The sequence below is a fragment of the Vibrio sp. 10N.222.52.B12 genome (genome assembly GCF_002875385.1).
Lineage (GTDB): Bacteria > Pseudomonadota > Gammaproteobacteria > Enterobacterales > Vibrionaceae > Vibrio > Vibrio jasicida.
The window spans coordinates 1-57,671 of record NZ_MDAW01000116.1; the positions used below are offsets into that span (position 1 = coordinate 1).

A 57,671-nucleotide genomic window follows, 5' to 3' on the forward strand; every position below is an offset into this window, starting at 1 on the left:
CCGCTTATCCGCGATGAACCAAAAAATTAAGCGTGATTGGCTAAGGTCATTTTACGCACCAAACGGAAGAATTCGTCGGATTCCTCTTCCGTCAAACAAGAGAAGAAATCTTGCTTAAGGTTAGTCATGATGCGGTGCACTTTGCGTACCGCTTCTACACCCTCTTTGGTGAGTGTCAGAATCTTTAATCTCTGATTGGTATCGCTCTTAGAAACTTTAACAAAACCTCGTTTCTCTAAGTTATCCACCATGCGTTTTGCGACGCTTCGTTCTGTCAGAACCGCATCCGCCAACTCTTGCTGGCTCATCGGTTGAAACTCCTCTAACGCCGCCAAGGCACTCGCCATTTCCAACGTCATTAAGTCCTGACGCGATAGCTCTGCTTGAGCACGATTGCGGAAGGTTCGGTTCATCACGCTGCACACAAACATCGGGCTTTGATCCAACACGGATATCGGAGAAATCTTCTGATCTTTCATACTTGCCTATTCTACTTTCGGCTTTGTTTTCATTTGGATAGTACTGCGTTTACAAGAGATTCCCAACGGCGCTCCTTCGTCGCTTTCGGGAATGACGAGAAACATAACCAAGAGAGCAACACCCCGTCATTCCGACGAGCTTAGGCGAGATCAGGAATCTAACTGCCACACGCTCTCAATCAATATTTCACATCAAGTCACAGCACTCGGTGAGCAGATTCTGAATCACGCTCGTCCCTCGCGGTTCAGAATGACGTAAAAATTAAACCTCAAACCCAAACTATCCAATTGAATCCAAAAATAAAGGACGCCGAAGCGCCCTTTTCTTGTACTTATTAGCAATAGTATAACTTAGTCTTTAGCGCTAAGTCCTACTCTTGGCTTGCCGTTGGCTGTGAAGTAGATTCCACTTGCTCTTTTTGTGCTTCTTTTCTTGCGCGGCGGTCGAACAAACGCTCAACCACAACGAAGAACACAGGCACGAAGAAGATACCAAGCAAGGTCGCACTTACCATACCGCCAAGTACGCCCGTACCTACTGCGTTCTGACCCGCAGAGCCTACACCCGCACTGATCGCTAGCGGCACTACACCAAGACCAAACGCAAGCGAGGTCATGATGATAGGACGAAGACGAACACGCACCGCGTGCAGCGTTGCTTCAATCAAGCCCGCACCTTTCTCGTAGTATTCCTTGGCGAATTCGACGATAAGGATCGCGTTCTTCGTTGCCAGACCAACAGTGGTCAACAGGCTTACTTGGAAGAATACGTCGTTATCCATACCGCGAGTCATAACCGCAAGTACCGCACCTAGTACACCTAGAGGTACAACAAGCACAACCGCGAATGGTACTGACCAGCTCTCATAAAGTGCTGCTAGTACAAGGAAGACAACCAGAATCGACAGCGCGTAAAGCATTGGTGCTTGGTTACCAGACAGACGTTCCTCGTAAGAGATGCCGTTCCAGTTCACCGTAAAGCCAGGAGGCAGTTTTTCTACCATGGCTTCGATTTCTGCCATCGCTTCACCAGTACTTACGCCCGGAGCCGCGCCACCTTGGATGTTCATCGCAGGTAGACCGTTAAAGCGTTGCAATAGCGGAGAACCGTAAGTCCACTCACCCGTTGCAAATGCCGAGAATGGCACCATCTCGCCTTGTGAGTTACGCACGTACCATGAGTCGAAGTCTTTCGGTTGCATACGGTGTTCTGCGTCACTCTGCACCATTACCTTCTTCACGCGTCCGCGATCGATGTAATCGTTGATGTATGCACCACCCCATGCCGAAGCTAGGATTTGGTTTACATCATTAATGCTCACATCCAGCGCACGCAATTTCACGTGGTCGATATGAACTTGGTACATCGGCGCATCTGCCTGACCGTTTGGACGCACACCCACTAGTTTCGGGTTTTGTGCTGCCATACCTAGGATTTGGTATTGAGCCGCTACAAGCGCTTCATGACCGTTACCAGTTGAGTCTTGTAGGTAGAAGTCGAAACCAGTCGCGTTACCCAACTCTTGAATCGCTGGTGGCGCAAACGCAAACACCATTGCTTCTTTAATCGTTGAGAAGTACCCCATCGCACGACCTGTCAGCGAAGCCGCATCTGAACCCGGTGCTTCACGCTCTGACCAATCTTTCAGACCGATAAACGCCATGCCCATGTTCTGACCTTGACCCGCGAAGCTGAAGCCCGCTACCGAGAACACTGACGCGACGTTGTCTTTCTCTTCTTCTAGGAAGTAGTTACGGACTTTTTCTAGCGTCTTTTCTGTCTGCTCTTGAGTCGAGTTCGGTGGCAAGATTGCCATTGAGAACACAGTACCTTGGTCTTCATCCGGTAGGAAAGACGTTGGTAGGTTCATGAACAACCAACCTGCGCCCGCACTCATTGCCGCGAATACCAACAGCATACGACCAGTGCGTTTTAGCATTTTCGCTACGCCCGCTTCGTAACCCGCCGTTGCCGCATCAAACTTACGGTTGAACCAGCCAAAGAAACCTTTCTTATCCGAAAATTCTGCGTCACCTTTTTTCAGCAAGCTCGCACAAAGTGCCGGAGTAAGAATGATCGCCACCAATACCGAGAGCGTCATCGCCGCTACGATGGTGATGGAGAACTGACGGTAGATCACACCGGTTGAGCCAGACATGAACGCCATCGGTACGAATACCGCAGACAACGTCAAACCAACGCCCACTAGTGCGCCAGTGATCTGCCCCATTGACTTCTTGGTTGCTTCTTTTGGATCGAGACCGTCCTCGTGCATTACACGTTCCACGTTCTCAACCACAACGATCGCATCGTCCACCAGCAAGCCGATTGCCAGAACCATCGCAAACATGGTTAAGGTGTTGACACTAAAGCCCGTCGCGTACAAGACGGCAAACGTACCTAGCAATACCACCGGAACCGCAATCGTTGGGATGATCGTTGCACGGAAGTTCTGCAAGAACAGATACATGATCAAGAATACCAACACGATTGCTTCAAGCAGTGTTTTGATTACTTCTTTGATCGACGCATCAACGAATGGCGTTGTCTCAAACGGGTAAGCGATCTTCAAGCCATCTGGGAAAGTCGCACTTAACTGACCAAGGCGTTCTTTTACAGCTTCTGCCGTTTCTAGCGCGTTCGCACCAGTACCAAGAGAGATACCTAGACCTGCTGCTGGGAAGCCGTTGTACTGACCTTTGATGTCGTAGCTTTCTGCGCCACGCTCAACACGGGCCACGTCTTTCAGGTAAACGTTCGAACCGTTCGCTTCTGATTTCAGAATGATGTTTCTGAATTCAGCCACACTGGTTAAACGACTTGCCGAAGAAATCGTCGCGTTAAGCAACTGACCAGACTGAGCAGGTGCTGCGCCTAACTGACCAGAAGAAACCTGTGCATTCTGCTCACGAATCGCGTTCGCAACGTCGATTGCTGTTAGGTTGAACTGAGTCAGTTTGAATGGGTCTAGCCAAACGCGCATTGCGTATTGAGAACCAAACGCTTGCACTTGACCTACACCCGTAACACGGCTGATCGGATCTTGAATATTGGTAACAACAAAGTCGCCAATGTCGTTTTCTGTGAATTCAGGGTCTTCAGAGTAAACCGCCACAACCATCAAAAATGAGGTGTTAGATTTGTTTACGATGATACCTTGGCTTTGTACTTCCATCGGAAGTGACGTCATCGCCAATTGCAGTTTATTCTGCACCTGAACTTGCGCGATATCTGGATCCGCTTCGCTATCAAACGTCAGCGTAATGGTCGCGTTACCAAACGCATCACTGCTTGAGTTTAGGTAACGTAGGTAGTCCAGACCCGTCATGTTTTGCTCGATAACCTGAGTCACTGAGTCTTCTACGGTTTTCGCAGAAGCACCAGGGTAACGGGCATTGATTGAGATCGTGGTCGGTGAAATCGTCGGGTATTGAGAAACCGGCAAGTTGAACAGGGACATTACGCCCGCCAACATGGTCAGAATCGCAAGTACCCAAGCAAATACCGGACGATCGATAAAGAATCGTGCCATGATTATGCCTGCTCACCTGATTGAATGGTCACTGGGTTACCCGGTTGGATCATCTGTAGGCCTGTTGTGATGACTTTATCACCCACTTTCAGACCGTCAGTGATGCGCCATTGATTACCAATAGACTCAGCCGTTGTTACCGGAGTGATTGTTACTTTGTTGTCTTCACCTACCGTCATTACTGAGGCTTTACCCGTTGCATCACGCGTAACTGTGTTTTGTGGGATAAGAATCGCTACAGGGTCCACACCTACTGTTACCGTTGCGCGCACGAACATGCCCGGTAGCAATAAGCCATCTGGGTTCGCGAATTCTGCACGTAGCGTTACGCTGCCCGTGCTTTCATCTACGTTCACTTCGGTAAACTTCATGGTGCCTTTGTGCGCGTAAGTCGAACCATCTTCAAGCGTTAGTGTCACTTGAGCTGTCTCATCTTTTTGCAAGTGACCTTGTGACATAGCTGCTTTCAAACGGAGTAGTTGAGCAGAAGATTGCACGATATCAACATTGATTGGGTCTAACTGTTGGATAGTCGTTAGCGTCGCCGCTTGGTTTGCCGTTACCAGCGCACCCGCCGTTACGTTAGACTTGCTGATCACACCGCTAATTGGCGCCTTTACTTGTGCGTAAGACAAATTGATCTTCGCTGTGTTGATCTTCGCTTTCGCGACTAACACTTGCGCTTTCGCTTCTTTATAAGCCGCTTCTGCTTCGTCTAATGCTTGTTGGCTGATCGACTTTTTAGTGATCAATGCACGGTAACGACGCACTGTTGAGTACGTTGATTCTTCCGATGCTTGCGCACGGATCAGTTCCGCCTCTGCACTCAATAAATCAGCTTGGAAAGTAGAATCATCAATCTGGTATAGCGATTGACCCTTCTCTACCACGCCACCCTCAACAAAATTTCGCTCAGAAATAATACCCGTTACCTGTGGGCGAACTTCTGCTTCTTTAAATGCGCGGCTACGACCAGGCAATTCCACCGTTAGCGCTTGGCGAACCGGTTCAACTGTCATGACAGTCACTTCCGGTGTTGGCGCGGGACCACCTTGTGCTTGTCCATCTTGACTCTGTTCACATCCAGCCAAAAATAAGCTCGACGCAATCAGAAGTGATAGCGTGGTTCTACGTCTCATGAAACTTCTCTCTTCCTAAATAAAAACAGTGACCCAATAAAAAGTCAGCAAATATTATTCGGGATGATAATTACTCAATGTTGTACATACAACAAAATTTACCGCTCTTTACGATAGACAAAAATATTTGCTCGAAACCTGTTATTGATCTCTCAATTTGAACACATTTATATTGGAAAAATAAATTTTCTGTGGGCAATCGAAAACAGATTTTTCCTAATAAAAACAAGGAAAAAGAGTGGACAAAGCGAGAGAAATCGTGACAAAGCAAAGTATTTTGGAGGATGCGTTGCTACTATGAAGAACAAGAAAGTTTATTAAATATCGTGAAAATAAGTGAAAACACAGGAATTTACACTCGCATAACATTTAATCACCAATTGAACATTTAGAGCGCGCTTTGATTAAATAAATTGCAAATATAGGCGTTGATTTCCGTATTCATTACCCTATAATTCGCTCCCCCTAAACAACCTAATATACGAAATAAGTTGGTTATGAAAAACAACAATAGAATAGTATTAGGGAAATTCACATGGGACAGGACGACTCACAATTTACAGCCCTCCCTTTTGAGTGGCAGAACAAAAGAGCAAGGCACCGTTAAGCTCACCAACAAGCAAAAAGCATTATTGAACTGCTTAGTTGACGCGCACCCAAGCACGATCAGTAATAAAGAGATTATTCAGCAGGTTTGGGGCTATGAGCACATATCTCAAGAGAGTTTGCCTCAGTTGATCAATCGCACTCGACGAACGCTTGAAGACAATGATAAGAAAATTCTCATCAACATTCCTGGTGTTGGCTATTCATTAAACTTCGATGTTACTGAGGACGAAGAACTTACTTCTGAAAAACACATCGAGCCCAAGCATGACGTGCTTCCAATACTGGGTATGAAGGCTGCTCATCACCAAAACCTAAAGTCGTGGCGGATTCTGTTTACAGCCTTGTTAATTGTAACCATGTTTAATTTATGGAATACCGCCAGCGCACTTTATTACAAACATGATTTCGAAAAAGTACTTAGCGCCGCGCCATACCCAGAAGCCCAACGTTCAGATGATGGCACAATAACCGTAACAATTGATAACCATGAATGTATTTATCACAAAGATGAACTCTTACTTGAATGCCAATAAATATAAGGCATTAGCACTAGTGATCGTGTTAAATGGAGTTCTATTGCTAATTGCACATCAATCAAAAGTACAGTTGTTCGGCAAAGTAGAAGCATCAGGCTATCGTTGGACAACCTACACCAAGTTGTATAAAAACCGCATGGATTCCCAAATTCATTACTCTACGCTTGATTCTGCGGAAGACAGCTACCAGTTTATGGAATATCACTACGAGTATTCCAAATCAAAAGGGAAGGATTACATTGTAGTAGTTGATGACAAACCAGTAAGCGTGCGATACAACCGTGTTTATTACATTGATGACCAATGCAATATCTTTTTCTCCGGTAGAGCCAAAAGAACGCTATCAAACATGTCTTTCCGCTGTTCATATTAATCCAATCAGCATCCAGTAATGTTTATAAAAAAGGCATCTTTGATAATTAAGATGCCTTTTTTCTTTTAGTTAGATCAGTCTACCGCTGAGATTATACGCGGAACTGGCTGACTTGCTTGTCTAACTGTTGTGTCTGTTCAGACAACATAGACAATGACTGTTGTGCTTGGCTCACTACATCTACAATCGACATACTGCTGTCTGCGATACCTTGAACGTTGCTGTTCACTTCATCACTCACTGAGCTTTGTTGGCCCGCTGCTGTCGCAATGTGCGTGTTCATCTCATTCATGCGTGCGATCGCGTTGAGGATTTCTGCCAAGGATTCTGTCGCCAAACCTGCCGATTGAATGGTGTCTTCACTGCTGGTTTTGCTGCCCTGCATCACTTCCACTGCTTGAGATGCACCCGCTTGCAGCTTCTCGATCATGGTTTGGATCTCGCCGGTGCTCTTTTGCGTGCGGCTTGCTAGGGAACGAACTTCATCTGCAACCACAGCGAAACCACGACCTTGTTCACCGGCACGCGCTGCTTCAATCGCCGCGTTCAATGCCAACAAGTTAGTCTGCTCTGCAATACCACGGATAACATCCAATACCGAAGCAATATTGCTCACATCGTGATCCAAGGTGTTGATGACTTGGCTCGCGCTTTCAATCTCACCCGCTAGGTCGCGAATAGCACCCACAGTTTGTTCAAGAATGATATTTGTATTTGCGAGCTCTTCATTGGCCGTTTGGCTAGCAAGTGCAGCTTCAGTCGCACTGTCGCTAACATTACGACTGGTCACTTGCATCTCGTGTACCGCTGCAGCAACGGCTTCACTGTCACGCTGTTGGCCAACGGTTGAATCTGCGATGGTCGAAGTCAGTGAGTTTAGGTTGTTCATCTCTTGGCGCAGTGTATTAGCGCTTTCCACCACTTGGGACACCGTCGCTTGGATCTTAGTCACGAATTGGTTAAAGCCACCAGCCAATTGACCGATTTCATCCTGAGAATGGACGTTAATACGCTGACTTAGATCGCCTTCACCAGAAGCAATTTGCGCCATCGCATCTTTGATATTGTTGATTGGCTTCACCACGGTTCTAAGCAGCAATACCATCATGCCCAGTGCAGCGATAATCACGATCGCGATGCCCGCCTCTAGGATGAACTCTGCGCGCAAACCTGCTGCATTGATGTCCGATTTCAGTGCCTTTTGTTTGACTTCAATAGCATCTTTAACCACGTTTAACTGCTTGCGAACGGCAACAAATTGAGTATCAAATAACCCTTTGTGCTCGCTGTAGTAACTTGGCCATTGTGTTTGTGGGCTGTTAATCATCTCTTCATAGCTATCGAGCCATTTTTGACCCAATGACACAAGCTTATTAATTTCTATTGTTTGATGGGCAGGCAGAAGACCAGCTTGAGTCAGTTCGAGCGCTTTCTGCATGCGTGGCAAGGCTTTGTAAGCATTGTCTTTATATTCAAAAAGGTGATGGTCGATCTCTTGCGGTGTTTCTGCCAATGCTAGGGCTTGAATAGCAGAAGTCGCTTGATAAAGATCGCGGTAAGCATCTTCTATCGTAAATAGATTTGGAATGATTTGCTCATTAAGTGTGTCGCTTAGCTCCGTTTGTTTCCACATGGTGAGAACATTTAATACCGAGCTAACGGTCAGTAATGCAATCATCAAAGATAGAGGGAGAACTATCTTTTGCTTGATAGACAGGTTGCTGAACATGAATAGATACCTTTTGTTATTTTGTTCAAATCGCGCCCAATTATAACAAAGAGACAGCACAAGTAATTTCATATACAGTGCAACGTATTATAATAATTTTTATCTTTACGACTAATATTTTAGATTCAACAAATAACTGATTTATTGGACGATTTTTCTAGGAAGGAAAATCACGAAATTATAGTTGATGTATCAGCTGGTGCTCGATAAGTGCTCTTGTTGTGATTAAGGCACAAAGAAAACAGCCTCAATATGACTATTGAGGCTGTTGGAAAGTTGGGTTCCGAGTGACTTTAAATTACGCCTTCTTCACAAACTGCGCTGTCACCATCATCTCGCCAGCGCCATCAACTTTGCAGTCGAGCTGATGATCTTTGCCGTCTTTAATGCGACGAATCACCGCTTTGGTGCCGATCTTAAGTACCAACGAACTGCCTTTTACTTTTAAGTCTTTCGCTAACGTGACCTTATCACCTTCTTGCAGCAACGTGCCGTTGGCATCTTTCACGTTTACGGCATCTTCATCTGCCGCCTGATTCGGGTTCCACTCGTAGGCACACTCTGGGCAAACAAGCTGGTCTTGGTCTGGGTAAACGTATTCTGAGTTACAGTTTGGGCAAGGAGGTAGAGACATAAGTAATTACGAGCTAATGAATTTACCGTTATGGTAAAGGGTATTGCTCACCTTATCGAGTAGATTTGTCAAAAAACGCCCTCACAACTTAGCCTTCCCTCTTTGGAAAGGCATTCAAGATAAGGGCGCATTTCTGTTTGATTAAAGCTCTGTACCGTTGGATGCGATAACACGCTTATACCAGTGGAAAGACTTCTTCGGTGTGCGGTTTAGCGTACCGTTGCCTAGGTTGTCTCTGTCCACGTAGATAAAGCCATAGCGCTTACTCATCTCACCCGTTGATGCCGCTACCAAGTCGATACAACCCCAAGGTGTAAAGCCCATCAGCGGAACACCATCGGTAATCGCATCGGCCATGGCTTCTACGTGTTGGCGCAGATAATCAATGCGGTAATCGTCTTGTACTTCACCATTTTCATCCGGTACATCTTTCGCACCCAAACCGTTTTCTACTAAGAACAATGGCTTTTGGTAGCGGTCATAAAGCGTGTTCATGGTGATACGCAGACCAAGCGGGTCAATCACCCAACCCCAATCGCTAGCAGGCAAGTGTGGGTTCCTAATCGACTTCACGACGTTGGCTTCACTGGTGTTGTTAGCATTCATTTCTGCCGATGCACAACGTGAGGCGTAGTAACTGAATGAGATGAAATCAACGGTATGCTTCAGCGTCTCGTAATCTTCTTCAAGAATCTCCAGCTTCACGCCTTTTTCATCAAACACTTTCTGCGCGTAAGATGGGTAGTAGCCACGAGACTGAACATCAATAAAGAACAGGTTCTCACGATCTTTTTGCATCGCTGTGAACACATCTTCCGGCTTGCAGCTGTATGGGTAGAAGTTACCCCCCGCGAGCATACAGCCAACTTGGTTCTCTGGATTGATCTCATGAGCAATCTTAGTAACCAGCGCGCTTGCAACAAGCTCATGGTGTGCAGCTTGGTATTTCACTTGATCGCGGTTTTCCCCCTCTTGGAACAACAAACCCGCACCTGAGAATGGGCTATGCAGTAGGATGTTGATTTCATTGAACGTCAGCCAGTATTTCACTAGCCCATCAAAAGCTTCAAAACAAGTTCTTGCGTAGCGTTCAAAAAAGCCAATCATCTTTCGGTTTCGCCAAGAGCCATACTCGTTCACAAGATGCATTGGCACATCGAAATGGCACAGTGTTACAAGCGGCTCAATACCGTACTTGTGGCACTCTTCAAATACGCTGCGGTAGAAATCAATGCCTGCTTGGTTTGGCTCTAGTTCATCGCCTTTCGGGAAGATTCGGCTCCATGCGATCGACATACGAAAGGTCTTAAAACCCATCTCGGCAAGAAGCGCGATATCTTCTTTGTAACGGTGATAAAAGTCGATGGCTTGGTGGCTTGGGTAAAACTCTTCTTCGCTCAATTCCACCGAATCGACAAGGCCGAGTTTGATTGGCATTCGGTTGTCACCATAAGGGATCATATCCACGGTCGTGAGCCCTTTGCCGCCTTCTCGGTATCCACCCTCAGATTGGTTTGCTGCAATAGCCCCACCCCATAGGAAGTTTTCTGGGAACACAGATTTAGACATCTTATTTACCTCTTAACATAGAGCCACCAGCAAAGGCGGCTCTATCAATTATTCAAATCTTGGTTATGCGGAAGCTGGTTTTGCAGGCTCTAACACCGTTTCTTGCTCTTCGGTTTTTTCTTTATTTGCGACGTCTTTATTTGCAATAGCTTCGCCCTCTTCGTCTTCATCGTTCGGGATATCTTCAAAACCAAGGATTAAAGTCAGAGCGAAAGAAAGCACAATCGACAGAGCAATCAGACCAAATACCCAAGCGATACTCATCGGGTCGTTCACATCAAAGAACTGCACACTAGTGAACAAGCTCGGCGCAGCCATTGAGTGACTCGCCAGCCCTGCCATGCCAGCAAGTGCACCCACGATGAAACCAGTGATCATGGTCGCGATAAGTGGTCGTTTCAGACGAACAAGCACGCCGTAAAGCGCAGGCTCTGAGATACCCGCAAAAATTGCAGACGCACCCGCCGCACTCGCGGTTTGTTTCAGTTCACGGTTTTTAGTTTTCCATGCAACCGCAAGACAAGCGCCACCCATGCCGATGTTGGCACCAATTTCCGATGGCATAACCATGCCTTCACGGCCTGTTTCAGCAATGGTTTGAATGATGGTCGGTGTAAATACGCGGTGCATACCTGTCAGAACCAATAGTGGCCAAAGTGCGCCCATGATCGCAACCGACAACCAACCTAGTGTGCTGTGAATGGTGTAAACCAATGCAGAAAGCGCAGTACCAATCCAAATACCTAGTGGACCAATCAAAACGATCGCGAGTGGTGCTGCAATCAAAACGATCAGCATCGGTTTTAGGAAGTTCTTCGTTACTGCAGGTGTGATGCTATCAACCCAACGTTCGATGTAAGACAGCGCCCAAGTCATCACCAACACAGGAATAACGGTGTAAGTGTATTTCACCGAAGTGATTGGAATGCTGAAGAAGTCAACGTGCTTGCCATCAGCCGCTTGTGCCATCAACTCCATGAAGTTCGGGTGAATCAACACGCCTGCAATCGCGATGGAGAGTGACATGTTGGTTTTGAATTTAATTGAAGCAGACGCGGCAACCATAACAGGTAGAAAGAAGAACGCACCGTCGCCAATCGCATTGAGGATGATCAGTGTTGAAGAATCATCATCAAGCAAGCCTGTCATCTTAAGAACCATAGCCAGCAGCTTCACCATTGAGCCGCCGATGATCGCCGGAATCAGTGGCGACATCGTGCCGACTAATGCATCAAGGATCTTAGCACCAATTACTTTTGGAGTAAGCTTGACCTTTTTCTCTGGTTCACTCGATTCTGATGAAGAAAGGTTGCACAACGCCATCACTTCTTTGTACGCATAAGAGACGTTATTACCAATGATGACCTGACATTTATCACCATTGTGAACCACACCCATCACACCTTTGATGCCCTTCAGTGCTTCTGCATCTATCTTACTTTCATCGCTTAATACAAAACGCAATCGCGTCATGCAGTGTGTTAGTGCCACTACGTTTTCTGCACCGCCCAGTTTCTCTAGTACTGAACGAGCAATGATGCCGTAATCTTTCGCCATCTTTCTCACTCCAATTATTATTCATCAACCTGTAGGGAGGTTGTTTTCTTGCTGCGAACCTTCAAATGAGAGTCAACGAAATCGAACACAACAACCAAGTTACCGGTAACATGTTACTGGTAACTATCGGTAAATAAACCGCGTATTCGAAGAACAATTTCAAAGTGGGATAATGGCTGGAATCCACTGCAAGGTGAATGAAACAGCGAAATCTAAACATGATTCACGTTCTCAAAGACGTAAATCTGATCCTATATTTCATTGATGGAAATAATGATGTTGCATATGAGCAAGAAACCATCATTCGTGAGGAATAAGTAGATAAATGTAAGGTGGGTTCAAACGAGATCTAATGAAATGTCATGCTACTAACGCGTAACATCAAAGCGGGTAGCGCAAATATAGTCAGGCACAGATGAAGCCAACTAAAACGGCTATCCAATCCCTCTTCCAGAGAAAGGATTACCTGTCGATTTTGCTCTAGATAAACCAACTTATAGGGCGCAGCAACATGTCTGCCTATTGCGAAGATCACACCAAACTTCACTTCTTGATTGAGCAGTCTGTCTGCAGTGCCAGAGTCAGTCAGTGCTTCCACAATCAATTCATTCGGGTGGATTTCCAGATCGTAATAGCTGTCAGACGAGACAATAAACCCTTCCGGCGGGACATCAAAAACCACCACATCACCTGATGCTTGCGTAACAGTTCCTTGATAGTACTTAACCTCTTCTTCGGCAGGCCCTGAGTTAATTTGGTAGACGATCAACCCAACAATGGAGAGTAATATTAACGTCACCAAGTAGAGGTGTGTTTTGGTGTAATTAGAGTTGAGGAAACGCATGAATGATAAGACATAGTTCATTTCCTCTCCCAACCCTCATCGTGAATTGGCTTGAGTGGTGCAACAAGCCAGTAAATAATCCAGCAGAACCATGACACAAACAACAATGCACAAACCCATAGAAACTTTTCAGGCCTTCCCGTTTGTCGAGAGGTGGTAATTATCATAAACGGCACGAACCAAGCAATTATGATAATTGCGGTCACTATTGCTCCAGGAATTACGCTCATCTCATTTCCTTACCGTAAACTTCTCACACTTTTAATCAAGAGGTTGCTTATCAATGAAGTTTGTAACATGTCATTTTTCAATAAATAGAGCAAGTAACATTTATAAAACGTTAATTTCGAAACAAAAAAAGCCAGAGTCATTCTCTGGCTTTACTTTAGTTGAGGTGAAGTAATTGCTAGCTTTTCGCTTCTTCCAACTTACGTAAGTTAGTCATTTGCTCCATGACTTTGTCGACTGAGAAGCTTGGGATCTCTTGTCGTGGAGGGAACTCTTTAAATGACTTCAACATCTCTGCCACTTTCTGTTGGGCAGGAACCAATAAGAACACATGCTCAAACTGCCATTTCTTATAGCCAAAGCCTTGATCGCCTTTCTCAAGTGGATCGACTTGAAGGTCAAAGATCATTGGTAAACGCAAGTTAGTCAGCTCTTTGGTCCAAACATCCCAGCCTTCGTGTTCTTGGATCTTGAAGTGCATCTTGAATCGTTTATCACGCATAGCAAGCAGCTCACCATCATCAGACCAATAGAAGAACTCATCACGCGCTGATTTGTCTGTTTTACCCGTAATGAAATCAACTTGGTTGTAGCCATCAAGGTGGTTTTTGTAAGTCTGGTCTGCCGAAGAAGACTTATATCCTTTTAACAAGTCTTGCTTGATGGTGTCATTACCAGCAATGGATAGTAGCGTTGGGAACCAGTCTTCACTCGCGAACATGTCGTTCAGCTTGGTGTTTGGCTGAATATGACCAGGCCAACGAATCATTGCGGGTACTCGGAAGCCCCCTTCCCAACCAGTGTTCTTCTCACCACGGAATGGGCTAAATGCCGCATCTGGCCACGTCGCATTCATTGGGCCATTATCCGTGGTGTAAATCACAATGGTGTTATCCGCTATCTTCAAGTCATCGAGCTTATCGAGCAAATCCCCAACCATGTTGTCGTGCTCAACCATGCCGTCTGCGTATTCGCCAAGCCCTGTTGTACGGTGCTCGGCTTTCACGTGAGTACTGATGTGCATTCGCGTTGCGTTGTACCATAAGAAGAATGGCTTATCGGCTTTGACCTGACGCTCCATGAAGTTCATCGCGGCATCAAGGGTCTCTTCATCGACCGTTTCCATACGTTTTCGCGTCAGCGGCCCTGTATCTTCGATCTTGCCATCCGCATAAGAGTGAATCACACCACGCGGGCCAAAGTTCTTACGAAACTCAGGATCTTTCGGGTAGTCTGGGTTTTCTGGTTCTTCCTCTGCATTTAGGTGGTACAGGTTCCCCATGAACTCATCAAAACCATGATTGGTTGGCAACATGTCGTCTTTGTCGCCCAAGTGGTTTTTACCGAATTGCCCCGTGGCGTAGCCCATGTCTTTTAGCGCTGTTGCCATGGTGATGTCTTGCATTTGCATGCCTTGCGCGGCACCAGGTAGACCAACTTTAGTCAAACCAGTACGAGCTGGCATCTGACCTGTGATAAATGTACTGCGTCCTGCGGTACAAGATTGTTGTGCATAGTAAGTGGTAAATAAAGCGCCCTCTTGAGCAATACGGTCAATATTTGGCGTCTCGTAACCCAACATACCTTGGTTATATGCAGAAATATTGCCGTAACCGACATCATCCCCAAAAATAACCAGCATGTTTGGTTTAGAAGCCGCATGGGCTGCAACCGATGATGTGGCGGCCACCATCGCAAGCGTTAGTGTAGATTTATTTATCTTCATAATATTATTTCTATAATGGTTCTTGGTTGAGTGAATTAATGAGTATTTTAAAATGAGGAAAAGCAATCCACTCTCACGATTCACGATTCACGATTCACGATTCACGAACAACATTATTTATATTTGGAATTAGACGATGGATATATTCAATACATCCACCGATTTAAGAGTAGATATTTAACGTTTAGCTACGGCCTCTCAACACGATAGGCTGAGATTCATCCACTTGGCTCTTAGTGACTAAGCCACCAGCACGATCTTCATTTCGTCCTTTTAATTTGATACCAGCGTCAACCACTCGTTCATACTTCACTTGATTGCCTTGCGGCATAGTCATATCGATCGTACCCGTGTATGTGCCTTCTCCAGCAACAGCTGCGTTACCAAAGGAAACTGCGAGACCTAGGATTATCAGCCTTTTCATAACTAACCTCTCTTACTCTATTGTTGAAATAGTGTCTTGCTGATAACTTGAGCGACAATGATTACTCAAGCTTCATCGATATAATGATATAGAGAAGTGAATACACACAAGGAAATATCACCTTTCCAAATTGGACAGGAAATTAAAAAAGATAATGTTAAAACCAAAAGTTATATTAACTATAACTTAACGTATAAGACTAAAAGCGTATAATTAATAAAGACAAGTAAGAGTTTACCAATCTAATATATCGTATTATTACATTGATAAAATATTTAGCGAACTAAATACCAATACATAAAGAAATGACGGTGATGAATTTCCCTTTACCCATTATCTAAGTACGCGCCTTCAGATTTTCTACCGATTTACCTACCTCTCGATAGTACTTTAGATACAAGGCCTTACCTGACTTACTCAAAAAGAAAATGTAAAACTGACTTATCATAAGCCACAAGAGCAAACCTTTTTGTTCCAAAAATAAAAACTCAAAAGTAGGCGGGAAGAAAATGGCTATTCCAAGATACATGAGGCTATAAATAGTGGCAGTATATCGAGCCCACCCAGTGCTATACAGATGAGAGGCAATGTCTCGATTCCAATAAACCCAAACTGGAAAGTATATAAGAGCTAACCAACCAAGGATGCCTTTTTCTCCTTGGGCAACCCACACAAAGAGCATTGGAGCCGATAAAAGTCCTTGAATACGTCCCCTGTAATCCGTCAATACTCGCTGGCGATAATATTTTTTGGGATCTTTAACTCTTTCAATTTCCTCAGCACTAGCAGTTGCGACACACCCACACTCACTGCAATGAGCCGCCTCTGCCGCATTTCCGAAGCCACATGCATTACATGTCCATCGATACTTTACCATCTACCTATTAAACCAAATTCGACCTTTACTGATTTCAGTTAAACACGGAACCAATAATATCCCGAAAACAGATAAGTATTATTCGAGCTACTTAACTAGAATCCTTGTTAACCAGTAGACGGATTTACAAATCATTAGACGTAAAGTTAGCTTTAAAGGTAAATGCATATGGCGTATCGCCGTTTTCACGAAGGTACTGTAGACGGGCTAAAGCCTCCTCTGCTGTTGGGATATGATTATCCTCAATCCACCAAAGCACATAAGTATCTTCTACTAAACGATGGAACCATTCACTCTTACGACGCATGAAATCACGATGATGGGTTCGGAACATAAAATTCTTCAGCGTATCCACGTTATCCCACACCGACATATTGATGATCATATTTGGGTCATCGAATAGCTTAATATTGGTGGCATCGCCGGATTCGTCTTTGAGTCGCCAAACAAAGCCTTCACACTGTTCTGCTATGCCGTTCACCAAGTCGAGATTATCGACGAAATCCTTTATCTCTGGTGCATCGAGTGGGTACTTCGCTAAAGCAATATTCAATTGAGCAAGTTTCATTTCGTCCTCCTTTGCCCTTATTACTGAGAATTACGACTCACTCAGTGATTTTAATCCCGCTTTCAAAAGCTCTACCGTTCCTTGGTTCAAATCCAAGATACAGACTGATTCTTTATCGAAGGGCATTGTGTATATACATTGGCCGGAATCATCATAAATATGACTCCCTCCCATCCCTATCAAATTTGGGTCATTCAAGGCATGAGGCCAATTGCATTGCACGACGAAAGCGCCCGCTTCTTTTGCAATAAGAGATGATCGCTCGTAGTAGCCCTGCGTTTGCTGCTCTTGCGATTGTTGACCGATGTAGCTGGGCCAAATGATCAAATTAGCTTGTTCTTGTACCTCAGATAAAAACCATTCTATGTCATCAACCTCTCGACACATGACACTCGTTATTGATGATTGCGCCAAGTTAAGCAGTTCACGTCTTTCGCTTCTTGAAAAGAACTTGGCCTCACTTTCCGTTAGCCCTACTTTATTCCATTGCGCCACGACGTCACCATTAACATCGATACATAGATAGCTGTTAAATATACGCTCGCCTTCCGTTAACGGCGCACCAATAAAAAGCGTGGTCTTGTAATCGAAAGCAAGCTTGCATAGCGCCTGAATAGCGTGACGAATAGTTTGTGGCTCCGACTCCTGTTTGATATTGCGATGGAAACCGCTAAGGCAGAGTTCAGGGAAAACCAGAGCATCTAACGCCCTCATATTCTCAACATGAGAAATGATTGTTTTTAGATTTTCTCGGACCGTCCAACCCATCCTCATCTGAACTACACCAATCTTCACTCCTAGCCACCTCCCTGACCTTTCAAATTTATAGGATTGTGCGGTTACTCGTCTCACTTCGACGTGCCAACCCTTTCAATTCAAATAACTTTTCAATACCTTTTAACACATTCAAATAAGCAATGAGTTTATAAACAAACGGATTCATTCAAAAGCGTGACATTCAACGGAGATAGAAGCTCTCTAAAAAGAATTCATCACCGAGAACGCTGCTAGCTAGGCTCAAGCAATCATGGACTCGTCTTTGCTAAGAAAACAATATAAACAACTTAGAAAGATTCAAAACGTATGGCACGAGATATGTCGTATTTTGATTTGTCGTCAAAGAGAGCTGGGAGTACTAGGCTCGCTTCTCTTTAGAAAATAAAAAGGAAAAACAAAATGCAATGCCCAAAATGCAATTCTGACTTTGAACAACTGCAAACTCCGCTAGGCGATGTTGAACGCTGCACTGAATGTAAAGGCTTATGGATTGACGCCTACGAAGTGGAAGCGATGAAGCCGTTAGCTGATGTGATTGATTCAGGTGACGAAGAAATCGGAAAAGCCTTCAATGCGATTGATCGTATCGATTGCCCTGTATGCCCAAACAATCAACTGCTTCGATTGGTCGATCCAAAACAGCCACATATCTGGTTTGAAAGCTGTCCTACGTGTAAAGGTCGCTTCTATGACGCCGGTGAATTTAAAGATCTAGCGACACTCGACCTATCTGATTTTTTCAAGAAATTTGGCTTGGTTGAGCGCGTGTAATTTATTTCTTCTTTCCATAAAAAAGGCGCTGTATTCCCAGCGCCTTGATGATTGATAGCAAACCTATACCGTAGGGATAGAGGCACGCCATGCTTGGTTTTGACTATCAGCGATAGAGCGGAAAAGCTCACGCAGCTCTTTTAGCAAACCTTCTTGGAAGCCAATGTTTTCATCGGCTCTCTGTTTGTCTGCTTGAGCACGAGTTGCTAATACCTCATCCTCTTTGCTTCGAGCTTGAGCTTTCGTCTGCTCTACATTTGCAGCTGAATTCGCCATTTGGCCAAGTCCCTGCAATACCGCGTTCTTCGATTGGTTTGCGCCCATCATCTTGTCGAACTTGCGGCCACCACTAGACAAAGTATTTGTCGTATCAGTAATGCTATCTTTTGCGAACGCATGAGCACGTCTCACTTGATCTTGTTGAGTTTTCGACAAGTTAGTATTGCCCATTAACTCTTCAACCTGATCAAAGCCTGCTTTCTGCGTCTTCAATACATTGTTGCCCGCGACTTCTGCCTTGATTTCTTTGCCCGCTTTGAAAGAACCCACGGCACCGATAATAGCAGTCACACCAGCCAATACGCCTGATACTACCGCCATCGCGATCATCGCTTTAGCAGAGTTGTTTAACTCTTCCGCTTGGCTCTTGATGCTTGCAACGTTTGCTTCAACGGCAATTTCACGTTGCAGAACCTGTTGCTCACGGCTTAGCTTAGACACTTGGTAAAGCAGAGTAATCAGAGAAAGTGATTGCGAAATGGCATCCGATGGTGACTTAACCACTTGCTCACCATTCAGTGCTTTTTCGGTGGTTTGCATTAATAGATTTACGGTTGGAGCCAACGCGCTCATCAGCTTTTCTACCACACGAGCTTGATCGCCAATCGCAGGGGCTTTTGGCCCATCCAATTGGTAGTTCTTCGCACCCGTTACTGCACGATCATTGTTACCACGGACAGCAGCAGCTTCGGCTTTCGTCTCAGACATTTTCTCGGCCTGAGTTGTTTTGCCTAGTTCACCCAAACCGTAAAGGTCAGCGCGTCCAGTATTACTAATTTTATCTAACATGGTTGCTCCTTAAACCGTCGCTGGACGACTCATTACCGCTTGCATCGTTTCGCCTTTCGCCTGAATCATCTGCATGATGACACTCATTAGCTCTTGGAAATCTTCCATCAGCTTGGCGATTTCTTCTTTAAGTTTGTCGATCACCGCTTGGCTAAGCGTCATCTTCGCCCTTAAATCTGTAATGTCAGCTTGGATTTCAGTTACATGCGCATTGTTTGCAGCATGAACGCTGTCCGTGGTCCCCTTGCCTACGTTAACAGTAAGGTCGACGGTCTCAGCACCGTAACGGATTGCCTTCGCGGTGGTTGTCGCCGCTTTAGAACCCATATCGGCAATTTTCGCCATGTTTGTCGCCGCTTTGGTTGCGATATCAGTGACTTTTTGCGCAATTGAACTTGCACTTTTCGCCGCTAACTTCGCAATACCACTCGCAGCTGCACCACCAAATGTAACTACAGCGCCAATGACGGCAGTCGCAATCTCTAACGCCATGACGACTTTGTTAAGTATATCGACGTTAATTCCGGCCTCTTTCATCGCCTCTTGAACAGCAGGCTCTTGCAGAGTCATATTGATTGCGCCCATCACGCCGCCTGCGATCATTAATGCGCCAGCTGCCGCACCAACACCCGTCGCCACCATGATTGCACCAACGACAATAGAAACCACAGCGCTAACCCAACCGAAGATCTTGGAAGCTAAGCCCGATTTTTGTGCTTCTTTCGCTGCCGCTTCAGACTCTTTGATCTTCTCTAGGTTTTCTGCCATTTCTTGTTCGTGCTTCGCTTTCGCTACCTTCACTTCCTGAATTTTGAGCTCGTTTTGAGCGCTTTTCAGTTTGTCTGTGATAGCAGCCAGTTCAACTTCAAAATCATCTGCATAACCTGAGATGATTTTCACTGCTAGCGAGCCCGTACTGTCGGCAACCGCGTGTAAAACCTTGGCAATTGAGTCTACGATTTTTTGTAGCTGCTCCATGGCTTTAAGCGTAAGGTCATTCACCTTATCGCTGACTGCGGCATTTGGTGCATCAAGCTGAACTTTTACCTTACCGGTGTTCAATGCTTCAGCATCTTTACCTTTTACGTTTTCAACGGTTACTGACGGCGATGCATGAGCAGCGGTCTTGTTAACCTTGTTTAACGTAGTTTGGTCAGAATCAGGCGTGTATACCTGACTCTGAATGCGGTCAAGTGCAATAGAATTCATATTCTAGTTACTCCTTTTGTTTCTCACCGCTTCTAACATGATGCCTGCTCGTTGATGCAAGTCTGCATACTCTGATTTCCCAGCAGACATCTCCTTCGCGCTGTAAAACCCACTCTCTGCTTCCGTCAATTGCTCAAGCTTGAGGTGACATTCTGCAGAGTGGAAAGGTGGGCGTGGATCATTTACGTCCACAAGCGCAGCGTAGCTGTAGGCGTCAAGCGCCTGCAGGTACTCACCCAGTTCCTGACGAGCCGCGCCCAAACCAATGAAAAATCGCGCTTGATAGTGATCAAGCATGCTAAGCAGCTGAAATACCTTAGCGGCCTGCTCTATTTTGCCTGACTGGAAAAAGTTGTATCCAACCGCATAAATGTGCTCGATGGTGTCTACTGATACATCGTGCAGCATTTTTAGCGTGCCCCCCTCTTCCAAAAATGAAAGGAGTTCCTCTGCTTGCATTTGAGATGGGTCAGTTGGCGCGTTTTGTGTAGTCATGGTTATTTATCCTTAAAGGGCTCGTAGGATTTCTTGTAAAATACTGTGGTACTTCTGAACAAATTTGTTCATCGCTTCAACGGTTGCGTTGTACTGAGAACTGGTGTCGTTTAACTCGGTCGTTTTAATCTGCACTTCATCGTTGAGCACTTTAGATTCTGCGGTGACAGAACTGGAGAAATTAGACAGCTTGTCCCCTTTGAAAGAGTCGCTTCCAACTTCCATTCCCTGTTTTACTAAAAAGTCTTTATGGTTGGTGATGTTGTTGTCTTTTAAGTATTTGTATTCAGGAGAAGCCTTAAACGCCGCGTCATTGTCGTAGCCAAAATCGCTGGCTTTAAAGTTGTTCGCTGAATCACCCGGCTTGTAAGTGCCATCAACACTTTGGGTCGAGTGTATTTTTGACTGAACGACACTAAACACTTTCAATTGGATCGTTAGATCTTCGAGTTGTTCTTTTTGCTCGTTACGCTTTTCAAGGCGGTCGACTCGGCGCTCGTTTAGAGCAAACAAGACGCGTTCATCAAAGCGGTCACCGATACTAGATTCAATCACCGACAGTAGGTCACGAGCGGTCAATGCGTGCTCGGCATTCACTTCTTTACTGCTCACTTCCTCTGGTGTGATTTTGCCCAAACGATCATTGAGCTTTTCTAGGTTCTCCATCATTTTTTGATGACGTGCAATGAAATCCGTCCCGATGTCTTGGCCTGCGACTATTTTGTCGAAAAGAAGTCGGATATCTTGTGCGGTGTTTTGTTTAATCCGCTCAAGTTGCTCCGGTGTTGTTTGAGTGACCTGGACATCGAGCAAGCCGTTATAGAACGCATCGATCTGAGTGTTGATAAGCGCAATGGCTATATTGGAGAACAAACTCGATAAGGTGATCGCACTAGGATCCGATTTTATTCTCGCGATTTCGGCATTAAGGATAGTTTGAAGTTGAGCAACACCACCTGCGCCGTAAGCATTTTCAAACTGTCCTTTTACTTGTGTCGCTAAGCCATTTAGCGCATCGGTAAGTTCCTGCTTAGACATGCCTGGAATCCAAGCAATCTTGTTCGCCAAGGCCTGTGCATCATCGGTGCTGATGGTGATCCCAATGCTATTGAAAGAGGCAACAAGTTGAGCGGTAACAGCAGCTCTAAAGCTTTCTTCTGTTAAGAAGTAGTCTGAATTCTTAAGCTCATTAAGGTTGACCGAACCAAGATTACCAAAGGCATTTCGCAAGAACGGAATAGCACTCTCGCGAACCTCACTGGCACTCATCTGCACTGCCAGTGCATTTACAAACGAGCTAATCTCTGCCGTTGCTGCTTTAAGGGCGCTCGTATCTAAAGCTTCAATTTGCAGTGCTTGGTTACTCTGGCTTCCCAAACGGAAATTAGCGACAAAATCGGTCGGAAGCGAGCTGTCGACCTTGTCTTTTAGCTGTGTGCTAAACCAAGATTGGAATTGATGTGCGAGCGTAGTATTAACGCTCGTCTCCACTTCTTTAGGTGCGATCTGACCATTCAACGCTTGGTGTTGCAGTGACTGCATCCAATGCGCAGCGGTCTCAGCGGCAGCAGTCCCAGTAAAGGCATCTTGCTTCTTTAACAAGGCGCCCAATGAATCTGCATAAAGATCCAAATTTTCTTGTTCCGTACGCCCAACGACCATGGGGAATTGGCGAATCAATGACTCTAATTGATTCGGGTCGATATGGGCATCGCTTAAAATGGGAGAAAGGGTCTTAACCAAACTCTGCTGGAATGCGATCTGAGAATCACGATTGGCTGTTGTCTTGAGAACTCCGGTGATGGAGTTCATGGTTGTCATATCCGTCATGTAAAAACCTCTAGATCACCATGCCACGCATCGTGGTCGGTCGCTTGCGCCTAGTGCCTTTGGTGCTCGTGGCTTGTGGCTGATGCTGTTGTTGTCTGCGGCGTTGTACTTCTTCAAGCAGCTCATGCTCTGCTTGTTTCATCAATTGAGGCGAAGCATTTAACCCATCGAGCAGAATGTTGCCTGCTACCGGACCAACGCCTAATCCTTCGAGTAGTTCATTGAATACGTCAGTCCTGTCTTTTGCATTGCGAATAGCAAGTTCTGAGTTTTCAATGGTTTCTGTAAAGGGTTGCTTCATCTTGGGTCCTATCTTAAAGCGAAGCATCTCTAGGATGCTGTCAGTAACAGTCGAGAGTTTTTACTTTTTTCTCTTTTTAAGTGGGCGGTAATCACTGAGGCGCAAGAAGTACCAATCTTCTTGTTCATCATGGCTCGCGCCGCAGGCTCGTAAGTAGAATTGTGCTAACCGCTGGCTGCTCATGTTGCTACCTCGCAATACATCAACATTGCCACGAATAGCCCAGTCAAGCGGGTACAAGCGGATGGCATGTTCTGCGAGCATAAATAGCGCGGAGAAAGGGTTGCTTAGACCTTGGTTCGGGCTGATTCTTCGCAGTAATACGATGATGATTTCGCCCTCTTCGACACGAAAGACTAGCTCCATCCCATCACATTCATAACGATGACCAAGTAAGATGGTACTTTTCTGCCAAAAGTAGGGCGTCACTTCGATGCCTGACGCCACTAGAGACTGAGTGAGAAGGCATTTCATCACATACCTACCCTGCCAAGCGGTTGAATATTGATTTGTTGCGTCAGCTCTTGGAACGACAACACCGGCAACTCGTAGTATTCAGATTCAATCAGTTTGCGTACGTAACGACGCACGTCCATGGACACCACCAGCACAGGCTTATTTGGCATGCGGCTTAAATCACCAATGGTTTGCTTAACGTCGCTGACAAATTGCTGAGTGACAGAAGGGTCAAGCGCCAAGTAACTGCCCGCAGAAGTCTGACGAATGCCGTTACGGATCGTATCCTCCAAACTCTGATCCAACAGATAGGCTGGCAGCATGTTTTGACCGCTGGCGTACTTGTAACAGATATAGCGTTTCAAGCTTGAACGGATATATTCTGTCAGCTGTACCACGTCTTTCTCTTTCTGGCCCCACTCCACCATGGCTTCTAAAATCACTCGTAAATTACGAATAGAAATGTCTTCAGAAACCAAACGCTGCAGGATTTCCGTCATCTTTTGCAGAGGCACAATACGTTGCGCTTCTTTCACCAGTTCGGAATAGCTGCCTTCCATTTGCTCAAGCAGATAGCGGGTCTCTTGAATACCGATGAAGTCTTGCGCGTACTCTTTCAAAACGTGAGACAAGTGATAAGTCAGAATGCGATCGGGGGTCAGAAAGCCCACATGACTGTTTTGCAGTTTTTCGTGATGACTTTGATCGACCCAAATGCTCGTAATGCCCGGCAGAAAGTCGTCGTCTTTTTCGTAAGGTACGCCCAGCAAATCAATCTGTTCATTACCTTCGGTCACCAGCAGTTTTTCGCTTTCAATTCGCCCGCGAGCTACTGGTACTTCTTGCAATTGAATCAAGTACTCGCCGTTACTCATTCCTTCGTTGAAGCGTAAGTGAATACCGGGGAACGGCACACCGAGATCGAGGTAAAGCGCGCGTCTGACTCGTGCAAGCTCATCGTTCAGAGCCACGGCTTCTAAACTCTCTTGTAAACGAGAATCCAAGTCGATGAGCAGCGGTACTGTCATCGCAAACTCTTCTTGCTCACCCAGCTTGCCTTTGCTATTGCGAGATGGCGCCGGTTTATTAGGCTTAGCCGCTGGCGAACCAGCACCTTGGGCGACAAAACTAGGTAAATCAGAACTGTCGGATTCGCGTTGTTTTTTCTGTTGGTAGAACAAGAAGAAGCCACCACCGCCAACAATCGCGGCAAGAATCAGGAAGGTAACCTTCGGGAAGCCAGGAATAAGAGCAAACAAGATAAGCAGAACGCCACCAACTAACAAAGCTCTTGGCTGAGCAGTCACCTGACCACCAATATCTGAGCCTAAGTCAGAAGAGTCCTCGTTTGAGACACGAGTAACGATGATGCCGGCCGTGATAGCGATAAATAGTGCTGGGATCTGCGAAACCAGACCATCACCGACGGTTAGGATTGCGAACAGCTCAAGTGCCTCAGAGGCAGACATGCCCTTTTGAGTCACACCGATGGTGACACCACCGAGAATGTTTACCACGATGATAATCAGGCCCGCGATTGAGTCGCCTTTCACGAACTTCATCGCACCATCCATCGAGCCATACATTTGGCTTTCTTTTTCGATCAATGAGCGGCGGTGACGCGCCTCATGAACATCAATAACCCCAGCACGCATATCGCCGTCGATACTCATCTGCTTACCCGGCATCGCATCAAGGGAGAATCGAGCGCTGACTTCCGCAACCCTTTCAGAACCTTTGGTGATCACCATAAATTGAACAATGGTGATGATCAGGAAAACAACAATACCCACCACCAAGTTACCGCCGACCACGAAGTTACCAAAGGTATATACGATCTGGCCTGCATCGCCTTGCAGCAAGATAAGTCGCGTTGTCGTAATAGAAAGCGACAAGCGAAACAAGGTGGTGATCAAAAGCACGGCTGGGAATGCAGAGAATTCCAGCGGTGTCGTGATGTAGATAGCCAACATCAATAAGACGACCGCAATACTCATGTTGGTACCGATCAAAACGTCCACGAGTGCCGTAGGTAAAGGCAAAATCATCATAAAGACGATCGCAAGTAACATCACGGCAAGCATGATGTCTTTACGCTGTCCGACTTTGTTTAGAATATCGATCAACTTATTCATTTGATTCACTATTTAGAGATTGTAGATAACGTCGATGCGCGCGGCGGGCACCGTCAACATCCTGTTGTTTCCAGCGAGCTTGGCTTAGGCAAAACCACAAGCCCGCTTTATTTGAATGTTCAGTTTTCAATAAGCTTTCGCACAACTCGATTGAACGTGTGTATCGACCCGAATTCAGGCATGCCACTGCTAATGTTTGGCGAGCTTCTTGATGCTGAGGTTCGATTTCCAGCAGTGCATCAAGCAAGGTAATCGCTTGTTCCGGCTTTTGATATTGAACTTGGAGTGCAGCGTGGATAAGCAACAGCTCCACGTCTTTCGTTTGCAACATGGGGCTTAAACCTGAATCAGTAGATTCAACGCCATGGTGAGATAACGTTGGTCTAATTGGGTACTTTGCAGTGTTTCCAGTGCCTGATTGAGCGCGTGCGAACCATTTTTCTGCGCCAATTCCTGAAGCCGCTGCTGAGTGGTATCAAACTGTTGACGGTATTTGTCTGGGCGAAGTAGCTCCGAATGCGTCAACTTTGGCTTGGCAAGCGACATCAAGTACTGCTCAGAGGGGCGAAGCTCGTACAGTTTCTCTAGGTGAGTCGCGATGGCTTGACCATCAGGCAACAGCTGAAAACGCTGTGGGAAGTCGTTTTCAACTTGCTCAAGCGAAACGTGAGTAAAGCCTTCAATACCAACGTTTAATGTACTAATGCGACTCATGAATCCGCCACATCTTTATGTAAACGAGCCAGTAGAGCGAACGCTTGTTCGATGGTTGGCAAGGTCACTTCATCCCCTTCAATTTGTGCAGAGAAGACCAGTGTCTGTTCATCCAGCAACCCAGTCTTAATGAGGAATGGCCAACCTTGACCTGCATGGCAAAAACTCAACGCCTTTTTAATCGGCTCATTCGACTGGTGCCAAGGCAACGGTTTCGCCAGCATGAGAAACAGGCAGTCTTGATGCTTCTCGATATGCAGAGTCCCGCTTTGTTCGAAGCTCAGTTGAACACGTCCTGCTGACGAGAAGTCCACCGCTTCAAGCCCCATTCCTCGGCAAAAATCATCCACTGACGCATCAATCCAGTTCATCGTCCCACATTTCCTCTTCTTCTAAATCAATCGCTTCATCAAGCGCCTTTTGCACAGCTTGTATTAGGTTTTGTCGCTGTTCTTCGTCGTTAAATACATCAATTGGAATATGGCGAATCAGTTTGTGCAGTTCCCTAAAAAAGCTAATTTTTCGCTCCGTGGATGCCAACTCCATGGCGTTCACTAGGTTCCATATCTCGGCACTTCCAACCCAACGCTGTTCAACCAAAGCGATGACATCTGACATCAAATCAGTAACTTGATAAGCCATAGTTTGCCTGCTGAGGTTTGAACATCTGGTAGAGGTTACTAACTTGGTCTTGAAGCGTATTCAACGTCTTAAGTTTTTGCATATCGGACATCAGAAGCTGAAGCTTAACGGAGTCAATATTGCTACCTTGCACGCTCAAATCTGCGCTCATGCCCTGCAACATAAAATCGACCGCCGTGGAGACCTCTTTTGCACCAAAACGCTCTACCACATCCTTGTATGCTGAACCTAAACCTTGGTAGCTGTGTACCGTGTCGCGATAGAAACCACGCAATTGGTGCAAACTGCTAAAGCCTTGCTCTTGGCTGTATTCATCCGCGAAGCTTGAAACACGAATTTCAGTATCAATCTGAGCCCAAGAGTCCGGGTTCTGCTCAAAGGTCAGAATGGCTTGGTCTATCAGCGCCAATAAGTTCTTACTTTCTGGATTGGCGCCAAGGAACTTTTTCACTGCTTGCAGCGCGAGGTACTGATGGCTCTTCTCTTCAGAGAATCCGTTGAGGTACGCCTGTAACTGAGCAATCGTTGATAAGTTGCCGCTTGCCATTTTGGTAGCAAGGTCTTTGATCTTTTGGTTCTTCTCAAGATCAGGCACTTTTCTTAGGTAATCAGAAACCAGCTCATGCGCTTCATTCACGCGAATGCTGCCGTCTTTCACTTTGCGTTTCGTGAGGTCTTTTTCTGCTTTTTCTGAACCTAACGCCGTCAGCTCTTCCATCGCATCAAACAACGACTGAGTTGCATTGTGTACGCGGACAGTTTCACCTCGATAATTACCATTGACCGAGGCTCCCGTGCGGGAAGACTCAAGGTTACTTCGAATTGGCGCGTCAAATTTGTTGCCCGTTAAAATTTGGCGATTGATAGTGCTCATTGATTTGCACTCCTTCCTACAATATGAGCGAATTATAGGAATTGCATTTTTAATCGGCTGTCAAAATCAGACGTGTTTTTTTAGGGCGTTTTAAGTTTTCTAAAAACTCCCGACCAATAGTCACTATAAATACGGCGCCATCCTTTCTATTCTCCCAGCATCAGTTATTGCGCATGTTTTCTTAAATTGAACGACTTCTCATACATCACCGAAACTCAACAATCGGCCATCAAGCAAACGCGTTTGATCCAAATCCGCGGTCGCGTGACTCAAGTGACTGGCACCATCATCAAAGCCGTTGTGCCTGGTGTTCGTGTCGGCGAGCTTTGTGAGCTACGTAACCCCGATCAAACCTTGTCGCTGCTTGCGGAAGTGGTGGGTTTTCAGCAGCACCATGCGTTGCTTACCCCACTTGGCAACATGTTTGGTATTTCCTCCAATACCGAAGTGAGCCCGCTTGGAAAAATGCACGAAGTCGGCGTTGGTGATCATCTGTTAGGGAAGATTCTCGATGGCCTGGGCCGCCCATTCGATGGCTCTCAAAGCACTGAACCGAGCGCTTGGTATCCGGTTTATCGTGATGCGCCGCCACCAATGCAGAGAAAGCTGATTGAAAAGCCGATTTCGATGGGCGTGCGTTCCATCGACGGATTGCTCACCTGTGGTGAAGGACAAAGGATGGGCATTTTTGCTGCGGCTGGCGGAGGTAAAAGTACCCTACTCGCCAAGCTCATTCGCTCTGCCGATGTCGATGTAACCGTGCTTGCCCTCATCGGTGAAAGGGGCCGTGAAGTAAGAGAATTTATCGAACACGACCTTGGGGAGGAAGGCATGGCAAGGTCAGTATTGGTTGTCGCAACCTCAGACCGACCAGCAATGGAACGTGCCAAAGCGGCGTTCGTCGCGACCTCCATCGCGGAGTACTTCCGCGACCAAGGTAAGCGTGTCCTGCTGCTGATGGATTCGGTGACGCGTTTTGCCCGAGCTCAGCGTGAAATCGGCTTGGCAGCTGGCGAACCACCAACACGACGAGGCTATCCGCCTTCAGTTTTTGCCGCACTACCAAAACTGATGGAACGTGCAGGTCAATCAGACAAAGGCTCCATCACCGCGCTGTATACCGTGCTTGTGGAAGGTGACGATATGACAGAACCGGTTGCCGATGAGACGCGTTCGATACTCGATGGTCACATCATTCTCTCTCGCAAACTGGCGGCGATGAACCACTATCCAGCCATTGATGTGCTTCGCTCGGCTAGCCGTGTGATGAACCAAATCGTCGATAAAACTCATCAAGCGTCCGCGGCTCACATGCGTGAAATGCTGGCCAAATATGAAGAAGTCGAACTGCTGATCAAAATTGGTGAGTACCAACACGGCGCCGACAGTCGCGCGGATATGGCCATCGCACAGGGGGATGATATCCGAGCATTCTTACGCCAAGGCACGCACGAGCCAAGTGAACTCGAAGAAACCGTCACGCAGCTGCGCGAGCTTGCAGGCTTATGATCGAGCAATTGCTAGAGATAAAAAAAATTCGTGCAGACCGTGCCGATCGCGCGGTTCAGCAACAAGAGTATCGAGTCAATAACGCGCGAGCCTCACTCCGAAAGGCGGGACAGTCTGTCGTTGATTATCGTCAATGGCGCGAAGAGGAAGAAGAGCGGCGCTTTGCAAAAGCCAAACAGAAAACTGTCGTTCTAAAAGAACTTGAAATATTGCGACAAGAAATCGCGCTGTTAAGGGAAAGAGAAGCCGATTTAAAACAACGAGCTGCAGAAGAAAAAAAGGCATTGGAACAAGAGAACCAGCGACTCAAGGAAAGAAAGCAAGAAGCTCTGGCCGCTCATAAAACCAAAGAAAAATTCATTCAATTAAACGAACAAGAAATCGCTGAGCAAGCACGCCAAGTGCAGTATCAAGAAGAGCTCGAACAAGAAGAGTTTCGCAGCGTTGTTGTTTCATAGAAGGTAAAGATGCGAGTCAAAAACGATCATCCAAACACAACTGAACGTCCGCAACAGGTTCAACAGAGGCCAGTCAACCAAATCTCAGAAGAGCTCGAATCTCGCTTTAATAATGCACTTAAGCCAACGCAAGCAGAGAGCGAACATGAGTCAGAGACCTCTCGCTTATTCGCTGCTGTATTGAACGCAGATAAGCTCGATGGCATGAAGCACAAAGGCAAGGTCAGCAGTGCTATTCCTGAGGCGGGGAAAGAGCAGATCGAGGGTGGCCAAGAGCACCCTGAGAACTTGAAAGATCAACCTACTAATGAGAAGTCAGACGCTGGTTTGCACCCAGAAAAGCCAAGTCACGATCTCTCAGAAAGAGAAACCGTACAGGTATTGGACAACAAAGATAAAAACGAAGAGAGCCATAGCGAGGCTTCAGAGCGCCCTACGAAAGAGCCACATTCAGATACTGCCAAACCCGTTAAACCACACCCTCTAATCGAGCAGTCGATAAGAGGTAAAGAAACGGATAAACCACAACAGTTGACTTCTAACTCTGCGGCAGAAAAAGACTCGAACAATAAGCAAGTCAGCTCGGTAAGCACGGCACCATTAGATAATGGTTCGTCTCGTGATCCTAAAATACCGATGACCAGCTTGCCTAACGCTCTAAAGGATCAGGTATTACCGATTCAGACTGACCAAGCCAATCTGCGGAACAAAGCTGAGCCATCAACCGTGCAGAGTGTGCTGCAAGGTCAACTGCATAAATTGGATGCAGCGGCTCACAAACTCGACCCAACCACAAAAGACGCTACTGCTATTGTGGACTCGAAAATTGTCGACTCGAAAGCCGCATTGTCCGCACTTGAAGAGAAGGTTAAAGCAGTGAAGCACATCGAACAGCGTCATCTAAGTTCAGAGTCGGACGCTAAGCTTCACCCGACGGGCAACCTAAGCCAATCAACAGCGCAAGGCGACATCATCCTTAAAAACGTAGAGACACACGCGCCCCAGAGCAGAACTCAAAACGTAAATGAATTGATTAATAAGTTAGTCGACAAGATCTACGTGTCTCTTCCTTCAGCAAACGAAAAAGAAGTTCGTCTGCTTCTTAATGAAGGTCAATTAAAAGGCGGCGAGATCTCCATCAAGCAGGACAGTTCTGGCTACAGCGTGCTGATTAAGCAAGAGCACGCTCTTTCGCTGATCAACCAAACGGCTAAGCAAGAGTTGACCGAGCGTCTGCAACGTTTAGGCATCGACCAACCGATTCGGATCGCCGTCAGCGAACAGATGAACCAACAACAAGACCAACAACGCTCACGACAACAACGCAGCATTTACGATGAATGGAAGCCTGAGGACGAATGATGATATTAGATTTCCCAAAGGTCGAACCTTCAAGCATCGCGCTGAGCAATCAACTGTGCGCAAAACAGTGCCACTTTCAAGATAGTCAGAGCAATAGCTTATCGGCCACGCTTGGCCAAAAACCGGAGTTTTCTGGCTATCGTTTAACGCTACTCATTGGTGGGCAAACCATTCAAATCGATTTCAGCGGTGCGCAATTACAGCAATGGCTACATGGCATTCTTGACTCGACGGCATTTGAATCACTGCCAAACTCATTGCAATTGGCGCTGCTCAGTAGCCAAATTGAGCCCTACACCGACGTGATTAAGCGCTTATTTGGACAACTTCCGGTATTGAGCAAGTTGCAAGTTCATGAGCAGCCTACACCAGAAGAAAACGTGTTGATGCTCACCATCAATCGCGATGATGTCTCTCTTAGCCTGTGGGTCCATGAAGGTCGAGATGTGTTGATTGACACTCTGCCACAAGCGACCTCTTACCTGAGCCAAAACATCGCACTGCCCTTCTGGTTGAGCTTTGGAAAAACGCGTTTGGCGCTCAGTCAATTTGAGCAACTGACACTGGGCGATGTGGTGTTTTTCGATGATTGCTACATCGCGCAACACCAAGTGCTGCTTCAGGTCTCGAATCAGAACCTTTGGCGATGCCAACTCGACAATACGACACTCCATATCCAAAAAAAAGAAACCAATATGAACGATATCAACAGCTCTGAAGCACTGACCGACCACCAGCAATTGGCAATTGAACTGACTTTCGATGTTGGTCAGCAAACCATTACTTTAGAACAACTTAACGCACTGCAACCAGGGTTTACCTTTGAGCTTAACCAACCAATTTCTAACCCAGTCACCATGCGAGCAAACGGAAAAATCATTGGGGAATGCGAGCTTGTGAACATCAATGAACGCTTGGGTGTGCGCGTGCTCGAGCTGTTTGGCGGCAGTCAGGAGCCAGCATGATCCAGTTACCTGATGAACTGAACCTCATCGTCACACTTGCCCTTCTTGCTCTGGTTCCTTTCATTGCAATGATGGCGACCTCCTTCGTTAAACTGGCCGTGGTTTTCTCTCTGCTAAGAAATGCACTAGGTGTACAACAGATTCCACCCAATATGGCCTTGTACGGATTGGCGATCATTCTGTCGATCTTCATCATGGCGCCAGTAGGGTTTGAAACCTATGACTACGTGACCCAGCACGAAATCTCACTTGAAGATTCAGAGAGCATCGAAGGTTTAATCGAAAGTGGATTGCAGCCGTATCGTGAGTTTTTAAAAAAGCACATCCGTGAAACTGAATCGGTCTTTTTTACCGATGCAGCAAGAACCTTGTGGCCACAAAAGTACGTCGACCGTTTAGAGTCAGACAGCTTATTGTTGTTGCTCCCCGCTTTTACCGTGAGTGAGCTCACTAGAGCGTTTGAGATTGGCTTCTTGTTGTACCTGCCATTCATCGCTATCGATCTGATCGTATCCAACATCTTGCTGGCAATGGGCATGATGATGGTCTCGCCAATGACCATCTCACTGCCATTCAAGTTGTTGCTCTTTGTGTTGCTAGACGGTTGGACCAAGTTGACCCATGGCCTAGTGCTCAGTTACGGATAATGAGGAGAGAAGCATGAATCCGGCTGAAATCATCCACTTCACCACTCAGGCTCTAACGCTTGTTCTGTTCTTGTCGCTGCCACCGATTTTGGTTGCGGCACTTGTCGGTACCTTGGTCTCTCTCGTCCAAGCGCTAACACAAGTACAAGAACAGACGTTAGGCTTTGTCGTCAAACTGATCGCCGTCATCATTACCCTATTTGTTACCACACAATGGCTGGGCGCCGAGCTGCATTCATTTGCCACGTTGACCTTGGATAAAATTCCGCAAATACGATGAGTTACGATGATTTGCACCAAGCCCTGTTCCTATACAGCTTGACGCTCCCTAGGTTAATGGCTTGCTTTATATTTTTGCCGATCTTAAACAAACAAACGCTGGGTGGCACCTTGGTAAGAAATGGTGTTTTGTGTTCGCTTGCGCTGTTTATCTTCCCAATGATTAACCAACAAGACCTGCCCGCAGAAACGGACGGGATTTGGTTGATGGTCATCTTAGGCAAAGAGGTACTATTGGGTATGCTGATTGGCTTTGTTGCAGCAATCCCTTTTTGGGCTATTGAGGCGGCAGGGTTTCTAGTGGATAACCAACGTGGTGCTGCGATGGCAAGTATGTTTAACCCCACTCTCGGCTCCCAGTCAACGCCAACGGCTGTGCTATTGACTCAAACACTGATCACCTTGTTCTTCTCTGGTGGTGGCTTTATCGCTTTTATTTATGCGCTGTTTAACAGCTATGCGTCGTGGCCTGTCATCAGCTTTTTCCCAACGGTAACCGAGGAATGGGTGCATTTTTTCTACGCTCAGTTCGAGCAATTAATGTGGCTCGGCGTTTTGATGTCTGCGCCTTTGGTTCTAGCCATGTTTCTTGCCGAGTTTGGACTCGCATTGATTAGCCGATTCGCCCCACAGCTGAACGTATTCTCTTTAGCCATGCCGATCAAAAGTGCCATTGCCAGCGTGCTATTGATTGTTTATTTGGCATTGATGATGAACCACTTTCAAGCCCTTTTCTCTGAAATCGTACTGTTCAGAGAACAGCTCAATATCATTTGGTAATAACAAACAGGAAGAGCAATGAGCGGAGAAAAAACCGAACTCCCCACCCCTAAGAAGCTTCGGGATGCCCGACAAAAAGGGCAAGTCGCCAAAAGCCAGGAAGTCGTTTCATCGGCGTTAATCCTAGCCTTGATTGCCGTCTTATTTGCCTTTGCCGATTACTATATGTCGCATATCTCGGCCCTACTTTTGCTGCCGAGTGAGTTGGCTTATCAAGGGTTTCAGGATGCGTTACTTGACGTTGCTATCGCCATTGCCAAAGAAATGGTTTACCTGCTGGCGCCGATCCTGATAGTGGCAGCTTTGATTGCCATCATGTCGAACATGGGGCAATTCGGCTTGCTGTTTAGTGGTGAATCCGTCAAGCCAGATATCAAAAAGATCAACCCCGTAGAAGGGGCGAAACGAATTTTTTCGCTAAAAAGCATCATTGAGTTTATTAAGTCGATTCTTAAAGTCTCGCTCCTTTCCTGCATCATTTGGGTGACACTGAAAGGCAACTTAAACACACTACTGCAAATCCCGACGTGCGGATTAGAATGTGTGCCAACCATCGCTGGTGTGTTGATCAAACAATTGATGGTCATTTCTGCGTTCGGCTTTATCGTGATTGCCGCTGCAGATTACGCTTACCAAAAGTTCGACCACACCAAGCAACTGAAGATGACTAAAGACGAAGTCAAACGCGAATATAAAGAGATGGAAGGCAGCCCCGAAATCAAGAGTAAGCGTCGTCAGTTGCACCAAGAGCTGCAAGCCTCCAACCAAAGAGATAACGTTAAACGTTCGAATGTGTTGGTCACTAACCCAACCCACATCGCTATTGGTTTGTACTATAAAAAGGGCGAAACACCGCTGCCTGTGATTACTCTAAAAGAAACCGATGCAATGGCGAAACGTATGATCGCGATAGCCCATGAAGAAGGTATTCCTGTGATGCAAAAGGTACCGCTCGCACGTGCCCTTTATGCCGATGGTCAGTTAAACCAATACATTCCTGGCGATCTTATTGAAGCTACCGCTGAGATCCTGCGTTGGGTTGCGTCTCTTGAGCAGTCTGAGGAATAACGGGGAAACAGATTTATTTTTGTCTTTATAGGAACAAGCACTGGCAACGTTTTTTTAAGGGTTTTAACTGAACACAAAGGGAGCCGATGCTCCCTTTTGTTTTTTCTTCTTAACTACGATTTAGCCGCGAGCTTTCTTTTAAACTCAACGGATTAAATCCAACCTTCTGCCAAGTACATCAATCTTAACTGGCTTGGTGAACCAAGCTTCTCTAACGCTGACAGTTGCCCTTCATTCAGGTTCGGGCTTTTATCCAAGTACACTCGTCCGTTTTCTGCATCGAGAGGCAGTTTGTAGGTCAAGGTCTTGTTGATGTCTTGCGCCTTGCCTTGGTCAATCGCTCTGACCGCTGGCATTAACCAATCCCAATCTTCACTCAGCAGTTTTTTAAATGCCCCATTCGCCACCGATTCCGTTTGGCTCGGTGCATCTTCGACACTTAATTTAAGCATGGAGTCCACATCTGGCACCAAGTGTTCACTGGCTTCAGAGCCCAGCATTTTCTTGAGCGTTAAGCGCGCTGCTTCCATTTCCTGTGCTTCTTTCGGCGCTTGAGGAGACGTCATCGACTTGTCCTCTTTTGGGCCTAAATACGCCATCAAAGCACGTACTGACGCTGCATCTTGCATGCTAAAGGTAAAGTCTCCTTTGCTGTTAGACACTTCGATACGTGGTAGCACACCAGACATGGGATCTTGACGAAGCACCTCTTGAGCTTCGTTATTCAAACCATATGAGCCCGCTTGACCTGCCACAAAACCAGAGCCACTGATTAAACCTGATGCCGCCATACTGCCCAAAGCTTCTTTTGCAACAGGAAGTACACCCGCGGTCCCCACAGAGTTGACTCCAAAAGCACCAAGGCTGCCTGTAGCCATCCCTAATGTTGCTGTAACAGCACCTTCAGTCGACAAGGTGGCGTGTCCGTGTGCTAAGGCTTGTTGCATCGGCAAGGCAAGTCTCTGATCACGACCGGGCAGTTGCGCAATTTGATCCAATTGATGATGGTAAGCCTCTGCATCGCCATTTACCGCTGCTTTGTGCAACTCTCGACCTGTCGCCACCAGCAATCCAACGCCTGGCAAGACAAGGTTAATCGCCGCATTCACACCAGTGCCTTTGAGCTTATCTTTTGCCATCTCAAGCAACTCTGCCCCAAAGCCGTCCATTTTTCCTGGATATTGATTTTCGATGCTCACCTGTAAGCGAGGATCGTGACTGATCGAATCAAACGTACCTTTGAGGTTTTCATAAGCGCTACCGTCAATCTTAACCTCTTCCAACAAGTTCACTACTTCAAGGATCTTTCGTTCCGTTAGTGGTTCACCTCGGTACCCTGATGGGCTGACAAGGGAGAAAGCTAACAGTGCCATCTCTGGCTTTTCTTGTTTTAATAACGCCTGCTTTAAATCAAGGTGAGTCTTAATATTTTCTTGAAAGTACTTTGGGTATTTTGAGCGCAGCAAATGTTCACTCACTGCCGCAAACTTTTGCCCTTTATGGAAAGTCGACGGCTCTTTTACCTTGCCACGCTTACTGATTACTCGGTCATCTTTTTGCGCCGCAACAGAACGAAATTGGTCTAAGTTAGGAACCGGGCTTTGGCTGATTTTATTAGTTGGATTTACCATGGATGAACTCCTTAGACTCGAAGGGTCTGTACGTGATGTGGTTGTGTGTTGGGTAATGGAGTGATGTCTTGGTCTAGCATTGCAAATCGAGCCTGCCAGAGCTGAGCTTGCTCATTGAGAGCATGGAACCAAGTCGATAAGCTCGCTGCATCTAAGTGCTCTATTGGCTTCCTGCCCGCAAGAACAAGCTGTCTGCCATTTGGAGCCAGTGACAGGGTTAAGTCCCCTTCTGCAATGGCGAAATAATTAGCATGAGCCAGAAGCTCAAGGCCTTTCACCCTCAGTTCACCACTTTTTTCGAGTCCGCCAAAAGCCACGGATAGAATAAGATCATTGTTATCTGTTGCGCTAAAGTAAATAACGTAACGGTCATCAACTAATAACTGACAGCGACCTTCTTCAGGAAAGTTCAGTGGAGGTAACTCATTTATCTCACAAAACTCATTTAATAGAACTTGTAGTGTATTCATTGCAACTCCTTATTTTTACTCTCTCTAGTAAACAATGAATAGAAAGATTACGATGTCGAAATTAGCTTTTATTTTGTTGTTTTCTATTGCCTCTCGTGAACTACTGCACAAAATAATAGAAATAAATATCGGGAGAAAATTCAGGCGAAATAAATATGAAAAACCAGTGAAAGACGGCTATTTAACAATAAAGAATATCAATAGGTTGAACTTATTAGTCCAATATAAAAACATCAAAAACAGTAATGCAACGGCTTATTATTTCGGTTTCATATTTCAATGTTAATGAGTCGGTTATATATGACTTACGATGAAAAAGAGCGACTTTCGTCGCTCTCAATATGGTTTAGATTTTTACTTAATCCCGTGGAGGCTAAGCTCTGCGCTTAAAGCAAGAGGCGTAAATGCATCGTTTCTCAGCTCAGCAATCGCATACAGCATACGTCCCATACGACCGTTACCATCCGTGAAGCCATGGTAGCCAATCACGCCCGCAAACAACTGCTTTCCAAGGTCTTTATCTTCCACGGGGTTTTCTTTCAAAAAGCCCTCAATGTGCTGTTTTAGCATGCCTTCACCACCGATGCTTGATGGAAGTGCACCACCAGCCGTCGCTGGGCCTCGGTAATCTCTTTCAATATTCGGCACTGCTCGCGCATGAAGCTCTTTTAAGTTATCCATGTTCAGCAAGTCTTTATCATTAGCCGCGTATTCTTTAAGAAGCGCGGTAATATTATCAGCATCGTTTCCTTTCGAAGTCGATGCGTTGATGATCCAAGCCGCCGCGCGTTCAAGGTTGTTCGTCGTGCCCGTTTTATTGAATTTCTCTTCCGCTAGCGAATCGGCATAAACACCCGAACTCAAATCTGTGTTTGCCAAACCTTCAATATGTGCTTGTGCCGCTTTTAAGTTCTTAACCTCGGTTTCAAATACAACTTCCAAGCCTATCGCGGTATTTGGGTTGTTCTTCACGCCCATCGCACCGCCACCAAAAGCTTTAACAACTTTGCCAGCTAATGCTTTTGTTGAACCCTCACCAATTTGTGACTTCAAGTCCTGTCCTGATTTCGTATCCAATAGCGCTTCTGACATCGCGCGCTCAGCCAATTGGTTAAGTTCACCACTGTCTGACTTAATCGCCTGAGCATCAAGTCGGCTAAAGGCATTTAACACATCGGCCGGCGTTTTAAGGCTGGCATCTTTAAACAGCATTTGACCGTGCTCAACAGAAGAACTGGTTTGCAAGCGCTGAGCTTGTCCAAGTTCATTATCGAATACCGATTTCGTAATCGCTTTCGCTACTGAGTCTGTGTTGCCTTCTCTAAAAAGCTTACCCGTTGCTTCAAAGAATCGAGCGACTGCACTATTACTTGGGTTTGAACGAACAAACTGCTGAGTATCTGCATCGACCTTATATTCCTTGCCACCAACATTGAGTTTGCCTTCATTCAGAATCTCATTTCGCGCTTGCGGCATTGCGGCTTGTAGCGCACTTACGTTTCCAAAACTAATCATCATTTATACCCTTAGTGTGGCAAATTGAGCCGCATCTATTGTCTGTGTTTGTTCTTGCGTCGCTGGCTCTTGAGCCGTTGCTGACTGTTTTAGCCAGTCCACAAGCTGAACAATCGACGCTTCAAAATATGTCTCAGTTAACATCGTTTGATGAATGTGAATAAAACCGATGTAGCCAGCATCTTCATCCCAACAGACGTAGGGCTCATCTTTTGTTAATGCTGCCTTCATGTGTTTAAAATAAACATCGGGATGTGGTTTCTCACCGGAAATTAAGCCAATAAGCGTCAGCTTCTCTTCATTTGTTCGAAGTGTAATCGCCACTTCGTTATCAATAATTAAGCGACAACAGCCTTCTTCATCAAATTCCAGCGTTTCTATTTGGCAACGCTTTGCAAAGTCGTTTAGAAGGGTCGATATAAATCCGTTGACCATCTGGTTTACATTCCTATTTTTGTATTTACATCTCTGCGGTTTAGATAAGAGCAGAGTATTGGCTGATGGAGTGATTATGCTGAATTCGGATGGGGGAATATGCTAGATATGGTCGGCTTTTTTTCATTTTAAGCCGTTTAGAACAAGGCATATGATGACGTAAAAAAAGCCCAGCATGGCTGGACTTACGGAGTGCAAAAATAAACGCGTTAAGGCTGCATCTGCTGGCGTTCGCTCAATTGCTTGGTGATGGCATGCTTGAGTGCTTGTAGCTGCCCGTCGATGCTCGCATCAATAATACCGACCTCGGTCTCCAATATGCAGCCGCCGTTTTTTAAACGTGCATCAGTAATAACTTCAACGTACCCCACTTCAGGGAAATCACTGAGTATGGAAGAAACCTTCTCCCGCACTTCAGTAACCTGCTCTGGATGTACATGCAGAATCACTTGCTTTTGGTTACTGACGAGCTGGAGCGCCTCTCTCACGACACTTGCTGTGGTATCCACATCATCAAAGCTGTTGATGATCTTTCTGACGGCATCGAGCACAACGCCTGTCATTTTTTGCTCGACCTGCAAATAATACTCGTTGCATCGAGCAAGTGTTGCCAGCATGGTTTCGGCGTTCTCGATCTTCGCTTGATCGATGCCGTCCTGATAACCTCGCTGCCTCTCTAGCTCATAGGCTTCGTCCGCTTTCGCAATGATGCTTTCTGCTTTTGAGTGCGCCGCCTCAACCAAATGCTGCGAATCTAAGTAACTCACATAGTCTTTTGCTTTGAGCACTTTTAAGCCCGGCGCCAATTGCAAGTTGTCGGTTTTTATTTCAACAAATGAAACCATTGAGGAATTACCTGTTTTGCGATTTTCTTGATAAGTCGGTAAGCAAGATCGCGATGCGCGTCATCCAACCAATCTGCACTGCGATCCGTGAGCGTCAGTTGACGATCGAGCTTAAATTGCCATCGTTGTACTAACTCTGATGGTGACTTTGCCAGTAAGAACGTGACCCATAAATATCCTAGCTCTCGGGCTGTCTTTTCAAAGCTTTTTTCGTCGAGGCTGGTTGGCAGTGGCTTTTGCCAACCGCTGGGCCAGTTGGAAATCATCATCGGTCCTTGTTGGATCAAAAAACGCGTTTCATCCACTCCAAAGACCTGATTAAGACATTGTTTAGGTTGCTTTAGCACCACTTGGCGCATCGCTTGGCAATGCATGATTCCGCCAATCATCAACAGCAGTCGATTTGTTGCCTCTACAGGCAGTAAAGCCAGACTGTTGTATGGATGATTAAAAGCATGGTCCGTAATTGGCGACAACGCCCAGTCTTCAATACACCACTGATTGATGGCCGCTTGGTTTCTCCAGCCTTGGAGTTTTAACAACCAAGGCTGTTTTTCCATTACCCAACTTTCGTCAATATAGCTGCAAGGGCAATAGTTAAACTGATGCTGAATTTGGGAAGCCGGCGTTTCGGAATTAACCACGTTTCACGTTCCTGCGGCACCAAGCAAACGTTGCTGCGTTAGAGCCAATGATCAGCAGTACCAAGAAAACAAGAATAGCAATCAGATGGCTTGCGGTGTCTTTGGTCACTTGAATCGACAGAATGCTTTCGAATTGATTACCTTGAGACGTCACGCGAACTTCCGAAGATGGCACCATCACCACGCTAATACGATCGTAGTTCAACCCTTCGATACTGTTGTTTACTAACAGCTTAATTTGAGGGACATAAGAGTCCAACGCCACATCCGCTGCATGCTTGATAAACACAGATGCCGATGCTGGCGTTGGGCGCTCACCAGGACGAAGATTTTGGTCTTCAAGTACCACGTGAACGCGAGCGACCAACACACCATCAATTTGTGACAATGTGGACGACAGCTCTTGCGATTTCGCGTAAATAAGTCTTGCTCGCTCAGCAAGCGGAGACGAAATCAGGTCGTCTTTCGGGAAGACTTCTTTAAGTGTTGAGAACTGCTCTCTTGGGTAGCCTTTGCGCTTAAGCGCATCAACCGCAAACGCAATTTGTGCGTTATCTACCATCAACTTGACGGTGTTGTCTTTATCCGGTTCTTTGGTGGCGACGACACCTTCAGAAAGTAAGATTGACAACATTTCGTTGCCTTCTTTCTGGCTCACACCGGTGTAAAGTTCGGTCTGACAACCCACCAAAAATAGAACCAGTAACATGCTTACTGCACGCATTGTTTTTCTTGTGATGACTGACTTCATTGTGACTACTGTGCCTTTAACAGTGTTTCTACGTTTTGCGTCGTTTTACCTACCGTCTTGGCGATCAGTTCCTCTTGAAAGGTAATTCGAGTCAACGCCCATTGCATTTGCAAAAGCTGAGCAGGATCGTCACCCACCATTTTCATACTGTCGGTTAAACTGCTTTTTGCGTTATCGATGGTATTTTTCAGTTCGCTTATGTTTTCTAACAAGCCACCTTCTAAACCATTGTTTCCTTCCGGGGCCAACATCGCTTGCTCGAAACGTTCGCTAAGCCCATCCTGAGCTTGCGCATCTTGCACTTGCTCTAGATTCGTCTGCATGACTTCGGTGTACTGCGTATTGATCATCTGCGTTCCTATGAGAGCTCTAGTTTGTGGCTGTAAGTCAGCATGTTTTTGACCATCGAGTTGATTTGTATAACAAAGCTCAACTCTTCCCGAACCATGTCTAACAATGGTTCTTGATCAGGAATGTCTTTCAACTCGGCCCAGCTATGCCAAAGTGCTTGTTCTTTTTGCGCCCCCAGAGGGAAATGCTCAGACAGCAGCACTTTTAGCTCCTCACGGTCTTTTGGGGGATCGGCCAGCAAACGTCCTGAAAAGCTGCCCAGTAACTCTTGTTCGAGTGAAGCCAGTAGTTCTGGTGACGCTTTATCGGTGCCTTTTACGCTTCTTTCCTGGCTAAGTGCATACCACAACGCCTCTTTCTGCTCGCTTGGAGAAGTAAGCGCTCCGTCAAGTGAGCGGCTAAGTGCCGTTGAGCTAAAGTTTCCGGAACTCTTGAGCGCTTCATACCACTCTTTAATTGCCGTCACTTTGGCCTCAGATTGAGAGACGATGTCCGTGCTTTTTTGCACTGGCGATGTGCTCTTGTTTGATGAATTGCTGTCTGATGCACTTTCACTCATCAAACGGTTCATCTTGTTTGCCTCGTGCAGATCAACTCTGGCTGGCTGCTGAACCTGACTGAGTACATAGTTGAGCGAGTTGTTTTCAACCTTCATTAAAGGTTCCTGATATCCTGAGAGAAGCTCGTTGCAAAGGCTTGGTTTTCTTCACTGCCTTTTGAAGCCATCGCCAGCCAAGATTCCGCTTTACTCGCTAACCCTGCTTTACCCGCCGCCAGAGCCGCTAAGCAGACTAAGTCAGGAGAGTTCACGCACATCGGTTCAAGCAGGCGATGCGCCTCTTCGTAGCGACCACGATTCATCAAACTCATAGAGCGAATCATTGCCACGACTTCTTCGGTATCCCCTTGGGATTCAAGGCAAGACGCAATTGTCTCTGCCTCTTCGTGGCGATGCATACCGGTTGCCATCAAAGCCGTTTCGGCCAGCAGCAAACGCATGTCTTTTTCCATAACTTACACCTTCTGCAGAATCGACTGCATCACATCCTTGATAGCACGAGTGGTGGTCGCGTTGATGTTGTAAACCACCGACCATTTGTTGATGGTGTGCTGCAATTCAGCCAGCTTTGATGGGTCGTCAGCGTTCGTTTCTAGGTTTTTGATCGCTTCATTCACGGCTTCATTCGCCGCTTTTGCTTGTTCTTCTAGTTTCGCTTTAACATCATCGAGATAAACACTGTTACTCGCATCGTAAAATGACATAGGTATCGCCTCTTGGTTATTTATTGCATTCGACAGTTTCAATCACAGCTAGAGCCGCTTGGTAGGCTTCATGCTGTTTGAGTAGCAACTGATATTCATGGGGGGCACAGCCAAGATCGAGCTGGCGCTTAACTGCAGATTGCGCTTGCTTGAACTTGAGGACAATGGCCCCTTTCTGTTCCTGCCCTGAGTCGCTTTGTAGTAGTTGTTCAAGATTTGTCATTGGTATTTCCACCTTCATACCCTAGATCGATCGTGATCACTCGCCCGCCTTTCACCAGCTCTATTCCTGATGGGGTGACGCTAGAAATGCGATACCCTTGAGGGGTGCGAGCCCCAACCATGTAACGAACATTGTCCGTAAGAATCACATAAGGAACTTGGCCGAAATTCACGCTACGAAACGGAAAATCGATGTTGGTTCCCTTGCTTACTTTAGGAATGGACTTCAAAACCAAATAAGGTTTCTCGCCATACTGCTCACGGAAATCCCTCGTAACGCCATAGAAGCGAGTGGTCTCGATATCGTCCAACTCACCGCGTACTTCAATACGATCGCCACTTGTTACTAACTGAACTTTCTTTAATAACTCAGCTTTTTCAAGCAAGGCTTTGAGCGTATCCATATAGGCGCCCGCTCTTTGCAGTTCGACCTTCCAAGCGACCAGCCCCGGGACATCACGTTCTAATATCTGCTCGACTTGGCTCCAACGGCTCGCATCATCAATGTACCCCGTTAAGAGCAGCGTGCCGGTCTCTTCACCATTTTCAACTTTGACTTGGTGATAACCGAGGTTACGTAAGATAAAGCGCACGCCGCGACGAATCTCTTCCATGGTTCGCAGGTCACTTTTGTAGTTGATCCCTAGCGCGTCAATTCTTCCCAGCAGTTGCAGTTTTGCTGTTCTGTCTTCGACATACCCTTCCAGTACGGCCTGCCTTGCCGTGGCATTCCACTCAACTCGCACATCATCGAGCTTTAATTCGCTCAGAATATTGCGCACCAAAACGATGGGCTCCGCTTCAGTAATAGCATCGCTGTCGCTGGCTCGGATTTGGCTATACCAAACACCGGCAAATATCACACTTGGGATCAGGCTACACATCAAGCCGATCAAGACCGTTCTCTTCCAACCTGACGACGGTTTATGACTGACCGGTGCCACATGTTTATCTGCGGCTTCCGTTGCGATATCGATAACCAAGTCGTCTTCAAGATGTCCCACCGCAAAGTTTAAGCGGCCAACCGACACCAAGGCGTTACGCGATAATTTAAACCCATCAGCGTCAACGGTAACGCTCTCGTTATTGATCGAGACCTCATCGCAATCACGCAGTAAGACGGTTTCGCCATCGCATACCAATACAAGGTGACTCGCCTTGATGTCCGAATCGGTCAACACAAGATCGGCGGTAAAGTCATCGCTCCCCAACACCAATGAATCATTGGGTAAGGTCACCTCTACTCCGGCATGAACACCAGAGAGAATACGAATTTTCCATTGCTGCATTGAGGCTATTGCTCCTCTAATGGTCGAACGCAATGATTCTCTGAGCCATCACACTCTTTGATTTGCACTCGCCATCCTTTTTGCCCTGAAGGCAGCTCGCATTGTGATAACAGCGAAGATTTACCCTGTGACAATAGATCTTGTTGATAACGCTCCGCTTGTACTTGAGATGTACAGCTGTAGAGCGCGAGTGCCGATTTCAGATCTGCACTGTTATTTGAAATATTGTTCAAGGTGCCGAGCTTCGGCCTCAAGTCATACTCATTGCCGATAAGCACGTTGTCGCCAATGCCATCGACAACAATTCTCGGCTCAATAATGAACATGCGCACCGTTCTTCTGGTGGTATCGGTCGTACTTCTAAACAAGGCACCAAGGTATGGGATGTCCCCTAACAAAGGCACTTTACGCAGTTGATGACTGATTTCATCACGGTATACACCACCGATGAGTAGGCTCTGACCTTGCTTCACGGTCGCTAACGTGCTGATCTCTGTTTTTCGGATAGATGGCACATCATCAACACCGCCATCTGGAATTTGCGCACCATCTTCAAGATGCAAACTCAGGTTGATTTCTGGTCTTTCAACAAATCGGTCTCCGACGATGCGTGGGACGATACGCAGTAAGGTGCCGTAGGTCACTTCTTCAAGCGCTGCAGTTTCTTTACCAATCAACTTGACGTAGAACGTGCTGCTGTTGTTTAGGACCGCTTCAACGTTTTCTTGAGTTAGCAAAGTCGGTCGAGACACGACTTGAGCGCTACCTTGAGATTCCAACAAACGAATTTGAGCCAACAAGTAGTTTAAGTTGGTCGCATCAAGCAGTGACTTAAAAGTCTGCCCGCTACCTAGCGTCACATCACCACCATCAACGTCACCCGTGGTTTTGATGTCTAAAATACTGTTGTTACCGACCTCAATACCCGCTCGCCAATCCACACCCAGTTGGCTCAAATCGTTCGCGCTGATATCGACAATAGAGAGTGCCACTTCAATTCGTGACTGTGGCTGATCCAACTGAGCGACTAACTTGCGGTACAAAGGCAGGCGCGCTTGCGTATCACGCACTATGATGGCGTTTAAACCTGGCTCTGCTTCAACCGACGCACCGCCGTGTACAGAAACATTCTTCGTCGTGGTTGCAGCCGTATTGCTGTCCGCTTCTTCACTCTCTTTAGTTGCCTTGATCTGAGTTTGAACACCCGACAATACTCGGCTCAATACCGATGCAATGCCCGGTACCGTCACCGCTTGATCGCGATAAGTGATTTCTCTGTCCGTCGCCGAGGCATATTTCAAAGGAATAATTTCAACAAACAGCTCATCAGTAGAGTTCGACTTTTGAACCAATCGGCTTTCCAGCGCTTCGGCCGTTTGCACAACCAAATCAACGTATCTGGGTGGCCCCGCTAAGTAAACCAGCCCTTTGTTCTCTGCCGCACGCCAACCGTAGCGAGAATCCCAAATCCCTGTTGATATCAGAGTACTTCGTAGCTCACGGGCAGTAAGAAGTTCAAGCTGTAACAGTCGCGAACGGGTTTCCGTCGCTTTGTACACATGCAACACCGCGCCATCGAAATACCACATCAGGTTGTAGACCTGTGCTAGATAATCAAGAAACTCGGCTGGGTCTTCTGGCGTAAATCGACCACTAACTCGGTCGTTTACCTTGTCACTGACCGACACCGAAACGCGATAGTTAGCGCCAAAGTTATTCAATAGTTCTTTTAAAGAGTCATTGTCGGCATAGTAACGAAACGGCTGATCAGGCCAATTCAACTCTGATGCGTGTAAAGGCAATGCCGCCAACAAACTCAAAGTACATGCAACAGACCAAACAAGTCGGCGTAGTTGTTTTTTTAAAACGGCAAGCATTATGGAATCCAAATACTGTGGCTGACGGTATGGTTAACGCGTTGGTGCTCTAGCACACCACTAAACTGCTCCACCAAATTCACATGCTGGGAGAGCTGGGCGCATAATGCTTCTGTGGTAACGCTTTCCATATTCATCTTTCCTTGCACAATCAACTGCTCGTTATCATTCACCGTCAGTGTGCTGCTCGTGTCGCGCAGTGTCTTCAAAGAGAGCTGCATACAATGTTTGAGCGTCTGCTCTTTTTGGTAATCGAGGTGCTGTTCAAACTGAAATGGGAGCACGGTTTCCCACAAGACCCATGATGAATGCTGCCGAATGTTAAGCAGCATCTGGTCGACTTCAATATCGTAGGAACCATTATTTGAGGCAATAAAATCCCCAACCCCAAGCGTTGCCGCGAGGGATTTCATCATTTGATCTAACATATTTAGCTCTATTTAAATCTGGCTGAGATGGTTACAAGCTTGACCGCACTGGTTACTCTGAATATCAAAATAGTAGTGATCCACATTGCCAACAGTGTGCATGTCTTGAAACCACTGCCAAATCTTCGCAACCGCATTTAAGTCGCTGTACACAAGGTCACAAGCGTCCCACACGTCGTTGAGTTCCGGCGCTTGCACTCGAGCTTCGCCACACCAGACTTTCCATTCAGAGATAAACTTATCTGAGGTCTCACCGTACTGAGATAAACCTTTGAGCTTATCAAGCGTTGGCTTCCACTCCTCTACCATGGCTCGGTGGGATTCAACCGCCTGATTTTGTTGTTCATTGAGAACATCAAGCTGCTCATACAATTCACTCTGCTGACTCTGAATCAATGCCAATTGCTGCTCTGCAAAAATCGCACTGTTCTCTTCTGTCGACAGCCTCAACCAGTAGTCTTTCTGAATACTCAGCTGATTGATCAACTGCTCTAGCTTTATGGTGTCATGTAACACCGTCTGATCTGTCTTTCGGCTCACCCATTCATTCAGGGTTAAATACATTGAAAGAATCAGCGTTTTAGGTGACGCCAAATTGAAGCGAAACCCTAATCGGCTGTTAATGTAATCCAGCCTTTGCTCAAAAGAGCTCAACACGTGATTATCACTCAGTTGCCCACCCACCTCGAGAAAGAGGCGCATGGCAAACCGGTCTAAAGAGGTACCAAACCTTTGATAGGTTTTCACCACTTGGCTTGCACATAAGCAATCAACGATATTGCGGTCAAGCAAACGTTGTAGCAAAGACAATTGTTCTGAACTCAGAACGTCTTCACTAAGCAGTTGTCGGTGATTGACATTAACAACATTGGGCACTTGCGATGATTGGGTTAAACCTTCGTATCTTGCGCCTCTCTGCAATACAGTGACCTTCCTTTGCGTCACAATGTTGTTAGGAAAAAGCGAACGGCGTCGCCAATGCAGCTTTTTCATTGGTGTTGTTCTCCGCATCTACTTCGAACAATCCAGAAGGAAGTAGAGGTAATAGTTTTGTTCGTTGTTACGCTGAGCATAATAGAGTTTACGCCAGTTGATGCCTTTCAAAATTAGTCAGAAAATTTTAGTCGTCAGACATTTCACTTAGCAATATCGACTTGTTCATCCCCAGAACGTACACGACTTGGTGTCGTTCCAAAACGGCGTCGGTAGCTTTGCGTAAAGTAAGATTGGCTAGAAAAGCCCGCTTCCATTGCGACGTCGACAATGCTCATTTTGCTGGTAAGCAATAACTTATGGGCATGCAGCAAACGGCGCTCACTGATCCACGCTCTAGGAGAAACGCCATAGTGCTCATTAAAGAGCTCTTTAAACGTCGTCAGGCTCGCGCCAAACTCTTGAGCGTAGTCGGTCAGCTTCCACTCCTTCAGATAATGGAGTTCCATAAAGCGACGCAGTCGGTCTGAGGTTTTGTTGGTCAGCTGTGATAATAACGCATACAGGTTCTCACCTTGCTCACCGTGGAGCAATAAGATGAGCATTTCCTCGTATTTTAAGCGCATAATGGTGTCAGGATAAGACTGCTCTTCTAGCGTCTTCATCCCTGATAAGGTCTGCTCTATCAACAAATTGAAAGTAAACGGGAATAATCCAGACTGAACGTTCTCAACTTTTGGTAGCGACATCAGTAAATCACTGTGCTTTTGCAAAAATTGACTGACAAGTTCATTGTCGAATTCGATCACTGACGCCGTATATTGGCCATCTACTGGCGTGTATTCTAGTAAGTAATCCCCTTGAGAGAGATACACCCCACAACCAGCGACCACATCTAACGTGCAGTCCCCCGTCTGAACTCTCAATTGTCCATTGTGAACGACAACAATGTGAGACTGGCGAGAATGAAATACTTCATCGTATTTTTCATAGTAGCAAGCACTATGGATTTTTCGCGATAGCGAGTTGACCCTTTCTGTGTTTAGTTGGCCTAACACATCCATTTTCTACCCTTCATAATTCTAATTTCTCTAATCCCACTAGAGAAATGCCATAGCCTGACTCACACCCAATACGAAAACGTCACGCGGATGTGTAATCAAAACGATGTCAATTAAAGAAGCAAAGAAAAGAGCATAGGTGCGATAGCACGACCATACTCCCCGAATAAATTACAAATAGCTCAAAAACTGCCTGTAGCAGCAAAAAATAATCTTGGAAAAACGTCTCGATATTGTTATGTGATATTCTCGAGAATTAATAAGCTTTTGCTAAAGTTCAACTTATAACTAGTGATACTCAAACAACCAAAGCTCTTATTATATTAGAATAAATGAAAGTACTAATATTTAAGCCTACTTTCATTAATATTGGTATTTCCACAAAAAACGAAGTGTTTATTTTTAAACCATTCTATCTAGCCAACTTCTCAGAAGCGGGGGATATAAACATAAAAATTGCAGTAAGTGCAACTGATATTCATATAAAGAAGCACTGAACCGATGACTTAAACCCAATAATAATTAGGGTTTAAGCGCTGAATTATTCGCTTCATTCAACTTAATTTTTTTATTAAAATAGAAAAAATGAAAACGATTACTTTTCTAGTTATTATTGTAAGCTTCTAGTTTTAAGTCCTTATGTACTCTGCCTTGCGTAAAAATATAGCCTTCTTCTTTACTGGTTATGATTTTTCCTTGAGAACGTAACACGGCACGGATTTTCATCTCGCCTTTTCCAGCTTGAATCGGCGCAATAACAAAAGAATATTGCACAGGTAGTTGAACCCCTTGATACGTCTGCTTTGCGACAGTAATACATCGTTCTGCAGTCACTTGGCATACATCAATATCAACCGATGTACTCACGGGAGCAATATACTCATCAAAAGCAACCCACCCATACAGCACGGCTTGGGAAGAACTCGCAAACCCGCCTTCTAAGGAACTGGTGTGAGTGCAAGCGCTCAAAAGCAAAATGCTTAACAACCCAATAAGCGTTCTAGATTTCACTGCGTACTCTATCTACTTATCTTTTTATTAAAAATGACAGTCGCAATTCTGGTACAGAAATATATAAAAGATCAACCTATATTTCACATATAAATTAAAAATTAAATTCTCAAAAATAAGAACACCTTTAATGACGCTGGATTTACTTTGTTTTAAAATTTGACATTAGTTCCAAGCACATAATCAAACATTATATAAGCGAAATTTATATGCACTAAGGATATAAGCAACGCCATCAATAACTTGTTTATTAACCTTATAGAAAAAACGTTTATATAAAAAAATCCAACCAATATTGATAAACATTCAAATGCACTTCCCATAATTTCACCCTTAAAATTCTAAATAGGATAACTTCTATGTCTGCGCGCCAAATCGTAGATGAGGTTTTACTTAAATTTGCTCATCAAATAGGGTTACCTAAATTACAGTTGATTGAAGACGAATTGGGTTTAGCTTTTGATGACAACTTAAGAGTGCATGTGATTTTTCACCCAACAACAGGGATGCTTCAATTAGAAGCTGAGATCGTCGATCTACAAATTGTTAACTCTGACCTTTACCGTTCTTTTGTCGCATTCAACTACCATTGGTCTGAGCATCAACTGTTTTTTAGTTTAGATAACCACCGACACAAGCTTTGTTTAAATAGACTGCTTCACGCAGAGTCACTCGACTACGAGCTGTTTGAAGATGCACTGGCTGAGCTGCTCACACAGAGTGAATCTTGGGAAGACTTGTTATCCGCCCACATCGCCATGGAAGCTTTGCCCTCTCAGCTTCAGAGCTCGGATTTAAGAGTTTAGGTAATCTATGTCCAATGACATCCAACCAACACAAAAGCACTTATCTATCGATTGGATTGAGAGCAATAGCCAGACTGAGCCTGTAAAGAAGGGAAACTTTTTAGGCAGAACCGTGGTGCAGATAAATCCAAACGAGCGAGAGCAAAACCGCACTCACTCAAAACTGGAGCTAGGCGAGACGCTTTCTATGCTTGCCAATACTGAGCTCTCCAACGCGATTTTAAGCTTTGAAAAAGACTCGAATGCAGCACAAAGCCTGTTGAATAGAAAGGTCCAAGTGATCGCGGCCAGCAGGCCAATGAGTTAGGGGCCGCTCTCACTTTGTAAGAAACGCAAAGCCCCGAGATTTCGGGGCTTTTTCTGGAGGACATTACATTCGTCGAGCTTCCTCGTTGCTCCAAAGCCATATCTAAAGCCTTAGAAGCTAATTCATCATCACACTTATCCGATAAAGACCACTAACCTATCGTGACTAACGCAAACAATCTATTGACTTAGCCAATGTTTCAACTTAGGTTATACAAAAAGGGCTGAGGCTTACCTGCGGTTTGTAATGTACTTCTTACGAAACAAAGCACTCACATCGTTGAAGAAAAAGACACTCCCATTCACGATCAATCCATCATTCTCGGACCTTATAGCCGGAAGTACGCCGTCACTAAACTTTGATGGGGCTTGCTTATTTGTAAAGGTTTTAGAATGACTAATAGCTCAATCCCAACTACATACATCCCGTTAGAGAAATTCCATATTGTTCCTTTAACAGGACTCTCTCCAGCAGAACTCAAAATCTCTGCGAAAAGAACATCGCGTGACCGTGAAAAAATCACCCATACAACAAAACTAAACGCCATTGCTAAACGTCTTGGAATAACTGGTGGATTTGCCTCTTACGAGAAAGAGTACAACGGAAACTTACTTCCGTTTATGGCCAAACATAATCTTAGAAAACGCAAAAATCTTCTCAAGCACACGAAAGACGGTGATTACAATTTGTATTTCTCTTTCAGCCACCAGCAGGTTTCTGAACGACTATTCTTCTTTGAAGGCCCTACTCCCCAGAAACTGTTTACCGGACATGATTTTGACTTTTCTGGTCCAATTAGTTGGCACAGTCAAGACTTATACGACGCTCTCAATGAAGATAGTGACTGGTCTGATATTATATTAGGCAATTATCATATCAAGCGAGCAATAGACGATAATTTTGATATTTCTCACCTATCTGACCGTCAACAGTATTTGCTTAAACTCGATGTAACAACAGAAATCACAGTGCGTTTATTGGACAAAACGGGCCACCCTAACTTCTTGGATTTTCTAAACAACAAAGAGACAGAATCAAAGAAAAGGGAAAAAAGTTACCAACAGGCCTCTGTGAAGATTTTAGATCTCATCCTTCTAAAAAACCGAAACGGGTCTAGTAGTATTTACCATCTTCTCGGAAACTCTTTAACAGATATTCCTTCACCGTCAGAATACATAAAGCTTTATGCCCCAAATACAGTTCCAACTGAAAATGTTGAAAGAGATTTAAATTCGGACAAATACCTGCAACTGTTACTAACTAAACGCATAGGCGAAGACAACGCCGGCTGGGTCAATGTGCTGCCTTACAATGAGAATTTGATTTTCTTGTCAGATGATCGCGGTAACTATGATTTTGTCATCAAAAATCAACGTGGCAAAGTGTTCAACCATCAGCTATTTGGGAACAATTTGAAATGAGCTGATATTCCAAGCTTCATCGAGGATTACCGCTTTGAGCGTTGGTACTACTTCGAATATGAAGGCAATAGAGAGCTAGATGGACATAACTCAGAAAAGCACTACTATCTTAATGGTGGCACGGTGTCCAACTACCCCGGCATTCAGACCATATTGCGTGAGTACTATCAATATAAAGGGGTTTATCACCCAGAGCATAGAAGCTCTAACGTTCGTCTAGATGGCTTCAAACAAGTATCCATCGATGAAAAAGAAATGATGGTCTCCGAACTCATAACGATTGGTGACCTGATCAACTTCCTAAAAGAAAACGCAGGATACAGCAAAAACCGTCAAGGTGATTCACTTGCCCCAGTCAATAGCGAGAGTGATATCACTCTGCCGGCATCATGTACTTTTTTTGACGCCCTAGCCTACATTAACTGGTTGGAGAAACAAACGGGGGTTCCTCTTCGTATTCTTAGCTACTCAGAATATAAATCATTGAGAGGAGAAAACTGGTCAAAACCCAAACGTGGCCAAGACAGTGACATGACATTCATCAGCACGTCAGGTGAGAAATATGATTCTCACCCACCCTACATGCCTCAAAATGACTTTGACAACTTGCACCTTCACTTTCCAAAACCTCTTCACAATATCGAAGAGAACGGATTGCAGTTTATTAATTCAAACTTCTTTTGCGAGTGGCTACTAGAAGGGGTTCAGATCCGTTCAGCTAGTCTCACTTCGTTCTATATGGACGATTATGTGTTGCGGGCACGTGGTCCTCGAGATTCAACCGGAAAGTACAAAGGCATGAAAACAGGCTTCAGGCTCTGTTACGAGCTGAGAAAGCATTAACAGTTAAGGCAGTGGCTAAGTCGCTGCCTAGTTAACCCTTTCATGAATTTATTTCCGGGACACAACTTGATGAAAAAGAAAACTTTAATATCGCTGTTTACATTGATATGGAAAACATAGCTGCTAGCGACTTTCAGCTTGAAGAAGTAATGAATTCTTTCCTCAGCGCTGACGACGAGTACAACTGTATATTCTCAATTAAATCGGCTTACGGGAACTAAGCGACTGCAAAGAAATCACTGAAAACTCAAATCCTAGAGCATAATTTCAATATTATTGACACGCCCAAAATTGGTAAAGAGAAGAACAGAGCGGATTTGTTACTCAGCTTGGATGCCTTCGAAAGTCTGCACCGAGATAACCCGAGAATTGATAGATATTGCTTTATGACTACAGATTCTGACTTTACTGTAATTGCAGATAAACTCAGAAAGTTCGGTAGAGAAGTATGGTTAGTCTGCAAAAAATCCGACAAAGATAGAGCAATTATCGCTAAGTCATTCGACAACTTATTGTTCATCGAAGATTTTCTTCCTAAAAAAGATATTTCTGTAGTGGGTAACCTTGATAAGCTTTTTATCAGCGCCGTCAGGAATATGAACCAGAGCAAACTTCCAAGCAACGTTTCCATTGCTAATGACAGGATGAAAGCTCTAGACCCAAGTTTTCAAGTGAATAATACGGAATTCAAAACCTTCATGAATTTCATCAATCACATGGAGCAAAAAGGCTACGTCAAACTAGAAAGCCTTCCCACTGGTGAAAATCGTATTACTAAAATCTGCGTGTAGTTAGCAGAAGTAAAAATGGAATAAGTTTAGGGCTTTACAGCTAAGCCCTAAATTGCCATTTACCATGAATTCAACCGTTCGCTCTTAAATGTAAAGCTAAAGACAAGCCCATCAGTACCTCCGCACTGGGTAACTTATTCCGAAAACTTGGGTTAAAGGGCCAAATGACCGCTCACGGGATACGCTCCATCTTTAGCACAGAATTGCATGAAGAACTTGAATTGGAAGATTCAATGCTCATTGAGATGATCCTATCTCATACCGATAACAATAAAGTTCGTGCTGCATACAATCGAACTAGGTTTATTAACAAACGGAAGCAAATTATGTGCATATGGGGAGAAAAATACTCCGAGGCAACCAAGAAACACAGCTGTGTTGAGTCCGTAGAAAAAGAGCTACGAGCACAAGGCATAGCCACACCTAATTACCTTTGATTTTTAAACCACACCTTACTTTTCTGATAAATAGGAGTATTCGTGTTCACAAAACTTCAAATTGCAAAAAAGCTCTCAGTGAGCAAAGGCACCGTTTCAAACCTGCCGAACTTTCCAAACAAAATTGAAAGTGACTTTATGGGTAAGTTAGCCGTGTATCACACGCCAGAAGTGAACGCTTGGTTTCTTGGTATGATTAATCAACGTGGCTATCAATATTCTGGGGATATTGAAAAGGAACGTGTCGTGCGGTTGGGTGAACTAGCCCTTCATCTAAAACGGTCTAAATCCCACATTTACGAACAAGTAAACAAAGGCACTTTGCCCCCGCTTGTCACAATAGGTAACCGGGCTTCTGGTTTTCTACTGAGCGAAATAAACACAAAGCTCTTAGAGTGTGGGCTTAACCAAATAGAATAAAGCCGAGCAATGATCACTGTAAGTTACCAAAGAACTAATGGGACTCAGAGACGCCTCAACATGATTTGTGATTAATCGATACATGTAACGCACATTAGACACGTTTAGAGCCAAAGAATCGATAAAAATATCGGAAAGCTAATCACTGTATTCGCATTTAACAGTGCATTAGCTTTTGCATCATAAATACCTAGTTTAACTTATCTAAAACTTGTAATTTCTATTGGGCTTCTAATTGCTCAATTAAGTTCGCAAAACAACATTTCTTGTACTTTAATCATAAAGATATAGAAACGTTGGGTTGGGTTTATGAAAAAGATAAAAGATGGCAAAAAGGCTAACGACAAAAAACAAACAGTCAAAGATCAAGCGAAAAGTAAGTCGGATACGAACAAAAGAAGAAAAGTAAAATTATTTTCTAGTCTAAAGATCCGAGTTCCGCTACCTAGTAGTCTCATGCTAATTCTTCCATCTTTAAATGTAAGGGCGTCGGAGGCTCTAGTAAGCCACGCACAAAATGAGAATGTTCAGCCCAATGAAACTTCAAGCCATGAACCTCACTTGGAGAATTCAGATAAACTCGTAGAAAGCTCGTCTACCCAAAAAAATGCTTCGTTATTACACGAAGACAAGAACTTAAATGAAGGCGGGACTGAAGAGGTGAAGGCACTTGCTCCTACTCCATCGCATCACCTCGCTTCTCATAATCACCCGATCATTCATCGACTTACTAATGTCACTACGCAGCCCTCAATTTCAAACACCATCGACAGCAATACACAAACAATAAAGACACCCCCTACGCACACTAACCCTACAACTCCGCAAAGCCAGACTTATGTAGAAGAAACAATTCAAGGTACCTATGGTCAGCTGCATGTTGATAAAAATGGTAATTATCAATTTACTTTAGCCGCGAAGTCTCCGGCATATTTATTGCTTCAAAAGCAAGAACCAGGCACGGACACATTTACAGTCCATCTAACAGACGGAACAAAGGTCATCATTCAAGTTCCGGTGATGGGTAAACAAGATTCACCAACCATTACTGGCCAGCTTTCGGGTCATCTCGAAGAAGACCATAATGTGGATAGCCACGGTTTTTTAACAACAAGTGGGAAAGTAGACGTCCTAGACCCAGACCATGGTGAAAGTGAGTTAACTCCAGAGACGATACATGGCCAATTTGGCTCTTTATCTATAAATTCTCAGGGATATTGGCAGTATACTGTTAATAATTCTCAATCAACGATTCAAGCATTAACGAATAACACTTCACTTACTGAAACATTTACCATCCATACTAAAGATGGCACTCCACAAGTGCTACAAATGTCAATTGGTGGAGAAAATGATAATGCGCTTGTCTCCGGTAATGACAAAGGGCAAGTATACGAAGACCTTTCTACTCACATCACAGGAAAGCTATCTATTCGTGACGCCGACACCGGTGAAGATCATTTTTCCAACACTGATATCGTAGGTAGTCTCGGTACACTTCATTTGACTAATTCGGGGCAATGGACCTATGACTTGGATAACACTAACCCAGCAGTCCAAGCACTAGGTAAAGGCTCGACAGTTACCGATACCATAACCGTACATTCGGTCGATGGAACTCCTCATCAAGTAATTATCACTATTAACGGAACCAACGATGCGGCTACCGTCAGCAGCGCAACTGTAGCTGTCGATGAAACGGATAAAGCAATAACAACGTCAGGTACCCTAACCAGCACCGATGTCGATAATCCGGATAACACCTTCACTCCTGATTCGATCACAGGTACCCATGGCGACTTAACCATTGATGCCAATGGTCACTGGGTCTTCACAGCCAACAGTGCATTCAACCAACTCAACGTTAGTGACAAAGTTGAAGAGACATTTACGGTAACGTCTGTCGATGGCACACCATCCACGATCAAAGTGACCATCAACGGTACCAACGATGCGGCTACCGTCAGCAGCGCAACTGTAGCTGGCGACGAAACGGATAAAGCAATAACAACGTCAGGTACCCTAACCAGCACCGATATTGATAATCCGGATAACACCTTCACTCCTGATTCGATCACAGGTACCCATGGCGACTTAACCATTGATGCCAATGGTCACTGGGTCTTCACAGCCAACAGCGCATTCAACCAACTCAACGTTGGTGACAAAGTTGAAGAGACATTTACGGTAATGTCTGTCGATGGCACACCATCCACTATTAAAGTGACTATCAACGGTACCAACGATGCGGCTACCGTCAGCAGCGCGACTGCGGCTGTCGATGAGACGGATAAAGCCGTCACGACATCTGGTACCCTAACCAGCACCGATATCGATAATCCGGATAACACCTTCACACCAGATTCGATCACAGGTACGCACGGCGACCTAACCATTAATGCCAATGGTCACTGGGTGTTCACTGCCAACAGTGCATTTAACCAACTCAATGTCGGCGATAAGGTTGAAGAGACGTTTACGGTAACGTCAGTCGATGGCACTCCATCCACGATCAAAGTGACCATCAATGGTACTAACGATGCAGCTACAGTGAGCAGCGCGACAGTGGCTGTCGATGAGACGGATAAAGCCGTCACGACCTTTGGTACCCTAACCAGCACCGATGTCGATAACCAAGATAATGCCTTTACTGCTTCAACTCAGCACGGCACGCACGGCGACCTAACCATCGATGGCAATGGGCATTGGGTATTTACCGCCAACAGTGAATTCAACCAACTCAATGTCGGCGATA

General features: G+C 45.4%; 61 protein-coding genes (1 of these 61 running past the window's edge). 18 read left to right on the forward strand and 43 right to left on the reverse strand.

Annotated elements, in window-relative coordinates:
• Positions 1-26: 26 nt before the first annotated feature.
• The 3 genes from BCT11_RS11890 to BCT11_RS11900 form a co-directional block, all read right to left on the reverse strand.
• Positions 27-479 (reverse strand): MarR family transcriptional regulator, encoded by a 453-nt coding sequence (locus tag BCT11_RS11890; protein WP_042605043.1) that lies wholly within the window; start codon positions 477-479, stop codon positions 27-29.
• 371 nt (positions 480-850) lie between these two features.
• Positions 851-4,012, reverse strand: coding sequence for an efflux RND transporter permease subunit (locus tag BCT11_RS11895; RefSeq protein WP_061034948.1), 3,162 nt, complete (start codon positions 4,010-4,012; stop codon positions 851-853).
• A 2-nt stretch (positions 4,013-4,014) separates the two neighbouring features.
• Positions 4,015-5,151, reverse strand: coding sequence for an efflux RND transporter periplasmic adaptor subunit (locus BCT11_RS11900; RefSeq protein ID WP_102388399.1), 1,137 nt, complete (start codon positions 5,149-5,151; stop codon positions 4,015-4,017).
• 497 nt (positions 5,152-5,648) lie between these two features.
• Between BCT11_RS11900 and BCT11_RS11905 the strand changes: the two genes are divergently transcribed.
• The gene (locus BCT11_RS11905; RefSeq protein ID WP_102388400.1) at positions 5,649-6,293 is read left to right on the forward strand and encodes a winged helix-turn-helix domain-containing protein; all 645 of its coding nucleotides are present in this window, start codon (positions 5,649-5,651) and stop codon (positions 6,291-6,293) included.
• A gap of 43 nt (positions 6,294-6,336) precedes the next feature.
• Positions 6,337-6,669: a hypothetical protein gene (locus tag BCT11_RS11910; RefSeq protein WP_241909014.1), complete on the forward strand. Its 333-nt coding sequence runs from the start codon at positions 6,337-6,339 to the stop codon at positions 6,667-6,669.
• 91 nt (positions 6,670-6,760) lie between these two features.
• On the opposite strand, the gene BCT11_RS11915 is transcribed toward BCT11_RS11910, so the two are convergent.
• The 10 genes from BCT11_RS11915 to BCT11_RS11965 all read right to left on the reverse strand — a co-directional run bounded on the left by BCT11_RS11915 (position 6,761) and on the right by BCT11_RS11965 (position 17,620).
• The gene (locus BCT11_RS11915) at positions 6,761-8,398 is read right to left on the reverse strand and encodes a methyl-accepting chemotaxis protein (RefSeq protein WP_102388402.1); all 1,638 of its coding nucleotides are present in this window, start codon (positions 8,396-8,398) and stop codon (positions 6,761-6,763) included.
• A 298-nt stretch (positions 8,399-8,696) separates the two neighbouring features.
• Positions 8,697-9,032: a zinc ribbon domain-containing protein YjdM gene (locus BCT11_RS11920; RefSeq protein ID WP_039841615.1), complete on the reverse strand. Its 336-nt coding sequence runs from the start codon at positions 9,030-9,032 to the stop codon at positions 8,697-8,699.
• A 141-nt stretch (positions 9,033-9,173) separates the two neighbouring features.
• Positions 9,174-10,601 (reverse strand): 6-phospho-beta-glucosidase, encoded by a 1,428-nt coding sequence (locus tag BCT11_RS11925; protein ID WP_038896346.1) that lies wholly within the window; start codon positions 10,599-10,601, stop codon positions 9,174-9,176.
• A 63-nt stretch (positions 10,602-10,664) separates the two neighbouring features.
• The gene (gene ascF / locus BCT11_RS11930; RefSeq protein WP_102388403.1) at positions 10,665-12,158 is read right to left on the reverse strand and encodes a PTS cellobiose/arbutin/salicin transporter subunit IIBC; all 1,494 of its coding nucleotides are present in this window, start codon (positions 12,156-12,158) and stop codon (positions 10,665-10,667) included.
• Positions 12,159-12,507: 349 nt separating this feature from the next.
• Positions 12,508-13,023 carry a hypothetical protein gene (locus BCT11_RS11935; protein ID WP_102388404.1) on the reverse strand — a complete coding sequence of 172 codons (516 nt, stop codon included), beginning with the start codon at positions 13,021-13,023 and terminating at the stop codon, positions 12,508-12,510.
• 385 nt (positions 13,024-13,408) lie between these two features.
• Positions 13,409-14,956 (reverse strand): arylsulfatase, encoded by a 1,548-nt coding sequence (locus BCT11_RS11945; RefSeq protein ID WP_009707066.1) that lies wholly within the window; start codon positions 14,954-14,956, stop codon positions 13,409-13,411.
• 184 nt (positions 14,957-15,140) lie between these two features.
• Positions 15,141-15,380 (reverse strand): hypothetical protein, encoded by a 240-nt coding sequence (locus BCT11_RS11950; protein WP_038866903.1) that lies wholly within the window; start codon positions 15,378-15,380, stop codon positions 15,141-15,143.
• Positions 15,381-15,717: 337 nt separating this feature from the next.
• Complete coding sequence (locus BCT11_RS11955) at positions 15,718-16,257, reverse strand: hypothetical protein (protein WP_102388405.1); 540 nt, start codon at positions 16,255-16,257, stop codon at positions 15,718-15,720.
• 124 nt (positions 16,258-16,381) lie between these two features.
• Complete coding sequence (locus BCT11_RS11960; protein WP_102388406.1) at positions 16,382-16,825, reverse strand: DUF3291 domain-containing protein; 444 nt, start codon at positions 16,823-16,825, stop codon at positions 16,382-16,384.
• 30 nt (positions 16,826-16,855) lie between these two features.
• Positions 16,856-17,620, reverse strand: a complete 765-nt coding sequence (locus BCT11_RS11965; protein ID WP_102388407.1) for a carbon-nitrogen hydrolase family protein — start codon at positions 17,618-17,620, stop codon at positions 16,856-16,858.
• 381 nt (positions 17,621-18,001) lie between these two features.
• Between BCT11_RS11965 and BCT11_RS11970 the strand changes: the two genes are divergently transcribed.
• Positions 18,002-18,373, forward strand: coding sequence for a zf-TFIIB domain-containing protein (locus tag BCT11_RS11970; RefSeq protein ID WP_005528920.1), 372 nt, complete (start codon positions 18,002-18,004; stop codon positions 18,371-18,373).
• 63 nt (positions 18,374-18,436) lie between these two features.
• On the opposite strand, the gene vopD is transcribed toward BCT11_RS11970, so the two are convergent.
• From vopD to sctW, 12 genes are read right to left on the reverse strand one after another with little or no spacing between them, the layout of a single operon-like run.
• A complete protein-coding gene (gene vopD / locus BCT11_RS11975) occupies positions 18,437-19,441 on the reverse strand; it encodes a type III secretion system translocon subunit VopD (RefSeq protein ID WP_038866898.1) in 1,005 nt (334 codons plus the stop codon).
• A gap of 9 nt (positions 19,442-19,450) precedes the next feature.
• Positions 19,451-20,650, reverse strand: a complete 1,200-nt coding sequence (gene vopB, locus BCT11_RS11980) for a type III secretion system translocon subunit VopB (RefSeq protein WP_042600917.1) — start codon at positions 20,648-20,650, stop codon at positions 19,451-19,453.
• 3 nt (positions 20,651-20,653) lie between these two features.
• Positions 20,654-21,145: a SycD/LcrH family type III secretion system chaperone VcrH gene (gene vcrH, locus BCT11_RS11985; RefSeq protein ID WP_042605839.1), complete on the reverse strand. Its 492-nt coding sequence runs from the start codon at positions 21,143-21,145 to the stop codon at positions 20,654-20,656.
• Positions 21,146-21,157: 12 nt separating this feature from the next.
• Positions 21,158-22,975 (reverse strand): virulence-associated V antigen, encoded by a 1,818-nt coding sequence (locus BCT11_RS11990; protein ID WP_102388408.1) that lies wholly within the window; start codon positions 22,973-22,975, stop codon positions 21,158-21,160.
• A gap of 10 nt (positions 22,976-22,985) precedes the next feature.
• A complete protein-coding gene (locus BCT11_RS11995; RefSeq protein ID WP_102388409.1) occupies positions 22,986-23,276 on the reverse strand; it encodes an LcrG family type III secretion system chaperone in 291 nt (96 codons plus the stop codon).
• Positions 23,277-23,336: 60 nt separating this feature from the next.
• Positions 23,337-23,750, reverse strand: a complete 414-nt coding sequence (locus BCT11_RS12000) for an LcrR family type III secretion system chaperone (RefSeq protein WP_042605841.1) — start codon at positions 23,748-23,750, stop codon at positions 23,337-23,339.
• Complete coding sequence (vcrD, locus tag BCT11_RS12005) at positions 23,750-25,876, reverse strand: SctV family type III secretion system export apparatus subunit VcrD (protein ID WP_102388410.1); 2,127 nt, start codon at positions 25,874-25,876, stop codon at positions 23,750-23,752. The genes BCT11_RS12000 and vcrD overlap by 1 nt, the downstream gene beginning before the upstream one ends.
• The gene (gene vscY / locus BCT11_RS12010) at positions 25,860-26,198 is read right to left on the reverse strand and encodes a type III secretion system chaperone VscY (protein WP_038866893.1); all 339 of its coding nucleotides are present in this window, start codon (positions 26,196-26,198) and stop codon (positions 25,860-25,862) included. The genes vcrD and vscY overlap by 17 nt, the downstream gene beginning before the upstream one ends.
• Positions 26,199-26,203: 5 nt before the next feature.
• Positions 26,204-26,581: a type III secretion system protein VscX gene (gene vscX / locus BCT11_RS12015; RefSeq protein ID WP_005426245.1), complete on the reverse strand. Its 378-nt coding sequence runs from the start codon at positions 26,579-26,581 to the stop codon at positions 26,204-26,206.
• Entirely contained in the window at positions 26,578-26,952 is a 375-nt protein-coding gene (sycN, locus tag BCT11_RS12020; protein WP_038875764.1) for a type III secretion chaperone SycN, read from the reverse strand. The genes vscX and sycN overlap by 4 nt, the downstream gene beginning before the upstream one ends.
• A complete protein-coding gene (locus tag BCT11_RS12025) occupies positions 26,939-27,223 on the reverse strand; it encodes a TyeA family type III secretion system gatekeeper subunit (RefSeq protein WP_005426113.1) in 285 nt (94 codons plus the stop codon). Before BCT11_RS12025 ends, sycN begins: the two co-directional genes overlap by 14 nt.
• Positions 27,204-28,097 (reverse strand): type III secretion system gatekeeper subunit SctW, encoded by an 894-nt coding sequence (gene sctW, locus BCT11_RS12030; protein ID WP_102388411.1) that lies wholly within the window; start codon positions 28,095-28,097, stop codon positions 27,204-27,206. The genes BCT11_RS12025 and sctW overlap by 20 nt, the downstream gene beginning before the upstream one ends.
• 186 nt (positions 28,098-28,283) lie before the next feature.
• On the opposite strand from sctW, the gene vscN reads away from it, so the two are divergent.
• The 8 genes from vscN to sctU are packed head-to-tail and all read left to right on the forward strand — an operon-like array spanning position 28,284 to position 35,165.
• On the forward strand, positions 28,284-29,606 hold the full coding sequence (gene vscN / locus BCT11_RS12035) for a SctN family type III secretion system ATPase VscN (RefSeq protein ID WP_038866887.1): 1,323 nt from the start codon (positions 28,284-28,286) through the stop codon (positions 29,604-29,606).
• Positions 29,603-30,064, forward strand: a complete 462-nt coding sequence (locus tag BCT11_RS12040; RefSeq protein ID WP_102388412.1) for a YscO family type III secretion system apparatus protein — start codon at positions 29,603-29,605, stop codon at positions 30,062-30,064. Before vscN ends, BCT11_RS12040 begins: the two co-directional genes overlap by 4 nt.
• Positions 30,065-30,073: 9 nt before the next feature.
• Positions 30,074-31,426: a type III secretion system needle length determinant gene (locus BCT11_RS12045; protein WP_102388413.1), complete on the forward strand. Its 1,353-nt coding sequence runs from the start codon at positions 30,074-30,076 to the stop codon at positions 31,424-31,426.
• Positions 31,426-32,391 (forward strand): type III secretion system cytoplasmic ring protein SctQ, encoded by a 966-nt coding sequence (gene sctQ, locus BCT11_RS12050; protein WP_102388454.1) that lies wholly within the window; start codon positions 31,426-31,428, stop codon positions 32,389-32,391. Before BCT11_RS12045 ends, sctQ begins: the two co-directional genes overlap by 1 nt.
• Positions 32,388-33,038, forward strand: a complete 651-nt coding sequence (gene vscR / locus BCT11_RS12055; protein WP_038866882.1) for a SctR family type III secretion system export apparatus subunit VscR — start codon at positions 32,388-32,390, stop codon at positions 33,036-33,038. Before sctQ ends, vscR begins: the two co-directional genes overlap by 4 nt.
• Before the next feature lie 13 nt (positions 33,039-33,051).
• Positions 33,052-33,318 (forward strand): SctS family type III secretion system export apparatus subunit VscS, encoded by a 267-nt coding sequence (gene vscS / locus BCT11_RS12060; protein WP_005426136.1) that lies wholly within the window; start codon positions 33,052-33,054, stop codon positions 33,316-33,318.
• Positions 33,315-34,097 carry a type III secretion system export apparatus subunit SctT gene (sctT, locus tag BCT11_RS12065; RefSeq protein WP_102388414.1) on the forward strand — a complete coding sequence of 261 codons (783 nt, stop codon included), beginning with the start codon at positions 33,315-33,317 and terminating at the stop codon, positions 34,095-34,097. Before vscS ends, sctT begins: the two co-directional genes overlap by 4 nt.
• Positions 34,098-34,115: 18 nt before the next feature.
• Positions 34,116-35,165: a type III secretion system export apparatus subunit SctU gene (gene sctU / locus BCT11_RS12070; RefSeq protein ID WP_042605849.1), complete on the forward strand. Its 1,050-nt coding sequence runs from the start codon at positions 34,116-34,118 to the stop codon at positions 35,163-35,165.
• A 152-nt stretch (positions 35,166-35,317) separates the two neighbouring features.
• Here sctU and BCT11_RS12075 read toward each other — a convergent pair whose 3' ends face one another.
• The 18 genes from BCT11_RS12075 to BCT11_RS12165 form a co-directional block, all read right to left on the reverse strand.
• The gene (locus BCT11_RS12075) at positions 35,318-36,796 is read right to left on the reverse strand and encodes a cation transporter (RefSeq protein ID WP_102388415.1); all 1,479 of its coding nucleotides are present in this window, start codon (positions 36,794-36,796) and stop codon (positions 35,318-35,320) included.
• 11 nt (positions 36,797-36,807) lie between these two features.
• A complete protein-coding gene (locus BCT11_RS12080) occupies positions 36,808-37,266 on the reverse strand; it encodes a CesT family type III secretion system chaperone (RefSeq protein WP_102388416.1) in 459 nt (152 codons plus the stop codon).
• Between the two features lie 354 nt (positions 37,267-37,620).
• Positions 37,621-38,781, reverse strand: coding sequence for a VopS family T3SS effector adenosine monophosphate-protein transferase (locus BCT11_RS12090; protein ID WP_102388455.1), 1,161 nt, complete (start codon positions 38,779-38,781; stop codon positions 37,621-37,623).
• A gap of 3 nt (positions 38,782-38,784) precedes the next feature.
• The gene (locus BCT11_RS12095) at positions 38,785-39,216 is read right to left on the reverse strand and encodes a CesT family type III secretion system chaperone (RefSeq protein WP_102388418.1); all 432 of its coding nucleotides are present in this window, start codon (positions 39,214-39,216) and stop codon (positions 38,785-38,787) included.
• 209 nt (positions 39,217-39,425) lie between these two features.
• Entirely contained in the window at positions 39,426-40,061 is a 636-nt protein-coding gene (locus tag BCT11_RS12100; RefSeq protein ID WP_102388419.1) for an HrpE/YscL family type III secretion apparatus protein, read from the reverse strand.
• A complete protein-coding gene (vscK, locus tag BCT11_RS12105; protein ID WP_102388420.1) occupies positions 40,040-40,705 on the reverse strand; it encodes a SctK family type III secretion system sorting platform protein VscK in 666 nt (221 codons plus the stop codon). The genes BCT11_RS12100 and vscK overlap by 22 nt, the downstream gene beginning before the upstream one ends.
• Entirely contained in the window at positions 40,698-41,444 is a 747-nt protein-coding gene (gene sctJ, locus BCT11_RS12110) for a type III secretion inner membrane ring lipoprotein SctJ (protein WP_029388702.1), read from the reverse strand. Before sctJ ends, vscK begins: the two co-directional genes overlap by 8 nt.
• A 17-nt stretch (positions 41,445-41,461) precedes the next feature.
• On the reverse strand, positions 41,462-41,806 hold the full coding sequence (sctI, locus tag BCT11_RS12115; RefSeq protein WP_005426285.1) for a type III secretion system inner rod subunit SctI: 345 nt from the start codon (positions 41,804-41,806) through the stop codon (positions 41,462-41,464).
• An 8-nt stretch (positions 41,807-41,814) separates the two neighbouring features.
• Positions 41,815-42,462 carry a YopR family T3SS polymerization control protein gene (locus tag BCT11_RS12120; protein WP_042605854.1) on the reverse strand — a complete coding sequence of 216 codons (648 nt, stop codon included), beginning with the start codon at positions 42,460-42,462 and terminating at the stop codon, positions 41,815-41,817.
• Positions 42,462-42,818, reverse strand: coding sequence for a YscG family type III secretion system chaperone (locus tag BCT11_RS12125; protein WP_038876023.1), 357 nt, complete (start codon positions 42,816-42,818; stop codon positions 42,462-42,464). Before BCT11_RS12125 ends, BCT11_RS12120 begins: the two co-directional genes overlap by 1 nt.
• 3 nt (positions 42,819-42,821) lie before the next feature.
• On the reverse strand, positions 42,822-43,070 hold the full coding sequence (gene sctF / locus BCT11_RS12130; RefSeq protein WP_005426103.1) for a type III secretion system needle filament subunit SctF: 249 nt from the start codon (positions 43,068-43,070) through the stop codon (positions 42,822-42,824).
• Between the two features lie 16 nt (positions 43,071-43,086).
• On the reverse strand, positions 43,087-43,293 hold the full coding sequence (locus tag BCT11_RS12135) for an EscE/YscE/SsaE family type III secretion system needle protein co-chaperone (RefSeq protein ID WP_102388421.1): 207 nt from the start codon (positions 43,291-43,293) through the stop codon (positions 43,087-43,089).
• Positions 43,280-44,581 carry a type III secretion system inner membrane ring subunit SctD gene (gene sctD / locus BCT11_RS12140; RefSeq protein ID WP_102388422.1) on the reverse strand — a complete coding sequence of 434 codons (1,302 nt, stop codon included), beginning with the start codon at positions 44,579-44,581 and terminating at the stop codon, positions 43,280-43,282. The genes BCT11_RS12135 and sctD overlap by 14 nt, the downstream gene beginning before the upstream one ends.
• A gap of 5 nt (positions 44,582-44,586) precedes the next feature.
• Positions 44,587-46,458, reverse strand: coding sequence for a type III secretion system outer membrane ring subunit SctC (gene sctC / locus BCT11_RS12145; protein ID WP_102388423.1), 1,872 nt, complete (start codon positions 46,456-46,458; stop codon positions 44,587-44,589).
• Positions 46,458-46,886 (reverse strand): YscB family type III secretion system chaperone, encoded by a 429-nt coding sequence (locus BCT11_RS12150; RefSeq protein ID WP_038866855.1) that lies wholly within the window; start codon positions 46,884-46,886, stop codon positions 46,458-46,460. The genes sctC and BCT11_RS12150 overlap by 1 nt, the downstream gene beginning before the upstream one ends.
• 12 nt (positions 46,887-46,898) lie before the next feature.
• Positions 46,899-47,879, reverse strand: coding sequence for a T3SS regulon anti-activator ExsD domain-containing protein (locus BCT11_RS12155; protein ID WP_102388424.1), 981 nt, complete (start codon positions 47,877-47,879; stop codon positions 46,899-46,901).
• A 143-nt stretch (positions 47,880-48,022) separates the two neighbouring features.
• Positions 48,023-48,883 (reverse strand): AraC family transcriptional regulator, encoded by an 861-nt coding sequence (locus tag BCT11_RS12160; RefSeq protein ID WP_102388425.1) that lies wholly within the window; start codon positions 48,881-48,883, stop codon positions 48,023-48,025.
• A gap of 600 nt (positions 48,884-49,483) precedes the next feature.
• Positions 49,484-49,891, reverse strand: coding sequence for a YscW family type III secretion system pilotin (locus BCT11_RS12165; RefSeq protein WP_102388426.1), 408 nt, complete (start codon positions 49,889-49,891; stop codon positions 49,484-49,486).
• Between the two features lie 359 nt (positions 49,892-50,250).
• On the opposite strand from BCT11_RS12165, the gene BCT11_RS12170 reads away from it, so the two are divergent.
• From BCT11_RS12170 to BCT11_RS12200, 7 genes are all read left to right on the forward strand, one after another.
• Positions 50,251-50,697, forward strand: a complete 447-nt coding sequence (locus tag BCT11_RS12170; RefSeq protein WP_039975164.1) for a CesT family type III secretion system chaperone — start codon at positions 50,251-50,253, stop codon at positions 50,695-50,697.
• A 7-nt stretch (positions 50,698-50,704) separates the two neighbouring features.
• The gene (exsE2, locus tag BCT11_RS12175) at positions 50,705-51,004 is read left to right on the forward strand and encodes a T3SS regulon translocated regulator ExsE2 (RefSeq protein ID WP_102388427.1); all 300 of its coding nucleotides are present in this window, start codon (positions 50,705-50,707) and stop codon (positions 51,002-51,004) included.
• 392 nt (positions 51,005-51,396) lie between these two features.
• Entirely contained in the window at positions 51,397-52,425 is a 1,029-nt protein-coding gene (locus BCT11_RS28380) for a hypothetical protein (RefSeq protein ID WP_241909015.1), read from the forward strand.
• A 123-nt stretch (positions 52,426-52,548) separates the two neighbouring features.
• A complete protein-coding gene (locus BCT11_RS28385; RefSeq protein ID WP_241909016.1) occupies positions 52,549-53,268 on the forward strand; it encodes a hypothetical protein in 720 nt (239 codons plus the stop codon).
• Between the two features lie 290 nt (positions 53,269-53,558).
• Positions 53,559-54,059: an NYN domain-containing protein gene (locus BCT11_RS12185; RefSeq protein ID WP_241909018.1), complete on the forward strand. Its 501-nt coding sequence runs from the start codon at positions 53,559-53,561 to the stop codon at positions 54,057-54,059.
• Between the two features lie 479 nt (positions 54,060-54,538).
• Positions 54,539-54,916 (forward strand): AlpA family phage regulatory protein, encoded by a 378-nt coding sequence (locus BCT11_RS12195; protein WP_102388429.1) that lies wholly within the window; start codon positions 54,539-54,541, stop codon positions 54,914-54,916.
• Positions 54,917-55,477: 561 nt separating this feature from the next.
• On the forward strand, positions 55,478-57,671 hold the beginning of the coding sequence (locus tag BCT11_RS12200) for a VCBS domain-containing protein (RefSeq protein WP_241909017.1). 10,040 nt of this gene lie beyond the right edge of the window; the window shows 2,194 of its 12,234 coding nt (coding positions 1-2,194); its start codon is at positions 55,478-55,480; its stop codon lies beyond the right edge, outside the window.

Coding starts and splice junctions, on each gene's coding strand:
- BCT11_RS11890 (WP_042605043.1), bottom strand. CDS start 479: ATGAAAGATCAGAAGATTTCTCCGATATCCGTGTTGGATCAAAGCCCG.
- BCT11_RS11895 (WP_061034948.1), bottom strand. CDS start 4,012: ATGGCACGATTCTTTATCGATCGTCCGGTATTTGCTTGGGTACTTGCG.
- BCT11_RS11900 (WP_102388399.1), bottom strand. CDS start 5,151: ATGAGACGTAGAACCACGCTATCACTTCTGATTGCGTCGAGCTTATTT.
- BCT11_RS11905 (WP_102388400.1), top strand. CDS start 5,649: ATGAAAAACAACAATAGAATAGTATTAGGGAAATTCACATGGGACAGG.
- BCT11_RS11915 (WP_102388402.1), bottom strand. CDS start 8,398: ATGTTCAGCAACCTGTCTATCAAGCAAAAGATAGTTCTCCCTCTATCT.
- BCT11_RS11920 (WP_039841615.1), bottom strand. CDS start 9,032: ATGTCTCTACCTCCTTGCCCAAACTGTAACTCAGAATACGTTTACCCA.
- BCT11_RS11925 (WP_038896346.1), bottom strand. CDS start 10,601: ATGTCTAAATCTGTGTTCCCAGAAAACTTCCTATGGGGTGGGGCTATT.
- ascF (WP_102388403.1), bottom strand. CDS start 12,158: ATGGCGAAAGATTACGGCATCATTGCTCGTTCAGTACTAGAGAAACTG.
- BCT11_RS11935 (WP_102388404.1), bottom strand. CDS start 13,023: ATGAACTATGTCTTATCATTCATGCGTTTCCTCAACTCTAATTACACC.
- BCT11_RS11945 (WP_009707066.1), bottom strand. CDS start 14,956: ATGAAGATAAATAAATCTACACTAACGCTTGCGATGGTGGCCGCCACA.
- BCT11_RS11950 (WP_038866903.1), bottom strand. CDS start 15,380: ATGAAAAGGCTGATAATCCTAGGTCTCGCAGTTTCCTTTGGTAACGCA.
- BCT11_RS11955 (WP_102388405.1), bottom strand. CDS start 16,257: ATGGTAAAGTATCGATGGACATGTAATGCATGTGGCTTCGGAAATGCG.
- BCT11_RS11960 (WP_102388406.1), bottom strand. CDS start 16,825: ATGAAACTTGCTCAATTGAATATTGCTTTAGCGAAGTACCCACTCGAT.
- BCT11_RS11970 (WP_005528920.1), top strand. CDS start 18,002: ATGCAATGCCCAAAATGCAATTCTGACTTTGAACAACTGCAAACTCCG.
- vopD (WP_038866898.1), bottom strand. CDS start 19,441: ATGTTAGATAAAATTAGTAATACTGGACGCGCTGACCTTTACGGTTTG.
- vopB (WP_042600917.1), bottom strand. CDS start 20,650: ATGAATTCTATTGCACTTGACCGCATTCAGAGTCAGGTATACACGCCT.
- vcrH (WP_042605839.1), bottom strand. CDS start 21,145: ATGACTACACAAAACGCGCCAACTGACCCATCTCAAATGCAAGCAGAG.
- BCT11_RS11990 (WP_102388408.1), bottom strand. CDS start 22,975: ATGACGGATATGACAACCATGAACTCCATCACCGGAGTTCTCAAGACA.
- BCT11_RS11995 (WP_102388409.1), bottom strand. CDS start 23,276: ATGAAGCAACCCTTTACAGAAACCATTGAAAACTCAGAACTTGCTATT.
- BCT11_RS12000 (WP_042605841.1), bottom strand. CDS start 23,750: ATGAAATGCCTTCTCACTCAGTCTCTAGTGGCGTCAGGCATCGAAGTG.
- vscY (WP_038866893.1), bottom strand. CDS start 26,198: ATGTTGCAAACGAAAGACGTGGAGCTGTTGCTTATCCACGCTGCACTC.
- vscX (WP_005426245.1), bottom strand. CDS start 26,581: ATGAGTCGCATTAGTACATTAAACGTTGGTATTGAAGGCTTTACTCAC.
- sycN (WP_038875764.1), bottom strand. CDS start 26,952: ATGAACTGGATTGATGCGTCAGTGGATGATTTTTGCCGAGGAATGGGG.
- BCT11_RS12025 (WP_005426113.1), bottom strand. CDS start 27,223: ATGGCTTATCAAGTTACTGATTTGATGTCAGATGTCATCGCTTTGGTT.
- sctW (WP_102388411.1), bottom strand. CDS start 28,097: ATGAGCACTATCAATCGCCAAATTTTAACGGGCAACAAATTTGACGCG.
- BCT11_RS12040 (WP_102388412.1), top strand. CDS start 29,603: ATGATCGAGCAATTGCTAGAGATAAAAAAAATTCGTGCAGACCGTGCC.
- BCT11_RS12045 (WP_102388413.1), top strand. CDS start 30,074: ATGCGAGTCAAAAACGATCATCCAAACACAACTGAACGTCCGCAACAG.
- sctQ (WP_102388454.1), top strand. CDS start 31,426: ATGATATTAGATTTCCCAAAGGTCGAACCTTCAAGCATCGCGCTGAGC.
- vscR (WP_038866882.1), top strand. CDS start 32,388: ATGATCCAGTTACCTGATGAACTGAACCTCATCGTCACACTTGCCCTT.
- vscS (WP_005426136.1), top strand. CDS start 33,052: ATGAATCCGGCTGAAATCATCCACTTCACCACTCAGGCTCTAACGCTT.
- sctT (WP_102388414.1), top strand. CDS start 33,315: ATGAGTTACGATGATTTGCACCAAGCCCTGTTCCTATACAGCTTGACG.
- sctU (WP_042605849.1), top strand. CDS start 34,116: ATGAGCGGAGAAAAAACCGAACTCCCCACCCCTAAGAAGCTTCGGGAT.
- BCT11_RS12075 (WP_102388415.1), bottom strand. CDS start 36,796: ATGGTAAATCCAACTAATAAAATCAGCCAAAGCCCGGTTCCTAACTTA.
- BCT11_RS12080 (WP_102388416.1), bottom strand. CDS start 37,266: ATGAATACACTACAAGTTCTATTAAATGAGTTTTGTGAGATAAATGAG.
- BCT11_RS12090 (WP_102388455.1), bottom strand. CDS start 38,781: ATGATTAGTTTTGGAAACGTAAGTGCGCTACAAGCCGCAATGCCGCAA.
- BCT11_RS12095 (WP_102388418.1), bottom strand. CDS start 39,216: ATGGTCAACGGATTTATATCGACCCTTCTAAACGACTTTGCAAAGCGT.
- BCT11_RS12100 (WP_102388419.1), bottom strand. CDS start 40,061: ATGGTTTCATTTGTTGAAATAAAAACCGACAACTTGCAATTGGCGCCG.
- sctI (WP_005426285.1), bottom strand. CDS start 41,806: ATGATCAATACGCAGTACACCGAAGTCATGCAGACGAATCTAGAGCAA.
- BCT11_RS12120 (WP_042605854.1), bottom strand. CDS start 42,462: ATGAAGGTTGAAAACAACTCGCTCAACTATGTACTCAGTCAGGTTCAG.
- BCT11_RS12125 (WP_038876023.1), bottom strand. CDS start 42,818: ATGGAAAAAGACATGCGTTTGCTGCTGGCCGAAACGGCTTTGATGGCA.
- sctF (WP_005426103.1), bottom strand. CDS start 43,070: ATGTCATTTTACGATGCGAGTAACAGTGTTTATCTCGATGATGTTAAA.
- BCT11_RS12135 (WP_102388421.1), bottom strand. CDS start 43,293: ATGACAAATCTTGAACAACTACTACAAAGCGACTCAGGGCAGGAACAG.
- sctD (WP_102388422.1), bottom strand. CDS start 44,581: ATGCAGCAATGGAAAATTCGTATTCTCTCTGGTGTTCATGCCGGAGTA.
- sctC (WP_102388423.1), bottom strand. CDS start 46,458: ATGCTTGCCGTTTTAAAAAAACAACTACGCCGACTTGTTTGGTCTGTT.
- BCT11_RS12150 (WP_038866855.1), bottom strand. CDS start 46,886: ATGTTAGATCAAATGATGAAATCCCTCGCGGCAACGCTTGGGGTTGGG.
- BCT11_RS12155 (WP_102388424.1), bottom strand. CDS start 47,879: ATGAAAAAGCTGCATTGGCGACGCCGTTCGCTTTTTCCTAACAACATT.
- BCT11_RS12160 (WP_102388425.1), bottom strand. CDS start 48,883: ATGGATGTGTTAGGCCAACTAAACACAGAAAGGGTCAACTCGCTATCG.
- BCT11_RS12170 (WP_039975164.1), top strand. CDS start 50,251: ATGTCTGCGCGCCAAATCGTAGATGAGGTTTTACTTAAATTTGCTCAT.
- exsE2 (WP_102388427.1), top strand. CDS start 50,705: ATGTCCAATGACATCCAACCAACACAAAAGCACTTATCTATCGATTGG.
- BCT11_RS28380 (WP_241909015.1), top strand. CDS start 51,397: ATGACTAATAGCTCAATCCCAACTACATACATCCCGTTAGAGAAATTC.